The organism is Epilithonimonas mollis (assembly GCF_900142325.1).
Taxonomy (GTDB): Bacteria; Bacteroidota; Bacteroidia; order Flavobacteriales; family Weeksellaceae; genus Epilithonimonas; species Epilithonimonas mollis.
The window spans coordinates 57,672-108,505 of sequence record NZ_FRAM01000005.1 but is presented as its reverse complement, the minus strand read 5'-3'; the positions used below and the strand labels follow the sequence as shown (position 1 = coordinate 108,505).

Below are 50,834 nucleotides of genomic sequence, written 5' to 3'. Positions count from 1 at the left end.
CCAGTAGATTTTTATAACGGTCAAATTCTTTTTGCTGCTGGTTCAATCTTGCTTTAGCTCCTGCCAATTGTGCTTTTATAACCTCAATACTTTTAAGTTGCGTTTCTTCGTTCGCCGTCAAAATCGGTAATTTGGCGTGTGAACTCATCAGCTCTGCTGATGCAGCATCTTTTTTCAGTCCATACTCGTCCAATTCAATGACCACAAGTGTATCACCTTTTTTAACAGGCTGATTGTCCTTATAATATATTTTGCTGATATAGCCGCCTACTTTTGCGTTTATGGGCGACAGGTAAGCATCAACTTGAGCGTCGTTGGTCTGTTCATATTCATATCCTTTAAGGAAATAGATAGCTCCCCAAATGATGATCCCTGCGAATAATGCAACACCAGACCATTTGGTTATACCTACAATAATTCTATCTGTTTTATTTTTGTTCATAATAGTTGTATTAGAGAATTCCTACGATTGCTAATAGTCTGATATGACTTACTTTTGCGTATGTCTGTGCTGTTGTCAGATTGAATTTTGCTTCCAGCAAAGCATTTTCTGCTTCCAAAAGATCGATCAGCAGAGATTCCTGATTTAAATAGCTACTTCTGATGACCCGGACCGTTTCCGTTGCTTTTGCGATATTTTTTACGGCTGTTTCCACAGCTTCCAATGCCTGCTGTTCTTGCAGACAGGCTTCTTTTATCTGAAGTGAAATTTCCTCCTTCTTCATTTCTGCTTTTTCTTTGGCCTGAGTGCTGACAACCTGGGCACGGGCGATTGTATTTTTGCTTTTGTACAAATTATCAATAGAATACTGGATTTTAATTCCTGTCTGACCAAATCCCCACAAGTTGTTTGAATACGGATAAAAGGAGATCTGTGGATAGTTGTAGTTATAGTTAGAGTACAAAGAAACTTTGGGCAATAGCGTAGCTTTTACCTGCTTTACGTTCAGTTCGCTCCATTTGATGTCACTACCAGCAATTTTGTATTCAGGAGATTTGTTGAAAGCAATGTTTACATAATTATTGTAGTCACCGTATGTGATCGCGTTTAATTCAATTAGATCTTCGTGTTGTATTGCTAATTCGGTATCATTTTCACGTCCCATCAGAATATTGAGCCTTTGTTTGACTATTTCAATCTTCTTAGTGACGTCAGAAAGATTAAGTTCCAGTTGGGATAATTTTACGGAGGTTCTCAGTACATCACTCTTTAATACGGTACCGTTCTTATGCAGACTTTCTATCAATCTCAATTGTTTTTTTTCTGCTTCAATCTCTGCATCAAGAAAATCATAGAAATGCAAGAACTTATATAGATCAAAATAAGCAACAGCGACATTATATTTTACACTGTGCTTTTGCAGGTCCAGTTCATATTGTTTTCGTGTCTCTTCTTCCTTTTCCAGCTCGATATTCCTTTTGTCCTTACCACCATTGTATAGATTAAAGTTTACGTTGTAGCCTAATCCGTAACCGTAGCCTTTTACCGGCACATCCTGTGGAGAAGAGAATATTCCATTGTCATAGATCAGGAATTTGGAATTGAGCTTTAGATCCCCACCTATTGAAAGTTCCGGTAATAGACGGTCTTTGGCTTCCAATATTTCTATTTTACTTTGCTGGAGATATAGGTCAGATAGTTTCAGTTGACGATTATTCTTTTCGGCAACTTTCCACATTTCTTCCAGACTTAGGGGGTGGTCATTTTTGATATGCTGAGCGTAAATAAAGGGTGCGAATAAGAGCAACAGTATGCCCAATAACGGCACAATCTTATATCGTTTCATTAGTTTTATTTTTATAAATAATTGGTTTCTTTCTGTTTCCCAGCCATTGTTCTAGCATCTTTCTCCACCCATCGAAAGCAAAGCTTAAATCGGTCATTGGCATAAAAGGACTAAAATAGGCGCAAACCAGCCAATAGATATTTGCTTTATCAATTTCTTCGGGATTAGGGGATTGATGTTCAGATCTTTTGGCCTTTATCTCAAGTTCATCATCTTTATCGGGTTTTGTGATTTTATGTTCCATCATGATTCCACTATTATTAACACATCAAAATTATCCAATACAGCAAGCTTTCTTTTTATATAATTAGCCTGATATTTACTAAATTTGGCCACATGGAGATTCTTAATCAATTGATCAATATTGTGGATCAAAATCCTGATTCCGTCCTCGTGATGCGACAGCAGACGGAACAGCGTTTACCTGCTCATCAACACGATAAGGCTCAGTTACTATTGGTTTATGGCGGGATTGCTTACTTACAAACAGACGAAAAGGATCTCTATATTCCGTCCAATCATTATATCTGGATACCAAAAAATTATCGACACAACCTGATGTTCAACACAAAGGATTTACACATCATCAATATTTACTTTCCAAACAAAAGATCGGATAGTTTTTATGATGAACTGGGTATTTATCCTGTTAGCAAGCTGCTGGCAGAAATGCTCTCATTTAGTGGGAAATGGCAGGGTGATTATTTTAAAGGTTCATGGGAATTTGAATTTTTGACCACGCTTAAAGGCGTATTAGCAAAAGAAAAACTCAAAAAATTCTCCATTCAACTTCCTACTACGGACGATCAACGGCTCAATGTCATCATCGACAGTTTTAGAAATCGGTTAAATGAAGATCTAAGTTTGGCTGTTATTGCTCAGCAATCGGGAATGAGCATACGTAGTTTGACCAGGCTATTCCAAACGAAATTGCACATCACTTTTGTTCACTACTTAAAGATGCTACGTATTATCAGGGCGATGGAATTGATAAAAGATACAGATCTGAACATGACAGAGATAGCCTATGAAGTAGGATATTCGAACATAGCTGCATTTAGCAATAATTTTCAGCAACTGACCAATATGAGACCTACGGAATTTAAAATGAAATAAGCAGTAAGATTATAGTTGTTTTTAACTATAATCTTACGCTCAAATTGCTTATAGCTAAGTTGTATTATGTGACAGTATCCTTAAATGGGTTTAAACTTATTTCTATCATCAACTTTTCAAAAAAGAAATAGAAACCGAACGTATTCCTGATTTTCTTTGGTTCGCTCTCAAATTGTAAGTCAGCTTCTGTTTTTAGCTTTTCATAGATATTCCAAACTGCTTGCTCATCTTTTTGATAAAAGCCGATGTGGAAATTCTCTGGATATTCAGGCATATTTTCCTTGTGGTTCAATTCCTGTCCCCAAACAACTAATGCAAAATTATGGTCTTTTTCCAGAACTGCCATTTTGCTGTTTCGATTGACAATTAAACTAAAACCTAAATGATTTATAAATAAATTTACAGCTTTATTTACGTCCTGTACAACGATATTGATGTGGTTTAAATTCATTTTGTTCTTTTTTAAATTACAGAACAAAATTACTTTTCAGGCATAAGACTTAATTGGATAAATCGGTCATTTTCGTTTTTGTTTAAGATAGTTGGTTTTACTCCTGCAAACTTTTTCACTTCCCTGATAAAATGAGATTGGTCCCCATAATCGAGTCGGGGGTACAAATCCCCATTTTTTAGTTGTTTCAATGAGTTGGAGAAACGGATTATATTTAGATAGGTTTTCAGCATTACGCCTAACCATTTATGGAAATAACGGTTCATTTGTCTACTGCTCCAATAAATTTTTTCTTCGAGTTCTTTTACCGTAATTTCTCCTTTACATGCATAAATGAGTTCAAATAATTTCTTTTTTCGGTCGTCTATTTCTTTTGATGATAATGAAGAAAGCACCTTGATGGCTTTATGGTAAAATTGATTAAAATCGTTCAGATCATCTCTTGAAAATCCCCAGTAATCTGTCTGAAGTGTTTTCTTCGTGTTATTTAAATCCGCAAAAGATTGTTTGAAAATATATTCGGCAGCGATGGGGTAAAAGCTGATGGCAAACATTGTAGATTTTGGGAATGGAGGTTTAGTGATGGGAGCAGAACATATTCCGGAAATGAAAATTTCAAATTTTCCATTTTCATCAGCTAACAGAAATAAATCTATTTTTCCATCGGGAACTATAATGCCTTCTTTTTCTTCATCAGAGTGGTTTTTTACCATCCAGATGCTTTCGACAATGTCTGTTAGCGGTTCATCGGGTTGAATACAGATATATTCTAATTTATTTGTTGGGAAATGCATTTTTGATCAGCATGAAAATAAATGTACATTTACAAAATTATAAAGTAATACCTTACAGTTGGTTCTCATTATCTGTAACATATAATCAAAATCATTTGTCAAGTCTTAATTTATCAGATATGAAATAAAGTTCAAAAACAACATAACTCTATGAATATTGTTTTAAACAAATTTTCTAATACTTAACATATATCCTAAATGCATTCCTTCGTGATAATTATTACATTCAAATGCATCAGTGATTGACGATAAATGGAATCCTGTTCCTGTAGTCCTTTCGTTGTAATTTAGAAAAATACCCTTTAGAAAATCATCTATTGTGGGCTCAATGAGAGAAGTCAAGAGTGTTTTCAGTTCATCAGCTTCTTTTTGAGGAATATATGCATCTGGTTTGGTCCCTGATTGATATTTAACTAACAAATCGTCAGAAATATATCCTGGGAAATGAGAACCTCTATAGATCAGTTTTTGTTGTGTTACAATAATATGCCCAATATGCCAGATAAGATTATTGTTGTAACCATTGGGAACTTTGTTAAGCTGATCTAATGAGTAATTTTCAAAGTAACTTAAATAGATTCTACGACTTGTTTCCCATGTTTTAAATAGTGCTTCCATACGTTAATACTTTTAAATATATTTGAATGTGGCTGCAATTGCTCGTTCAATTACAATGCTGCTTTACACGATAATCTGTTTTGTAAAGTTCTAAATTTTTTTTCTACTTTTAGTTATTAAATAACACTATATATTATTTTTCTTGCCTAAAAAAAATATTGAAACAGAATGCGAAGGTCAGCATGCCAACTCCGAAGAGCTAAGATGTACTGATAAGAACGATATTTACAATTTGGCTTCCGAAAACCAGACCTGAGAAGAGAAAATAAAACGAAAAGCCATTTAGCAAAGCCTTTTTGGAAACTGCTTTATCGGTTTATGACAAAGATTATTTGAGATTATGCCGGTTAAAATTATCTTCTCCCTGCAGCATTTTTTGTTTACATAAATATTCAAGAGCGGTTTAATAAGGCTTATTATTTAGCTTTGAGGTTTGAAATATTACACCTCGAAAGATGAATTTCTATAATTTCATTAAAGTACAAATTACAGATCGTTAAGCCACAAGAAATACCTTTGACTAATTATCATTGAGTTGAAGATATTCAATTACTTTTCCGTCTTTTTGTTCTACTATAAATCGAACGCCTGTACTAACTCTGTTAACGGGTATAATTATTCTTTTTGATTCGTTTTCAAGTATTTTCCAAAAAGCTTTCAAATCGTCAACTACAAATATTGCATTGACCAAACTAGGTATCTCGAGGGCTTCAGGCCCGTCTACAGCACCCAAAATAACAAAATGATCCACTAAGTTTAATTGATATCCGTCGTGGGCAGCTGAAAGAGATACCTCTTTACCGGTAATTTTTTTATAAAAAGCTACTGTATTTGCAAAATCATCAGTAACAACCGGTAACAATACTATTTTAATTTTCATAAACTTAATTTTAACTTTGCAGCAAAGCTATACTGATCGTCAGTAGTATGCAATAACTCATTTTTTTATTAGTAATGTAATGGGACATAAGATTAAAGAGAGCTCTACCAACCAGGCAAATAGAAGGATACTATCAGATAGGTGTAGAGTAAATGATATACTTAGTTTAGTAGGTAAACGATGGCTCATGACAATATTATATGAAATCTCATTAGGGAATGATCAGTTTTCTGCACTAACCAAAAGCATTCCTGAAATTTCGGAACAAGTTCTTGCAACTCGTGTAAATGATTTGGTCGAGAACAACTTGATCGAAAAGAATGAAAGAACAAATACGACTCCTCTACAGATAATCTACACCACTACTGATAAAGGAAAGCAAATCTTATCACTCGTCGATAAGTTGTGCAAGTGGGATGAATATTGGAACAGATAAAGTATTGTATATTAAAATAATTAATTAAAAAGTGGGACATCGTATGAAATGTTGTTTATGATAATTAAATTAGATATAGATTATCAATGTGTTGTAGTTTTCCGCTATAGCCTTGAAGAGGGTTGTTTTTCCTGAACCGTCAGGACCCTTAAAAATTCCTAATCGTTTTTAAGATATGTTATTTTTTTTCAGAGGATCAGCCTTTTCGTAAGTTTAGAAATATCAACAGTTAAAAAAATCTTTTTGGGTAACAGGAATCAAAGATTGAAAACCCTCCGAAAAAATATTTCAAGCTTTCATCAATTTGCTTTTTTTATTGTTTTTTTGGAATTGAATCCGGTTTTCATCGGGACTGCCTGAATGGTGTATCTGCATATAAAAGTCAGAAACTTCACAAGATGCAAATGCAGTTCATTGAAATTTTGATCCTTATGATTTTACATGCAGTTTCATCTTCTACGTGAAAAACATGATGGGGACTTTAATTCTTTACTTTTGCAGCTTCTTTTGTAGCTTCAAATGATGGGTGTTTCCGGACAAAATATGGAAGGTTCAATATATAAATTTTATATTGAAACAGTGAGTTCTGCCACCTTTTTATGTCTAACAATACTTAATTACTGCCTGGTTGATCTCTTTTCAACTCTCTTTCAATCTCATTGACTTCAGGTAGCGGAAGATTGTAACTACCGGCCACACATTCGATTATTCGCTCATCCGTGAGGTCACCGACCTTATTGATGAAAAGGCTGTTACTCTCTGCCAGGAATTTCAGAAACTTGCTGTAATAATTGTCTTTTCCTATCAGTGGCGGACTAAAAGACGCTCTTTTGTCATCATTCACGATAATATCATTGAAATCGGTATTAATCAGAACGGTCTGAAAGAACGATTCAGCAGGGAGGAGGGTATGCAGATAGTAATCTTCAAAATCCATTACCTTCTCATTGCTGGTCAAAAATGAACACGTATCTCGGGTAAAGATAAACCATTTGCCGCCTATGTAAGGTGTAACGTCCCTCATAAAGTCTCTTTTATAGATTAGTGAGGAAATCCTGTGGGTCAATTCTGTAAAGTGATTCTGGATCCTTTGCAATGTGTCGGGTCTGTAAAACTTCTGATCATAATAAAAGATGTAATTTCTTCCCGCATTGACCGTCAGAAATTGCCTGATGATGTGCTGGGACCTCAATGGGATGTCTTCGCCACTTAGATTGATCAGGTAGTCCCATTGCTTGCTGGCATTCAGTAAGAATTCCATGGCGTTGAGCTCCGCCTGGATCATGCTGAATCCCCCTGAGACGATGTTCATACTTTCCAGGATGTAGACATTAGGATATTGAATGACATAATTCTGGATCGCTTCCGTTATTTCGGAACTGGCTTTCCGGTCAATGTGTATCAGGTAGAATTGATCACGGGTATAAATTTTCTCAAGCAAAGTCTTAAGGGCCTCTGGTCGCTGGTGTACCATAATAAAATAAGCAATACGAACCTGTGGTAAGGATTGCTCTTCAATGGTATGAGATAGGGTCAGTGGTGTAGCTGAATGGGTCTGCATATTTACGGCATTTTTGATCATCCGCACTGTGCAAACAATTCTTCTTTGTGCGTAATGTACGAATAAAATAATGATAATCAACTATTTATATTTTTTAATTTTGAGGAATATTGATCTACATTTGCAAAGTATTCATAAAGAAAGGTTCCTGCCTTCGCTCTACCGGTCAATGACACCGATCGGTCTTGCTTCTACAGTTCCCCGTTTATAGATCCGATTTTTTATGATATTGAGAATCCTGATTCCTCTAATCTTAAAGAATGACCCGACATTGCAGGCCAAGCTATTTAAATGTCTTATGGATAGCATCAATGAGCCGCGCAAAGAATGATAGGTAATAACGATAAATGCTTCAGTTTGTCCTACCATCATCATTAACTTCAAAAATGAAATCTGTAAAGTGTACAGATCCCATTATATTAATTTTTAATTTTATTACAATGCAAAAAGGCACCGTAAAATTTTTCAACGAAGCAAAAGGCTTCGGTTTCATTGCACCATCAGAAGGTGGGGCAGACATCTTTGTACACACCTCAGGACTTGAGTCAAGAGGTATCCGTGAGAACGACGAGGTTGTTTTCAACGTACAGAGAGGAGATAGAGGTTTAAGCGCTATCAACGTTAAACTGGCATAATCTGATCGATATAGTAATTTATTATATTAATTATATTACCGGCCTCCCGCAATATGCAGGAGGCTTTTTATCTTTTTACGGAAATCATACTGGTTCCATTGAACTATTTAATCAGAAAATACATGCAGATCATCAACAATTACGAAGAATATAAGTCCCTGGAAGGAGTCATGGTCGGAAGTTCTCCATGGCACACGATTGATCAACAGCAGATCGACAGATTTGCAGACGCCACTTTGGATCACCAGTGGATTCATGTGGATAGCGAGAGGGCATCCATTGAAAGTCCCTACGGATCAACCATCGCCCACGGATACCTGACCCTTGCTCTGATTCCCTATCTATGGAAGCAAATCGCATCGGTGCAGAATGTAAACCTTGAGATCAATTACGGAATTGAAGACCTGAGATTCGGCATGCCTGTAAAGGTAAATTCTGAAGTATCATTACAGGCAACAATCAGATCGGTGAATGACCTTCGGGGAATGGTTAAGGTCGTTGTCGGTGCAAGACTCGTAGTAAGGGATGAGTCGAAACCTGCCTACACCGGCAATGTTGTGTTTCTGTATCAATTCAAATAGAGCTACTGTGTTCTTTTGTTAAAACTCACAAGGTTGAAGTCTTATCTGCACATTGAACGCATTTTGCTGTCGAAAGATGGTAAGCTCTTAGCCAATCAAAAAATTAAATTAGGTTCTTCTTTATGAATCAACATAAATACTTACGGTATTGGATGATTGTCGTGCCGGTTTTATCATGGCTTTTCTATTTTGGAAGCTTCATTTTTTCATCAGGTTATTATTCGATCCTGCTAACTGCACTATTGCTGGGAAGCGTGCTAACAGCGGTCTATCACTCCGAAGTGCTTGCACATCGGCTCGGTGAGCCTTTTGGTACCCTTCTTCTGGCATTTGCAATAACAGTCATTGAGGTTGGTCTGATTATTTCCATTATGCTCGGGGCCAAAGGTCTGGAAACTATTACTCTGGCAAGAGATACGGTTTTTGCAGCAGTTATGCTCATCCTTAATGGAATTATCGGTATCTGTATTGTTATTGGATCAATAAGATACAGGGAGCAGTCCTTCACTTTGAAAGGCGTAAGTACGGCGCTTATCACTCTGACAGCAGTGGTTGTTTTTGTTCTGATATTACCTAACTACACGGTCAGTCACAAAGGGGGTGAGTATACCTCTTTTCAACTTTTGTTTATTGCTTTGTTATGTCTGGCACTGTATCTCGGTTTCACAATGGTACAGACGATCAGGCATCGGAGCTTTTTTATATCGCCCAGTGACAAAGCGAAGGAAAAAACTATGAAAGATGATGGTAAAATTAAAGTTTCAAGAAAGAATATGTATATCAGCAGTTTTATGCTGATCGTAAGTTTGGGTGTGGTTGTTCTGATGGCCAAGCTTCTGTCAAAAGATGTAGAATATCTTGTGGTGGCCGTGGGGGCACCAAGATCCGCAGTGGGTGTTATCATTGCAGGAATTGTGCTCTTACCGGAAGCTCTTGCGGCAGTCAGGGCGGCCAGAAATGATCGCATACAGACTTCGCTGAACCTGGCGTTTGGTTCTGCGCTGGCAAGCATCGGACTGAGCATTCCTGCTATTGCGATCATATCGGTAATCAGCGGGATTCGGATGACATTGGGGATCGACATCAAATCGACCGTTCTCCTGGGACTATCGCTATTTATCATCACGATTTCGCTGGCCACAGGAAAAACAAATATTATGCAGGGATTTGTGCTGATCGGCATATTTATGATCTACCTTTTTATCACGATTGTTCCCTAATTCTATCAATACGATTGACAAAGAATATTCTTATGCTGCAAATCATAAAGTATACTAGACATTAAAAGCTATATTCATCAATAATTTATCGTACTATGATTGAGGAGGACTGCCTGAGATTACATGGCGCTGTATCTAGAAGATTTACCGCAGGGACTCTGCTTTTCAGCGGATTTGAGGAGGTAGGATATTACTTTCAGATCGTCAGTGGGCTGATAACATTTACCCTGACTGATGCTCATCGACATAACAGAATCTGTACAATTTCAGGTAGAGGTGAGGCCAACTATTCGATATTAACTGATTTTCCTCCTCTCCTTGATGCTATAGCGCTTACGGAATGCAGTGTTCTGATAATGCCAAAAGAAAATTTCCTCTTTATGGTCGCATCCGAAAAAGGAATGATGATGCATATCCTGAAATATCTTTCCGAGCAATTGTACAATTGTATGGAAACAAATCGCATCGAGTTTAATAAATCTCCCTCCGATAAAATCATAGAGCTCCTTCATTTTCTAAAGTTTGAAGAGACTGATCAGGAACTATTCTCTTTGGAAATTGATCTAAACCTTGATCAAATTGCAATGATGTCCGGACTCAATACGGAAATTTGCATTGCTACCATAGAGAAAATGGAAAAAGATGACTCCATTAAGATAAGGAACGGAAGAATATATTTTTAAAGAACATTTATAAAATTTTGATCTGATGACTAATCATATTAGAAAAAGACTACGCAGGTCCTATCAGATTTCGAACGCTAGCCAATAGATCATCGATATCAAACGGTTTAGATATAAATGCGTTAGGATCACACATTTTATCAATCTCAATTGTTTTGGCATGTGCGCTCATCATGAGAATTGGTGTTTCAGAACAGCCATTTTTTTTGAGATTATTGCAAACATCAATCCCGGAACCGTCCGGAAGGAGGACATCCAAGATATATAAGTCAACGTCAACTGTTCCATGCAGCCTATTAAAATCACTTACTGTTGAAACCTCAAGGATTTTGTAACCTTCAATACTGAAAAGGACATTCAGCAAATCGCGGATGCTATCCTCATCTTCTAATATAAATATTGTCTTCATAATCTATGACCTTACGCAACGGAGTATTTATATAGCCAGATAAAAAACGGCATGCTGCATATTGTGGTATGCAAATACTATGCGACAAATATTTATTTTTTAATATTCTTCATTATGAAAATATTTAACGATTGAAATTTACGACATTTTGAAAGGTTTCCAAAATCTAAAAACCATTATCGTTAATTGATTTCACACTTTTCCGTTCTACAATTTCTGGGTGTTACTCCGAATCTTTTTTTGAAGTGCCTGTTGAAATTTGAAAGATTATTAAAGCCGGTTCTCATCGCTATGTTTTCAATATTTTCTTCTGTTTCTAAGATTAATTTCTGTGCTTTTGACAAGCGGTATTCTACCAGATAATCTGTGAATGAGCGTCTTGTCCTCTGAATAAAAAACCGGGAAAAAGATGTTTCAGTCATATGAACCAGGGCTGATATGGAAGCTATTTTTATAGACCTATGGTAATTATCCTTTACAAATTCGAAGACTTTTAAAAGCCGCATGGATTCAAGTGGGTTAAAGCCTTCTATTTCATCCTGCACAATATTATTTAAATTATCAGACGTTGAGAGAATCTCAAGGATCTGCACCAAAGCATACCATCTTTTAAGTGGTTTATAATATTGCATTTTTCGCATTATATCAGAAATTTTTTCCTGTTCTATGCCGGTTATATCAAAAGCTCTTTTGTAATTCTTCAGAAATGATAGAATAGGTTTGAATTCGGGGAGGTAGATAGAGTCACCAAACGTATCTAATGAAAAATGAATAACAATGGATTTGGCCTTAAGCTGTTTTTTTTTATGGTAGTATTTTTCATCACTTTTGTAAGTATGCGGTATATTACAGCCAATAAAACATAGATTTCCGGGCCCAAAATCTCCAAAGTGATTACCGATATAACGTTTTCCCGTGCTGGAAGTTACCAAAACGATTTCAAATTCCGGATGATAATGCCAGGGTGTTGGAAAAAAATCATATTCGAAATTTCTGTAAACAAACGATTCACCTTCCGTCTTGGTGAGATGCTCCAGTGCCGGCAATGCAGAAATAGTTTTATTAGTTTCCATTTACAAATGATATATAAGTACAATATTAAGATATAATCATATTGTATAATGCTAATTTATGTTTATTTTGATATAAAAGTATTAGTTTATAACATAATCATATCAGTCTTGAGATTTATATTACTATAATTTTAGCAAACACAGAACCTTTAAGTTATATAGTAGTTTTTAATCATTTCTTATATTAAATTTTAATGAAACGTATTAGCATTTTATTATTTTCAATCAGCTTTGTTGTAGCTTTTGGCCAAAGCAAGAAAGATATCTTCATCAATAATCTGATGAAGAATATGACTATTGAGGAGAAAATCGGTCAGCTAAATCTTATCTCTCCTCCTGGCAATATCCAGACTGGAGCTGCAGTAAGTTCCGACGCAGAAAATTATATCAGGCAAGGCAAACTGGGAGCTGTTCTGAATATGACAGGTCTCAGCCGAATAAAGGAAACTCAGGAGATTGCCGTAACAAAATCCAGATTAGGAATTCCTCTCATATTCGGATTAGATGTTATTCACGGTTACAAAACAGGATTTCCCATTCCATTGGCTCTTTCAGCTTCCTGGAAACCTGAGTTGATACAACAAGCGGCAGCAATTTCTGCCAAGGAAGCTACAGCAGATGGAATCACCTGGACCTATTCACCGATGGCAGATATCGGAAGAGACCCTCGCTGGGGTCGCGTGGCGGAGGGAGCCGGTGAAGACCCTTTCCTCGCATCAAGAATTACCGAGGCATTTGTGAAAGGCTATCAAGGAAATGATTTATCTGCCAACAATACATTGCTGGCCTGTGTCAAGCATTTTGCACTTTACGGCGCATCCGAAGCTGGGAGAGATTATAATACGGTTGATATGAGTCATCACCGGATGTACAATGACTATTTTCCACCCTACAAAGCGGCTATTGACGCAGGTGTAGCCACAGTTATGACTTCTTTTAATGACATCAATGGCGTTCCTTCTACTGCCAACAAATGGTTATTAACCGATGTTCTGAGAAAACAATGGGGTTTCCAAGGATTTGTAGTGACAGATTTTACAGCAATCAAAGAGCTCATTGCACACGGACTTGGAAACAATCAGCAGGTCGCAGCCAGAGCATTGAAAGCCGGAACCGATATGGATATGGTAGGCGAAGATTATCTTAATACATTGAAAAATTCATTACAAGAAGGCAAAATATCAGAAGAAGACATCAACAAAGCTTGCAGACGGATACTGGAAATGAAGTATAATCTTGGATTGTTTGAAGACCCTTACCGTTATATTGATGAAAAAAGGTCGAAGTCAGAAATTCTCACATCGGAGCATCGGCAAGTTGCCAGAAAAGTCGCGGCACAGACTTTTGTGCTGATGAAAAATGAGAGACAGACACTACCTTTAAAAAAGTCAGATAAAATCGCTTTCATAGGACCACTTTTGGATGACAAGGCCAATATGCCGGGAACCTGGGCTGTGGCTGTTGATTATAAGGAATCTGTTACGGTACAGTCCGCATTGAAAGAATTTCCGGAAAGTAAAAATTATTGGTTTGCCAGAGGCGCCAACCTTACAGAGAATCTCAGTCTTGAAAAAAATGCTTACGTAGAGTTCACTAAAGACAATCCAAGGCAATCTCCGGAAAAACTTTTGAAAGAAGCAATTGATACCGCAACAAAAGCGGATAAAATAGTTCTGGTTTTGGGAGAAGCTTCTGAAATGACGGGAGAATCTGCAAGCAGAACGGACATCAGGTTTCCTGAAAATCAATTGTTACTTTTAAAAGAACTCAAAAAATTAGGCAAACCACTTGTCGTTGTTTTATTTACAGGCAGACCTTTGGATCTTTCTGAGATGGTGGATTTACCAGACGCTATTCTTAATGTCTGGTTTCCGGGAACAGAAGCTGGAAACGCCATTAAGGATGTTTTGTTTGGAGCGGTCAATCCTTCGGGGAAATTAACGATGACTTTTCCGCGCTCACTTGGTCAGGTTCCAATTTATTATAATCACAAAAATACAGGAAGACCTTTGGAGTTCACAGACTATCGTTTTGAAAAATATAAATCCAATTATCTTGACGAGAGAAACGACCCGTTATTCCCGTTTGGCTTTGGACTAAGTTATACCAAATTCGAATATGGAACAATGAATCTTTCAAAAATACAACTCAAAGGCAATGAAAATCTGAAGGCAAGCATCGTTATCACCAATTCAGGGAATTATGATGGTGAAGAAACGGTTCAGCTTTACATTAGGGACAAAGTGGCAAGCATCACGCGACCAGTCAAAGAATTGAAAGGTTTTAAAACTGTTTTTCTTAAAAAAGGAGAAAGCCAGACCGTAAGCTTTGATATTAACCCGGAACTTCTGAAATTCTATAATGAAGACTTAAACTTCGATTGGGAAGAAGGCGAATTCGATATTATGATAGGAACCAATTCTGATAATCTAACGACAAAAACCGTATTATGGCAAAAATAAAACTCAAAATTCTTGTATTAATTCTAAGCACGTCATTGTTCTATTCACAAAAACCAAATGAAGCCAATGTTTCTGAGAAAATTCCTGTAGTAGGTGTCAAGAAAGGACTATCCGATGAAGAACTGATGGAAACCGTTCAGAAACAAACGTTCAGATTTTTCTGGCATTATGGTCATCCGGTTTCGGGAATGGCAAGAGAACGTAGCAATACTGTTAAGTGTAATTATTATTGGGACTACATCAATGAAGCGTGGGACGAGCCCAATCTAAGTATAGGAACTTTCGGGCCGGATGCCATTGCAGTAGGTGGAACAGGTTTTGGGATTATGAGTACGATTGTCGCTGTGGAGCGAAAGTGGATTTCAAGGGAAGCTGGTCTCGACAGAATTATTCAGATTGCTGATTTCCTCACAAAGGCAGACCGTTTTCACGGGGCTTTTCCACACTTTATGGATGGAAATACAGGAAAAACCATTGCATTTGGCCGATTGGATGATGCCGCAGATTTGGTGGAGACCTCATATCTGATGATGGGATTTTTATGCGCAAGAGAATATTTTAATCAGAATACCGTAAAGGATAATTATCTGAAAAAACGAGTCAACGAAATGTGGGATGCCATCAACTGGAAATGGTTTACCAATAATGAAAAGAAGTTGTATTGGCATTGGTCGCCGACACAAGGATTTGATATGAATTTTCCAATTTGGGGCTACAACGAAGCATTAATAACTTACATAATGGGCGCTGCGTCCAAATGGCATCCAATTCCGAAAGATGCTTATGACGGTTCCTGGGCTGGTGCCACAACTTTCAAAAATAATACAAAATATTATGGCTACGAGTTGCCGCTCGGGAATTATGGCGAAGATAAAGGCGGGCCGCTTTTCTTTGAACAATACACGTTTCAGGGCATTGACCCGAGAGGACTAAAAGATAGTTTGAATATTGACTATGAAGTTCAGACCAGAAATCATACGCTGATCAACAGAGCTTACTGTATAGAAAATCCAAAAAAACACGTCGGGTACAGTGAAAGATGCTGGGGACTGACAGCCGGAGACAGTTATAAAGGTTATGTAGCGCACAGCCCTGCGACTGATTTGGGCGTGATACAGCCAACGGCAGCCATTTCCTCAATGCCATTCACGCCGAAGGAAAGTATGCAGGCGATGCGTTATTTCTATGAAGAATTAGGCGGAAAAATCTGGGGAGAATATGGTTTTCACGATGGTTTCCATCTGGGCAAGAACTGGTCGTCCAATACTTATATTGCCATTGACCAAGGGCCGATCATTGTGATGATAGAAAATTACAGAACGGGACTTTTCTGGAAATTGTTTATGAATATCCCGGAAATCCAGACTGGACTGAAACGTCTTGGGTTTACCTCAAAAAGCCCGGTCATCAAAAAGTAACGACTTTGTAATAAAACGTAAAAATATGGGAAGTTTCACTTTGAATAAGAATCAGATAGAGCAATATCACAGAGATGGATTCATCATCATCAATCAATTTCTAAATGCTCAAGAGACTGAAAAACTTCATCACATCGCGATTAATGATGATGTGATGCGAAAAAATGCCTTCGACCTCAATGACCAGACTGGAAAAAAGACAAAACTTAGCCTTTGGTACACACCGGGAAACGATGCATACGGACTTCTGACCAAATCGGAGAGAATGGTAAATAATGTCAATGTGCTGCTGGAAGGCGATGCGCCGGTTTGTCACTTCCATTCCAAACTGATGCAGAAAGAGCCAAAAGTCGGCGGTGCGTGGGAATGGCATCAGGATTACGGCTATTGGTACAAAAATGAATTCCTGTTTCCGGACCAGATGATTTCCGTAATGGTGGCGATTACCGATGCCAATAAAGATAATGGCTGTTTGCAGGTTATCAAGGGAACGCATAAAATGGGAAGGGTGGAGCACGGATTTTCCGGAGAGCAGGTTGGCGCGTCGCAGCATTATGTGGACCTGGCGTTACAAGCGATGGAACATATCTATGTAGAATTGAAAGCTGGTGATGCTTTGTTTTTTCATCCGAACTTATTGCATCGTTCGGAAGCCAATACTTCTGATTTCCCGAGATGGAGCTTGATTTCCTGCTACAATCGTGCTTCCAATATTCCTCATAATGAGCCCAATCTGAGCTGCATCAAGCCTTTGGAAGCCGTTCCGGATGAAGCGATGATGACATTGAATGTTGAAGGTCTATCTGAAAATACAGATTTTCTTTCCAAAGATAAAGATGAAGCGTTAAAATAATGAAGATAAAAGTTCTGGCGACACAATGGGGCAGCGAATCTTGGTCGGCAAAAACATTTTTAGACTTTGTAACGTCTAATGAATATGATGGCGTAGAAATCAATATGCCGCAAGACGCGCAATATATTTCTGAATTCTTGAACGAACTTGAACACATTAGAAAAGAACGGAGTTTTACGTTTGCTGGTCAAGTGGTTCTGGATTACAGAGATGAAGGATTTGAACAACATTTGAAACGTTATAGAGAAAGATTGCAGCAGGTCATTTCCCTTAAACCTGATTTCATCAATGCGCAGAGCGGTGCAGATTTTTTTAGTTTTGATGAGAATTGTGCGTTTATAGATTGCTCTCAGAATCTTGCCAATAGACACGGAATCCGTATCCTGCACGAGACACATCGCGGCAAGTTTTCATTTCATAGTCTTGGGACATTGGATTATCTTAAAAAATATCCTGAGATGGAACTGACGGCGGATTTATCTCATTGGTGCAATGTTTCGGAAAGTTTACTTACGGGACAGGATTTTATTTTGGACAAAGTGTTCCCAAGAGTCAGACATATCCACGCAAGAATCGGTTTTGCGCAAGCACCACAAGTCAATCATTTTATGGCACCGGAATGGGAAGCAACCTCACAAAAATTCTTAAATTGGTGGAAGCAAATATTGAACGTGCAGGAAAACCAGACAGAATTTACGCTTCTCACAGAGTTTGGTCCTCAGCCTTATTTGCCAAGTCTTCCGTTCAGTAATGTTCCGCTTGCTAATCAGTGGGAACTGAATCTGGCAATGAAAGATTTAATCAAAACCACATTTAACTGATATAGTCATTTTTTATGAATTCTTTTAAACTCAAAATCGTTTTTCTCATTATCATCATTGGTCAGTTCTGTTCTGCTCAGGAATCTGTTGGTGAAATCGTGAAATATCAAAAGACCAATCACGGACTAGAAGGCAATACTGCGAAACACTTTTTCAAAGTATCGGTTTATAATCCTAATACGATTAGAATTCAGATTTCAAAAAACAAAAACATCGAAGATTTCTCGTTCGCTTTGGTTGATGAAAAAGTTCCTGATTTTTCCGATTTCAAAATTTTGAATAACGGAAATTCAATCTCGGTCTCTACAAAAGAAATTACAGCAGAAATCCAGAAAAAACCTTACTTTAAAATAACTTATAAAAATGCAAAAGGCGAAGTAATCAATGAAGACCTGGACGGAAAAGCTCTGGGAACCACATTTATGGGCGATAAAGTAACCGTTTATAAAAAACATTTTGGAGAACGTTTTGTCGGAATGGGCGAGTCATTGGGCAACCTAGACAGAAATAAAACCATCGTTACCACCTGGAACACCGACTTCTATAAATATGACGACCCGAGAATTCCGATGTACATCAGCGTTCCTTTCTATATCGGTATTTTGAAGGATAAAGTTTACGGTATTTATTATGATAATAGTTTCAAGGGGACTTTCAATTTTGGTACATCCAATAAACGGTTTATGTCGGTAAGTTTTGATGGCGGCGATATGGATTATTTCTTTATTCACGACGATTCCGTGGCCAAGGTCATAGAAAATTTTACCTCAATTACTGGTAGAATGCCGCTGCCGCCAAAGTGGAGTATTGGCTACCAACAGTCAAGATGCAGTTATTATAATGAAGAGCAGGTGAATTTTATCGCCAGCACTTTCAGGCAAAAGAAAATCCCGCTAGATGGAATTGTCCTGGATGCAGATTATCTTGTGGAATATGAACCGTTCCGAATTGATACTAAAAAGTTTCCGGATATGAAAAAAATGGCATCTGCACTCCGCCAAAAAGGAATTGAACTCACAGCCTCTGTTAATCCCGGCATCAAGATAGACCCGACTTATGAAGCTTACAATGACGGTATCGAAAAAGACATCTTTCTGAAATATCAGGACGGAGAAAAGTACATAACGGACATTTACCCTAATACCAATTACTTCCCGGATTTTACTTATCCCAAAGCCAGAACCTGGTGGGCAGACCAGATGAAAATCTATCAGGATGTGGGTATCAATGGTTATTGGAATGATATGAATGAGCCGGCTATCGATGGACAGATGATGCCTGACAATGTAGTCTTTGATTATAACGGAAGAAAATCCCACACTGCAGAATCACATAATCTCTACGGATTTCTAATGGCGCGTTCGTCTTTTGAATCTTTCAAAAAATATGGTGGGAACAAGCGTCCGTTTGTAATGACTCGTTCTGCTTTTGCAGGTGTTCAGCGCTATGCTACAGTCTGGAGCGGAGATAATCAGGCCAAAGATGAGCATATTCTCCTTGGAATTTTGCTCAATAACCAGATGAGTTTGTCGGGAATTCCTTTTGTCGGACCGGATTTGGGAGGTTATATTGGCGATGGCAATAAGGATTTATACAGACGTTGGGTAGAAGTTGGCGTTTTTTCACCTTATCTCAGAAATCACCGTGAGCAGTTTGCAGCAGCCAATGAACCATGGAGTTATGGCGAAGATAATGAACTGATTTCGCAATCCTATATTGGTTTCCGTTATCAGATGATGCCTTATCTGTATTCAAAATTCCACGAAACTTCAGTGAACGGAATGCCAATTTCCAAAGCCTTGTGTGTAGATTATCCATTTGATTCTAATATTTACGATGTCAATTATCAGCATCAGTTCTTATTTGGCGATGCATTTCTGATTGCTCCGGTTACAGGAAAAGATAAACAGAAAAAGGTTTATTTTCCCGAAGGTCAATTCTATAATGTTTTCACCGATGAAAAAATCGAGGGCAATCAGGAAAAGCTAATGGAACTGGATCCCTATCATTTGCCGATATTCGCCAAAGCATCATCTATAATCCCGCTGCAGAATGTGATTCAATCTACCAAAGAAAAGCCGAATGATACTTTGCTGCTGCATATCTATAATGGTGATAAGCTAAACTCTTTTTCTTATTATGAAGACGACGGCGAAACTCTGGATTATGAGAAAGGTGATTTCTATAAAAGGAGTATAGAATTTGATCCGCAAAAAAAGATTATTCGTTTTTCCAAAGCAGAAGGCAAGTTTAGCTCCAATTTCAAAAAAATAAAAATTATACTTCACGGTTTTGATGCGGTTTCTATAGATTTGAATGCTAAACAGGAACGATGTAAACTGTTTGATCCTTTAGCTAATCTGGATCAGATTTTTTATGATGTAGAGGCGTTGAAAAACCTGAGAAAACAAAATGCAATAAGAGAATCAAAAGTTCTTATTATTGATAATAAGGATGAAGCAATGATTATTAACTACTAATAACTAATATGATAAATTTAGCTCACACAAGTATGTGATATTTCTGACTATCATTAAGCTGTAATAACTTTCAAAATAAAAGAGGAAGTCTCATAACTCAATGATGTGGGTTGAGAATCGTCTGTACAAAAACCATTCCCAGACAGGAGGTCGAGAAAAAACATAAAAAAAGGCTGTTTTCACGAGTTGTGATACAGCCTCTTCTACTTTAGATTGTATTATAATAACTAGGGAGTGTAGATCACTCTTAATCTTATACACAATGGGAAATCTTTTATCCCGGTTTACGTTACATCTTCAAAATGGTTAGGGTTACTTTCGGACGTCTTCAAATAATCGAATAAATAATCATATCCTATCAAAGAGCGAGGATTTTTATACTTGTCAGAGAAGAACATCATATTATTGATCTGTATATAGCCGACGTTATTTCCGGTAATTCCGTAATTTAACAGTCCACTTCCTTTGATGCTTGTACCAAATCTGACAGGATTCTTGACATAATATTGTAAAATTTTATCTTCAAGTATGGCCGTTTTATTGTTAGCTCTGTAATGGGGGAATTCGCCATTTTTTTTTGGTATGATAAGGCTGGTATGCCCATCATTCAACTCTCGTATAATACGCTTTATAATACGACTTAGTTCACCTTTGTTTCTGATGTTTTGTTTTTGATATTTTTCTTTTGTACTGGAACGGTGTCGCTGATGGGTTTCAGGTCTGAATGTACGCCGCGAAAAAACTCCGGATTGTGCAAGGCGACAAACAGATACCAGCAGGTACAGAATAAAAATGCAAAACCGTCAAGCATGACGATCCAAGATCTGATCTCGCCCAGCCCAAAGACAAAAGTAACCAGCCATCTGCTAAGGACTATAAAGTGCAAAGCGTAATATAAAATTGTAATTTTCTTCAGCGCATCCAGTGCAGAAATATTGGGATTCGTATAATTTTCCAGATAGACGGTCCTGGCTTTTTTGATCACCAGGAATGAAGCAATGAAATATACCTGGAACAATAACTCAAAAAGAAACTGGAAAAACTGCATCAAAGGCATATCATTCATCTTGTTTAAGAACAATATCTTGGCCGGCCGGTCAACCATATATATTCCCAAGATCATATAAATACTGTAGGCCGCAAAAGGTATCGTATGTAGTAAGTGTTTTGATTTTAATCTAAAATTTGAATAGCAGACTGACAGTACATACAGATAGAATGAGGCAGGAACAAGATAGACAAAAGTCCAGCGAAATGCTTCAAGATTGATATAATTGACGGGGAATTCCCGCATCAAAAATTTAATACCGTCAATGGCGTTTAGAAAAAGGAAAAAAGCAAGCAATCGGTTACTTAACTTGTATATCGTCTTGACAGTCAATAAAAAAAGAGCAAGAAAAAAAACCATGAAGATTCCTGTAAATGCTGATATTTCCTGAAAGTTGTAACCGCTCATCGTTTTTATTAAAAAGCAAATTTAGTTCAAATGATTATTTTTTAGGTCAGAAAAATATTCCGATTCTTTATATCTATGTTCTTTTACCAATCCTGCATGATAAAATTTGTTGATCTAAGTGATGATGAATTCATATCAGATTTCTTAATTAGGATCGATGCAGGTAGCAGATCATAATTTACAGCTTACATTACTTTTGCGGTCACATGATTTTCTATAGCAAATCTATTCCGTTGTCCCTGCGGAAAAAAATCTTTTTGGGTATCCGTGATCGGAGATCCCGGAGCCTCCGCAAAAACATTTCAAGCCTCCATCAATGTTCTTTCTTATTGTTTTTTGGAATTGATTCCGGTTTTCATTGGGACTGCCTGAATGGTGTATCCGCATAGAAAAGTCAGAAACCTCACAAGATGCAAATGCAGTTCATTGAAATTTTGATCCTTATGATTACCCTTGGTATCAATCCGTATATCTGAAATTAGGATAAGTATTCTTATCAGATATTATTATACAATTCGATCAGACGATTCGATTTTTACAATGGATGATACCATCTGTAAAATATAAAATACCCATTCGTAAAATGAATGATACAAACAGGTAAAAAAGAAAGGTCAAGATTTCCTTCAAGCTGCAATCTACAGGTTTTTTTAACAGCAGGTGCGGGAAAAACAGGTCTCCGCCGCACACGGAGCAATTCAGATGAAATTCAATATTGTCAACGAAATTAAACTGAGCTATTCAAGAAAGGGAAATTGTGAAAGATCGATATCGTCATCAAGAGATGCGGTGGAAGTTTTCAGGGCGCACTTTGATGCGGATGAAATGGATTACAGGGAATCGTTCTTTGCGCTGTATCTGAATCAGGCGAATAAGGCGCTGGGCATTAAGAAGATCTCAGAATGCGGGATCTCTTCCACACTGGTGGATGTACGAATCGTGATGCAGGCGGCACTGCTTTGCAATGCTACGGCAATGATCGTTGCCCATAACCATCCTTCCGGAAATCTGAAGCCTTCCTCGTGTGATATTAAAATGACATCCCAGATCAAGGAGGCCGCCGGGATTCTCAATATTTCCCTGCTGGATCACGTGATCCTGACGTCGGATTCTTATTTCTCGTTTGCGGATGAGGGGTTGATGTAAATCTTGCTATGACTGTTGCAGTTTATGGGATCAGTCTTTTGTCTGGTGTTATTGGCAGGTGGGTACTGTTTGAAGCTACACTTTGAGACTAAGGTAATGATTTAATGCCATCGTTGAACTGTTTACATAAAAGCAGTTGTTAAACCTATCAAGATTATTAGTAGAAGAAATCACCGGACGGCAATAAGCTTTTGAAGCAATATGTTGTTTCGCCTGATACGCCTTTAGAAGTAAATAGATCTTTATTGGAAGGATTTTTTCGAAGATCGGGGAGTGAGAAGTTGATTAGTTGTTATTCAGACGTCATGCTCAACTTTTATTATTTAAAGCAGAAGTCGGACTGCAATGAGCTGCAGGAATCTAAAGCGGAATATCGGATGATAAGAGTAATCATTTTTGCAGGCATTGTCCCTGTTCGGAAATCATATACAGAACATAACAACAATTAAATATTTAAAAATCAAAATCATGAACAATACCGGAAATCAAACAGCAGTTTCAGAGGTCAGTACGTTGTTGGTACTGCGTCACCAAAATAATACCGTGGGAGTGGTAAAATCAGTAAGTGCGAACGGTGAGGTAATGGATGTAAGGCCTGAAAATAAGGGTTCGGATGCGCTAATACGAATTGATGCGTCGGAACGTTCATTTGCGGAGTTCTATGCCGATTTTTACCATCGGCTAAGAGATCCTCAAGACTATTCGTTTTTTAAGGTGCGGGAATTTGAAGCTTATGAAGCGGCTGTAGGATTGCAGTCCTACTTGGATGGTTCAACAGCCGTTGAGAAAGAGGATCTGAGGCCGTATGAGGTATCCATTGATGCGGTAAAGTGTTTCAGAAATCATAAGACGCTGCAAAATGATGGGATGGCCGGGGAAAATATGCCTGATAAGAAATCATCTTTTGTGAAATACAATGCAAATTACCGCTTTCAGGTTGAAGATGTGAACTGGGATGCGGTGTCAGAAATGGGCTTGGATATGAAAATCCTAGAAAAGCTGGGGGCGGTGGAGCCGTTATTAAGAGGATTTAAAACGCCGATGCTGGTTCCTGTACGGGATGGTGACGGTGAAGAAGGTAATTGTGTTGATGCACGGTTACAGTTGAGGCTGAATGACGATGGGGAAGTGGTGCTGCATGTTCATCGGGTAAAGAAAAGGGTAGATTTCAGGAAGAAGTTTATGGGGCATAAGTTGTCAAAGGAGGATAGAAGGAATCTTTTGAATTCAGGGAATATGGGCAGGGTAGTGGATCTTGTGAATCCTATAACGGGTGAGATGGTTCCATCGCTGGTGAGCCTGGATAAGCTTACCAATGAATTGTTTGCTTTGAGAATGGAATTTGTGAGAATTCCGAAAATGATATGTGGCGTGGATTTAAGTTCAGAGCAGCGGGAAGTTCTTCGTTCGGGAAAACCGTTGTTTGTTGAAAATATGGTTTCGAGGAATAACAGGCTTTTTAATGCAACGTTGCAGTTTAATGCGGAGAAGCAGTGGCTGGAATTTTTCTTTAACCGGAAATTGAAAGAAGATGGTTTTGAATTTTGTATTCCTCCAACTTTCAGAGGTGTTACGCTTCGAAGGTGGCAGATTGAGAAATTGAAGGCCGGGGAGAGTGCTTATATCAGGGGTCTTGTTAGTAAGAAAGGGAAGAAGTATCAGGGGTATATTCGTTTTAATAAGGAAATGGGGATGATTGAGTTTTCGTTCAAAAAACCATTTAAATGATGGTTGATAAGATTCTGTGAGTTGAAATAAGATAGTGGTTTTTTAGCTGTTTTAATGGTGTTTCTGAACCTGCGGAGTGTTTAGGCTTTGCAGGTTTTTGGGTTTGTGGATGGGAAATTTCGGGGCAAAAATGCAATTCCTCTCTGCGGTCGGAAACGCATTTTTGCGGAATTTGGTGCAACCCTATTTCAAAAAACATTCTGTGCAAGGTTAGGCTATGTTTTTGAAAAAAGTTGCGGAGTCATAATATTTTTTCATAATCGGCGAAACCAAAAGTATAAAAAAATGATATTATGCACGCCAACTTTCGATTGGAAAATGTAGTAAAATTTAAAGCCTGTTTAAAGTGAACTTAAACAGGCTTTTTTAATTAAGTATTTAAAGAAAAACGAACAGCTTTACCATTGAGTAATTCGGATGTTTTCTCTATATTATTTTCATAAATATGAACATTTCCAAGAAATAAAGTGATTGATTTCAGTGGAATATCTAACTGCCTGCTTATTAAATAGAGATGATATATATCAGCTGGAAGGCCTAAGTTAGCATCCGATGAACGCTGATAAGCTGATATAATAAGTTTACTATTTTGTATCTGAAATTGAATAAGTGACAAACAAGGCTGTTGATTGCTTTCGGTATCATTCTTTCCAAGAAACAATACATAATTCTTGCTGTTCCTCTTTTCCTTGTTGATTTTCTTAATCAAATCGGGCAATTGCTCGAAATAAGTAGGATAAGAATTCACTAATATTGGACCACAATAATCCCACCACGTTATTCCAACCTCACGATATCTTTCTGTAAGACGTTCGCCTGACTGAAACAATTCTAATTCTGCTTTAAGCTTATTTCTAGCTATTCCGTGACTTTCAAATATCTCAAGAAGATCACCAGGTTTGAGTTCTAACTTTTCATTTAAAAGAAAAGTAATGTTACCTTTTTTATTATCTTGAACTCTACCTTTTTTAAGGATTTTTTGAAGCGTTTTATGATATCTATTCATTATTTCTATAAATCATTATATCGGTATAACTTGCATTGTGACTCACTGATGTCGCAATCTCAACAGTTTTAGAACCTTCAAAAGGATTGCGAGCATATTCATTCAGTTCCATCCAGTCACACAGTTCTATGATTTGGCTTTTATTGCTGGTAAAGTAGAAATATGATTGATCTTCAATTGTCTTTAATACGTTCAAATAATCAGATAATTTCCAATAGTCCGGACGGCTGTATGTACTGCAATCAGTTGACAAGTATGGCGGATCAACTAAGAAAATAACATCCTTATGATTGCGATATTCTGCAAATAAATCCCTGTAATCCATTCTGACCCTATCAACACCATCCAAATATCCAACGGCAGTGTACGGACTTAATCTTACCTTATTATATAGCTTTTCTTTCTTCAACTGGTTAAATGATGTCACATAGTTCATTGAAAAAAGCAAGCTGGATGAAATTGTTACCCAATCAATAAAACCGCTTTCTTTAGAAATCCTTCCGATTATCTCTTTTTGTAGTTCATCACTGATTCTTTCTTTGCGAGGTTCTTTAGCACATAAGTCACGGATATCAGCCAACAATGCATTTGTCTTATCAACATTCTCAATACGATGAGAATAGCTATCAAAATCATTATAGATCACTTTTGCATCAGGATACATTTGTTTGACCGTATGACTTAGCAGACCAGAACCACCGAACAAATCAACATACGTTGCATCAGCCGGAAAGCTTTCCAAAGCAGTCTTAAAAGGTTTTAAAAATCTTCTTTTTTGCCCTTGAAATGGCAAAGGCGCTTGTACATAATTGTACTTCATAATTATAAATTTTAGGTTTTGTTTTCTATCTTTGCATCTCTGACCACTAAGCACAAAAAACCAGCTAAAGAAGACTTTTTCGTCCTCCGTAGCTGGTTTCAGTGCGTTTTTAAAAGTGGTCAGAGATTTTTAAAAAGCGGAGGACGTTTTTTCCTCCTATTCTTTTAACGTGCAGCACCAAAGCAATTGCTTGGCTGGGCACGGATTTTCTAAGTAAATTCTAACTTATTTCAAAATTATTAATTGATTTCCGGCAATGGTCTAGGTCTATCTTGTTCAGAATTTTAACCAGTAACATTCCTGTCTTAGTCAGCGTTCCATCTCGCTCATTCTTGCCTAATGCGCTGCTTATCGTTTCTCTGAAATCTCCAAACTCGTAACCTTGCTCATTTCGTAGAAAGCGGTTAAATAAACTTCTGTATTGGTAATTACCAAACCTGTCTACAGCAACGGCAAAACTGCGCCAATATCCGCTCAGTCTACGCCAATTGAAACGATCTTTGAAAAAGTTCACGTAAACAAATGATACCGGTTCCAAAATCAGAAACAGCAAAATAGCTGTAAGTGCTAAAATCAAATTTTTCACAGTGCCGGGAGTTTAGTGAATACATCAGGATTAACCGCTTGCTCATCAGCAATAAATTGCTTTGTAAACAACTCCATCGCTTCCAAAAACTTTTTATTTTCTACAATGGTAATGAGATACTTCAGTATTGGTACCAGGTATGGTTCATTTTTAGTTTCGATGACAGTCAAAACAGGTTCTGGATTTGGATTTTCCTGAGTTGGTTCTGGCGTTACATATTCTGAATATTGAGTGGGAACCAAAATACGATCTCCCGTTTCCGGATCAATAAGAGATGTAAGATCACTGGCACTTTTTGTCCAGTCAGGTACTGGTAGATTTAGCTTAAGTTCTTTTTGAGTTACTTTATGGATTAAAACTCTGTAAGGAATTATTTTAAGATGCTTTTGGCTCAATGCTATGTTGATGTCTTGAACTCGCAGATATTGTTCATAATCCGGTAAGTCTTCTATTTCCGGCAGTAATACCTGTGCTAATATTTCTTCTTTTTCCTCTATATAGGAAACTAAACCGTCTAATTCTGGTGGTAACATTTGTTTGCGTTGCATTTATGAAATTTTAATAGTTTTTAGAGATTTCATTTGTGTTTATAAGAGTTCGCATTTTCTTTGGTAGAGAATCTTGACCTCAGCATCGGACAATTCACGATTTTGCCAAAATGCAAAAAAATCCATTTCTCCAACAAACTGACGATTTGTAAGCAGAGCACTGTCATTGATTAGCGTTGCCGCCTTTAAAGGCGACATTCTGGCGTAAGTCCCTACTTCATTTTGCGCTCCTGTCCTGTTGTCTCCATTTATATAAATCTTCACTCCATTTTTTGACCCATCCCCAGTAATTGTAATCGTATAATAATTATTGAGTACTAAATTGATCGAAGATATTATACGCAGATATACATTGTCTGATAATTGCGAATGTCTAAAAAATTGTATCTGTCCGGAATTATTGATGATTAATCTAAATTGAGCGTTCGGATAAGCATAGTTGCAAAATAGATAAGAACTTGACCTAAATTCGCTTAACTTTATTCTAACCGTGATAGAAAATGGTATATCTGAAATTGCTGTACAGATGTCAAAATAATTGTCCGGCATATTTTGAAATGTATTAGTGCAAGAACAAGAGGTGCAAATAATCGATTGGTTAAAATCAGACGGATTAAAACTAACAGTTCCGCTACTGATCCATGTCGGTAATTTTATCACTGAATCCGATAAATTGCCATTAAAACCTAAATAGCTTTTCAGCCCTTTGCTGAAAGGTTTTTCGCCGAAAAAAAGTTTTAAAGCGTTCATAAAATAAGATCTCCTATTAAATCAAAATTATTCATTGATGTTGCTTTAAGTAGGCATTTTAAATCCTGCTTAAGAATTTTTCCAAAAGGCGCATAAACTGTTGTGCTTGGATTTATAAATGTTGCGGTATAATTTCCAACAACGATGAAAAATACATTCAAATCTGACGCTAAGCCAGCAGCTATAGTTATTGTGCAATTAGCGGTAATCCTTACATAACTATTATTATATGTATTATCCAACGTTGTATTTCCTGTAATTGTTTTTACTGGCAATGCTAACTCATCTATATATGCCAATCTTTTTTCCACAGCTGAAGAATTAGCATAATACACATTATTACCATCACTTCTCAACCTATTTGCAACAGCCGTTGCATTATTAGGCAACAGATGAATGTATCTTAACTTTTTAATCAGCTTAAAAAAGTTGAAAAGAGATAAAAACTTTCTGTTTTCAGTGGCTGGTTCTGTTGATAGTGGTTGGCTCTCAGTTCCTGTAGAAGATTCAACTTCTGTTTGTGTGGCTGGCGTGGTTTGTGTGGTTACCCAGATTTCGGTTGCATAACCAGTCAATGCACTACCAGTAATATAACCTTTTGAAGTGATTGCAGATTCCGTTTGTGTTGCTGTATAATAATTTGTCAAATCAACGGTCACATTATCCAATAAGTCATCGACTTGCTGAATTGTGTAATAATTAGACAAATCCACATCTGGAGGTGTGATGTCATTAATGCCAAGAGCAGTACGCCACGCTCCTTGATTAATACCAATGTTAGAGGCATCAACCTTTGCATAATGTACCAAATCTTCAACATCAGCTTTGCCTTCAATCAAAGTTTTCAGACCTTCAATTTTAGTAATAGGAATTGATTCTGACTTATGCCAGTAAGCATCCATCCACAAATAATACTGAGCCTGTGTTGGCTTTGAGCCAGTTACCCACCACGCTTTTAATTGTGATTTTTCTGTTATTGTTTCTGCCATTAGTTTAAAATTAAAGTCCTATATATTTTATAAATCTTACTCCGATATATGGTTGTAAGTTGTTATGCGCTTGATCAGAACCACCAACATTAATCGAAATAGTTCGATCTTTCCATATATTGTCATTACTCCCGTCAAAACCACCTGCTGATTGATTTCCAGTGTAAGGATCTTTGACGACAATATTTACTGTTTTTGATGGTAATTGAGAACCTGTTAAAGTGTGTGTTTTTGCTCCACCCGTAGAGCCTAGAGCAAAATCAGAATCGCTGGTTGATCTTGCAACCCAAACACGCCCTTGCTCATTTATGGGATTAAAGTCCTCCCAACCAGGTGGAGGTAACACAACCAGTGGCTGATCAAAACGAATTACCTCGCCAATGATTCTATCGGATGGTCTATTTTCAAGTGCTGTGATTCTATCATTGTGATTTTCTTTGAATTCTTGGATATCCTTCGTAGGGAACAATCTTTTGAAATCCGACCACAGATAAGTGTTTTCCGGAAGCGAAGTTCCAAAACCAACAAACCTTTCGTGAATCACTGGTTTTACATTGCCGTTCTGAAACGGATAGTTTGTGATAATCTCTTTGATAATAACATTTGTTCCGAGATTGCCACCTTTGAAATTGAACACTTCTCCATTGATGAAAACAACACCGTCACTCACATTTGAGCCGGTCACTTCACATCCGGATATGATTGTGAAATTTCCGCCAATCCAACCCAATGCATTGAACAAGCTATATGATGCCTGCACAGCGTTGAGAATATTTGTTGAAAGGCGAAAACCACCGTCTTGATTAAAATGTATATTGTTCATAATGGAACTATTAAATATCGCTTGCTTGCAAGCTTGTAGAAGTCAATTAAATATTTCATCTCATACTCGTTGTAGAAAATATCGGTCGGAACTCTCACATAGAAGTCGACCGCCGTATCTCCTAAATCTGCATCCTGATAGAGAATCAAATCCAGATATTTTGCGAGAAATGGATTTGAGTCTATCTCGGCATCTGTGTAGATATACTCAGCATCATACAGATTTCCGTCATCTATTTCAATTCGTCTAAGCTCATTATCAAAGCTGTCATTCAGTGCAGCACGGAGGTAGCATTTTTGTCCGTTGTGCTCCATTATGTATAGATTTTCCTTACGTTTCTGTAGAAACTGATAATGAATATCATCAATCGGCTTAACCATCGCACGCAAATAAGCTTGCATCACAGCACCTCGCAAAAATGTAGGCAATAGCAGGACTGCTAATTTTCTAACATCTACATTATACCACATAAGTAATCAGCGTTTGAAATTCCACATCATCCAGCGACCAGGTGAAATATCCGGAAACTGGTAAAACTTCATCATAGACATCTTGTATATTTCCGTAACCGCCAGCTGAAACATCAATCCAGCTTGTGGATGCAGAGTTTAGAATTGGATTAACAACTCCTTGTATTTTCTGCAACTTATCAACTAGAGCATTCAGGACTAATTTGCCATCAAATGGCAATTCTTTCATAAATTCCGCCAAAGCCGTTTCAATCGGTTTGCTCCCCACATCAGCAGAAGACATCAAAATTTTAGTTCCTGAAAGATCAATGACTTTTGGATCTACTTTTATGGTTAGATTTAATTTTAATCTATCTGGAGCGTAATTGATGATGGTATATTTTACACCAGCATAATTGATTTCGTCAAAATAATAATCAAATGCTGTTTTCTGGATTTCGTTGATTGGCGACAAAACGCCATCACCGTTTTCCGTGGCTACCTTGACAATTAATCTACTTTCAGATTCTGATTCAATAACCGCTGCGTATTTGATAATTTTTGATTCATCAATTTGCTCTTGTGTATAATTGGTGTTGTCAAACTGATCAGTATCTACTATCAAATCAAAACCATACTGAAACGCCAGCGCCATATTCCTGTACCAAAGTTTTGAGCCTTTCTTTTGGTTGGCTATTTTATCATCAATCTCTGATTTGTGAGTGTCAAAAAGGTTTTCTAAAACCCAAATGCCGAAAGAAACGCAGTAAACAATCAAACGCCAAACTGATGTTTTGCTGGTAGAATTCAAATCGGCTAAAAGCGGTTCAGCTTTAATTCTACTAATGATTGTATCCGATATCTGATTAATTGTTCTTGCCATTTTATGATACTATATTGTCGTCACCGATGATCCAATAGCCAATTCCTTCAAGTTGTGGTTCTGGGCTTCCATCACCTATTAAATTTGTTATTGCGGTTGCTGGCTGTATTACTTTTGATGTATAATAATTCAAAATATCAGTATCATTCTCAGAAGTACCAGGAATAATCAATTCCATTCCCGGAACTAGATTATCTGATATCGCCAAACCGTTTGCTTTTGCAATTTCAAAAGCATTAGCAACGCTTCCGGTATGTTGTATTGCGAAATCTAAGATTGATTGATTATGTAGAACTATCGCCATTAGTTAAGTCTTTTACCGATGTTACCGCCTTTTTAAATTTGCTAAAAATCAACTTCACTTTTGTTTCAATATCGAATCCGGCTTTTGGCAAGTTCTCAAAGAAAATCGAATAAAATTCAATCGCACAAGCAATGGCAATTGTTATCAGCGTTAATGTGATTTGATGCTCAGTATAATTTTCAGCCTTCCAAGATTTAATCTTAAAAATGTATTCAATTCCAAAAGCGCAAAGAATGAAAAGAAAATAAGTCACACATTTAACTAATGACAATCTGAGTCGTGTACTAGTAAATCCGTACTTCCAAAATTTACTTTCAACCTTTGAATTCTCCCAAATAACCCAACTTGCAAAAACTCCTGTAATGAAATCCAAAAGCATCAGAATGATTAAAAGAAAAATACCTAATTGGCAATCACTTAGAGAAATCATTCCAACAGTTGGAACTGCAACGGCTGGTTTTTTAACTGCTGTTAAAAACGCAAAAGCGTGATGTTTATAATTTTGTAGTTCCATAATTAGATGTCAATTTGGAGATTTTCATAGCCTCCTGATAAGTCAATTTTTGGATTTTCATAACCGTCAAATCCAAGTTGTATTTTTAAATCACGTTTAAACCTCATTTGATCGCCGTTAGATTTCAGTCTATTGATTGCGCCAAAACCTAAATTTGGGTATTCTTTAAATTCTCCTGGATTGGCAATTGTGATGTGTTCTACATGCTGCCTGTCAGATTTGTCAATAACAAAATCACCATTTTTAATGATTAGTTCTCCAGCTTCGTCAATTTGAATATCTTGTCTCATTTATGAAATTGTTCCGCTTCCGGTAAATGGTCCCTGGTTAGATGTTCCGGTTATTGCTACAGTTCCGGATTTGTGATATTTTTCGATGGCATCAGCTAATTTTTCAGCAAATTTTTGTTTTGCAGTTTCGTAATTAGTTTCATCCTTAAGTTCATCTTGAATATCTTTGATATCCTGTATTAAGGTGGGTTTGTCTAATGCCATTATTTGAAAAGTTTTTCTGTGTTAGTTTTTTGATCAAGAAAAAATTGTTTGTCAGGTTGTGAAAACTTCCCTGGTCCGTTAGGTGTGGTAATAATTGCAGAATTCAAACGGTCAAAGGTTTTTGATAATATTTGTTTTAAATCCGAATTATCATTTTTAAACTCAAATTTCCCTGCAGACATTTCGAAGCTTGCACCGGCTACTGTTATTTTGACTTTATCAATCTCTGAATATTTGACTATGCAATTTTCTTCTGGTGCATTTTCAACCATCAAAAAAAGAACTTCAGAGCCGACTGAAGGAAAAATCAAAAAGCTATTTTCAAAGTTGCCTTCAATTGAATTTAGCCGAACGTCTTCCAAATCTGGAAGATCTTCCCTTTCAATAACACAAGTGTTTTCACCAACACTTTTGATTGTTCCTACACCCGTGTTAAGAATCAGATTATCTCTGATAATTTTTTTTATTAAGGAAAGAAGCGTTTCGTCAAACTTAGCCATGGAATCTTTATTAAAGCGTACAAAGTGAAAGAGACAACCGATAATTTTCCAATTTTAATCCATAGATCCTGCCACCAGGTTAATTCTAACGGAACAGGCTTATCGATGTAAACCGGGTAGGGAATTTTTGTTTCTTTTGTGGAATTTTCCTTTGTATATTCTTCTTTCCACTTGAGAAACATTTGTTCAGCTTCTTTTGTTGCTTTAACTTTTAATTGATTGCCGTCGAGCATCACATCAACATCAACTTTCGCATCTGCAGATTTGGTAACCGTTGGATTTTTTAAAATTGGAATTCCGTTCTGACATTCAATCAAAGCGTTATAGAATGTGCTGTCAGTTTTCGTATTGAAAACAGTATCACGCTCGATAATTGTTTTTTCGATGGTTTTTGTCTCATTGCTTGATTCTTGGATCATCTGTTGAGGCAGTTGATTTTTTGCGCTTTTGCAAGCGTGGAGTGACAGTAATGTGACCGTAGTTAGGATGAATAACCGTTTCATTTTTTGATTTGATTTTAAATGATAATTTGTTTTGTCTTTTGAATCCGCTGGATTCATCAATTGTTGTTGTTACACCTTCGATGAAATATTGTCCATCTCTGTAACCGGTTGGATAATTTGGATCCGTAATATGTGCGCTGTCACCAACTTCAGTTCTTGGAATTGCCCAGCCATCCACGCTACCTTCCAGACCATCGTAAATTTTAGAATTCCAATATTTCTCAACCCAGTCTTTTAATTCAGATTGATTCAGATTTACTGGAGCGTGAAGTGATACTTCAGATTCTCCAGCCGTTCCAAAATCATAGGTCACTTTTTTATTAGCACCGCCTTTTTGCATTGATACCGCTTTAATAAAAAGTTGGCGACCTTCCTTTGTTTTATACTTCAGATCAGAACTTGATCTGATATTTCTTTTGAAATTGAACTGATGAACAGTTTGTGGTTTAAAGTCCACTAGCATTCCAGCATAGAGTTTTTTTCCTTTAAAAAAACATCTGATACCATAATCAGATTTAAGTTTTTCGATAACTTTATACGGTGTTGCACGTTCTATTTGCATCTTTCCAAGTGCCATATCTAAAGCCTCGATTTCGTAACCTGGTGCGATGAATTTTAAAAGCGTTTTAAGATCAACACTTTTAAAGGTTTTATTGAGCATTCCGGCACGTCTTAGCTTATACATTTCGTCCTCACATTCCAGTTCTGTTGGAATTTCCGCTCCGATATCCGTTAAGTAGCCTTCAAATTCTGTGTAGAGATTTCCATCATAACCAGCTTCGATTAAAATAGAATCACCAACCTTCATATATTCCAAGAGATTTTTACGCTCGAGAGACAACCCATTGTTATCAAATTTTGCATTTTTGAATTCTCTAGGAAGTTCCAGTTTTGCCGTGTCTGATAATTTCTCAATACTACTTTCAATCGTGATAGATTTAACAACATTGAACTGAATTCTGTCAGCTATTGTAATTCTAACATTAATATTATAATAGTGGTAAGGCATTAATCATTAGGCTTTAAAAGTGTCCAGGTTACTTCTTTGATGCTACTAGCAGTTAGGCTAAATTGAACTGTATCTGTGAAGCCTTCCAATGGTGTAATATTGATTGACTTGATATAAATGCTGTCAATATTTTTTTCGTAGAACTGCTGTCCTACAACTTCAACGACATTGTTGTAGTCAAAGAACCTGGACAACTCCTCAATTTTTTCGGTTGGATATTGCCGTCCGGAAGTATCAATTAAAATTCCTTTAATATCAATATTCCATGGTCGAGTTCCCCAGCGTTCAATTACCTCAGCATCACCGCCACTTACATCTGTCACAATAAGATTTTTTTCTCGTGCGAAATCCATCATTAGTGGCGGTGCAAATATTGAGGAATCATCACCCATCAACATTCCATTGAAAAGAATTTTTTTGCCGTCAAACTGAAATTCTACAGCTTCGAAAGTTGTGTCTACCTCATCATAAACCTCAATATTATACTTGTTGTCATCCTGGAATACAACAACTTTATTTAAAGCATTGCTTACGGCTATAGCACCAAATGCTGCTGCATATCTCGCTGCTAAATTGATTATGTATGAAGTTTCCATTAAACTTGATCTTTGACTTTAAATCCCAGCAATCCTTGATCTCCCAACCAGATAATTTGCGCCCACTTGATGGACCAGGTTTCATCATCAAGATTCTCTGGAAAAGGAATATGTAGAAAAAATGATATTAGGGCATCAGCTTTCAGATATAGGTCGCCATCAGCCTTGTAGTTTAGTCCGCTCCAGCTTTCTAAACTTTCCCAAACTTTCCCTGGCGAATTGGCAACAATTCTGCAATCATTGGAGCAGTGGAAAAAAACAGTGCATCATCTCCCATTATCAACTCCTTATCCGTGACTACACAGTTTTTGACAAGAATTTCCATATACTTTTTGGGATCAGAACTAATGAATCTTAAAGCTTGACCGGCAACCGCTCTGGAGGGAACTACAACTAAGATTTCAATTTCTTCTGTACTGTCATCATCCAGTGGAATAATAACTGATTTTAATTTTTCGCCATGTTCTTTTTTCAAGGCTTCTTTTACTTCTTCTGATACGTACTTTACAGACATACTATTATTTTTTGATTGATTATAATGATCTTGCGCCGATGTTCAAATCGACTTTTAAAGCGAATAGGTCATACTGTTTTTCGAGACCCATATCACCAGTAACATCACGACCTTCATCTTTGAATTTGAAAATCACTCTGTCAATGACTACAATATTGTATTCGTTGACATATTCTATAATTGCAGTTAGAGGTTTCAACTTCATCAATTGCCCTTTTGCTGCAACCTCTAAAGGCATAATATCAACCATTGGAACCGTCATCGATGCTGATGGTGTTATTTTGCCTTCGCTCCAGGATGTTGCATCGGCTCCAAGTGTATGATTCAACTGAGTATCCTGCTCGTTCCCGTATGTGAAACTTTTAACATTCAGTTGCACACCCTCAATAAAAACTTTGACATCAACACTGTCATAAGCTTTCGAATTAACTATGATATCGCTCATTAGATTTGAGTTTTTATATTAATAAATCCTGTGATTTCTCCGATAGACCCTTTTGGAACGATGACATAAGAGACTTTCAAAACTTTTTCAACAATTAAATCACTTGCAGGATCAACAGTTGTTTTTCCGTAAGTAATCTCACCCCGTTTTTTCATATCAGCAAAAACTTTATCTCCAATTTCTTCTAATGAAGCAACTGTTCCTGGAGAAAGTTTTCCGGTGGTTTCATTAACCAACCAAGTCGTTTTTACTTTTGGTAAATAAGCGGTTCTTAGACCTCGTCTGGCTTTTTTACCAACACGTCCATAAGCAATCGTATGTTCGTTGATGTTATTGTCATCATCAAGAATTTTTGGTGCGCAAACGTGGTCATTGTTCAATCTAACGCCCGCCATTCCGGTGTATGTAACTCCGAAAATGTAGCCTTTGTCCTCCAAGGTTTGAAGGGATGCATATTGAGCAGAATTTAAAACGTGATTGGAAAGTGCCGGATTTATCAAAAGCTTTTTGCTTTCGCTGGTGAGATTCTTAGTCTCGTTTTCTCCAATGTTTTTCTCCACTGTACAAGAAGCTGTAACACCGAGGACAGTTCCAACATTTCCATATTTCTGAGCGTGTCCGGTTCTTTGTGCTGCAACGTCATAATCCTGACCAATTACGAGACCTGCAACTCCTTCAGCTGAAAGATTAAGAAGATCTCTTAAGTCTGCAGAACTTGCAGCATTACCAGCATAGTGATGTCCTTCGATGAAAACCGTCACTGGCATAAAATTTTCTTCTGACCATTCTTCCAAAGCTTTCGCCGCTGCAATTGCATTGTACACATCATCTGGGAAACCGTTAAGCAATGTAATGGTCGCTGTAGATTCAAGATTGACAGCAATTCCAAGTTGCTTGATTTTTCCGCCTGCAGCAATTAGTAATTTTTTGGCCGGGGCATCTAGCAGATCAACCATTTTTTGGTCTTGCTCAGCAACTAATGCGTGCAGTTCTGTACCGTTACCTGCCAATCTATAAAACTCCGACAAATGCTCATAGACATTCACATTTTGGTTTTTATCAAAATCTTTGGTAATTCCCAAATCTTCGACATCGGAGATATTATAAACTGTAACCGGAACGTCAAATTCTAAGTTTGCAACTTCCGGACTTGTAATGATGATGCCAGATATAGCATCATCACTCCCAAGTCTGTTGGCTCCAACTTTCCCGCGTTTGATATTAACTCCGTTTAAGTTTGACATTTTTTAGAATTTATTGGTTGGTAATTTCATCGTCACCTGCAGTATCTATTTTTTCATTCTGCTTAAAAGTTTCGATTTTACAGTTCGGTTTCCCTTCCCTGTCTTTGTCAATACTATTGTTGGCAAAATCCTCATCCGTGAAAAACTCACTTTTTTTTGGATTCAGAAATATTGCTTTCACGTCAAGATTTTCCTTGAGGAAATTTGCTGCATATTCTTTTTGTTTTTTTGTAGCCATAATAATTTTGATTAAGCGTTATCGGAAACTAAAGCTCCGAATCCATGTTCTTGCTTCTTGTCACATAATCCATAGGTATGCAATCTGATTTCGGATTGAGGATCAACACTACGAGTATCAGTTTTCATCTCCTTATATAGAACTAACAGATCTTCTATGTGATAAACAGTATTAGGTGCATAAAAGAATACTGAAGCACTTTGATCACCTTCAGTTGGCAATGAACCGAGAGATTTTAATACTCCTTCAGCTGTGTAATTTGCTGTGTCAAGATTTTCCCATAAATTGAATTTATAGAACCTTTTGACCTTTCCAGTAATTGGATCAAATTCAATATCCCAATGGTTACTAGTTTTTGATTTTTCATACATCAAATCTGCTCTGTGAGTTGAATTTAATACGAAATGAAATCCATTTGGATCGGCAAGCTTCAAAGCCTCAATCTCTTCATAAAAATTATAAAGGTCTTGAGATTTCAATCTTTTTCTACCATTTATTACTTCACCAGTGGTTCTAATTACAGGCATTTTCCCAGAGGCGTGTTGTTTGGGAGCAATTTTAGAAACCGTATATCCTCTAACACCCAATTTCCAAGCCGCCATCTGCTTTTTCCTTACCTCTGATTCTTTATCGAAAGCAAGAGCCCTCATTTCCTTATCAGTAATATTTGTAGGCGTTGTATCTAGTTTGTCCCAAGGCACCATGTTTTTCTTACCTGTCATTTGTGCGGGTGTAAAATCAGTGCTCGCATTTACTTTAAAACCAACATTGTTATTTAGTTTATTGAAGTAAATACCATCCTTTCCAATCGCTTTAGCATCGGGTTTACCTAGAGCAGCAATGAAATCGTCATTGTAATTAACTGCTTCCTCAAGTAGTTGTGGCTCAATGTATGGTACCAACCATAATCCGTCTTGTTCTGCCATTATTTTTTATATTTTGCGTTAAATAAAGTGTTGAATTTCTCAGGTTCTGAAGTTGCCAAAGCTTCCAGTCCTTTCGGATCTTCTTTTTGCCATTGGTCAAGATCCCAATTTTCTCTACCAACTGGACCACTTCCTTGTGTGCCATTTTGGATATGTGCAGAAATATTTGGAGAACCTGGTTTATTGGTTGTTTTCAGAACGTGCGCTAAAGCTTCCACTCCTGAATTTTCTCCGATATTATCGTACACTGTACGTTCGTCATCGGTAAATGGTTTTGAAGCCGACGCCGATGCAGCATCAATCATTGCTTTGATCTGCTCCTTTTTAAAGGCTTTCAGATCGTTCTCAGCTTTCGTTCTCGCTTCCTTTTCTTTATCAAAAGAGGCTTGTAGATCGTTAATTTTTCCTTGCACAGCTTCCAGTACTGCTGTGTCTGAACTTTGTGCATTTACAGCGCTCAGCGCCAATGTAGTAATCAACTGTTGTTTCATATTGTTGTCGATAAAATTTGATTTCGGTTTTGATTTGTGAAAACTTGCTGGCGGTGGCGTTACTGTAGAAAGCAATGCACAAGCGTACATATTGTATGATTCCAATTCGCCAACTAGATCCGGCTCAAAAGCTGGATAAACAGTTTCTACAGTTGCCGGAATAATTTCTGAAATTAAACCTTCCTGTAATGCTGTTTTAGCATCAAACCAGGTATCAGCTTCGAGCCACTTTTCAACGTATGCTCTAGACTTTCCAGTTCTTGTAATAAGACGTTCTGTGAAGTTATCTTCAATAAATCTTAAAAGCTGTGCGCTAGATTCGTGATCTTTTGCATTACCATAGGATCCGCTCGAAGGTGCGTGGATCATTAAATATCCATTATCTACGATTTTTACATTTTTGCTAGATAAAATGAAAACAGCACCCATCGAGGCAGCAATCCCATCAATAATAATAGTAACGTTTGATGTTGATCTTTCTACAGCATTGCACATCAGATTCCCATCGAAAACACTTCCACCATACGTGTGCAATCTGATAGTAATATCAGAATGTTCTTTTTCTAATTTGGAGAAATAGTAGATAAAATCACGTCCATCTCCATCCCAGATAGTTCCGTAAGCGGTTAAAACATTTTCATTAATTCCGAAAACCATAGGCTTATGCTTATTAATTCACATTTGAAAGCACAAACATAATTCGCTGATTTACGCCTTAATAGATTACCTGCAAGGGTTGCCTCTTTTTTAGATAATGATTCAAAACCTTTGGAAGTTTGCCCAAAAAGTGTAGCAATGGCAAAGGGACAAAGAGTCAACAATGAACCGATAAGAGCATTAGCAGAAAGAATGTTTGTCGAGGAAGGAATGACCGCAAAATCTATTGCGGTCGCTACCGACGTTACAGAACAAACAATAGGCAGATGGCGCAAAGGAATTCAAGGCGATATCTCCTGGGATGATAAAAGAAGTCAATTCTTATCTGGACCAAACAATATAAAAAAGGTTTTAATGACCGAATTGAGCGGTCTAGCAGATGGAAAACAAGCTTCAATTGACGTAAAGGCGATCAGCGCCGTTACCAAGGCTATTGAACTTTTATCTGACAAAGTATCGGCTCACATTGTAATGGCAGTGTTCAAAGAGTTTGACTCCTGGATGGCTAGTCAAGACCCTGATCAGGCAATCAAAATGCTCGAATGGCACAAGATGTTTCTTTTATATAAAGCTCAGCAAGAACAATAATGAGCGATTTTAAACTGACCAAAGCTTATGAAAAAATGCTCCTCGAATATGATGAGCACTGTAAAGGCATTCATAATACTACCGGTTCAGGACTCAATCCAAACGAAACTCCTGCAGAAAGACGAACTCAGCGACTTATTTGGGAGAAAGGTTACATCACCTGGTTTGAAGAAATGTTTCCACATTACGCAAAAGTAAAATGCGCGTGGTATCATAAAAAGCTGGCGGACTTAATTATTAAAAATCCTGTCTGTGATGTTCTTGCAGAAATATATCGTTCTGGTGCAAAGTCAGTTCATATTGATTTAGGAATTCCATTATTTCTCTATGTAACTGGACAACTCAAGTTTATGTTGCTTTTTGGTCAGACAGACAAAAAAGCAAAGAAATTAATTTCCGATATCCAGGCTGAACTTTCCAACAATCAGAAGTTTATCCACTACTACGGAAAGAAGTTCAAGTTTGGAGACTGGTCAGAAGGCGATTTCACAACAACTGACGGTGCTAAATTTATGACCTCTACACCAGGGCAATCTCCAAGAGGTTTACGTGAAGGAAATGCGCGTCCGGACTATATCGTTTTTGATGATGTTGATACAAGACAAAGGGTAAACAACGATGATCTTTCCAAAAAACTTTTTGATTTTGCATGGGAGGATGCTAAAGGTACTTTTGATGAAGGTTCTAAATATAGACGGTTTGTAGTTGCCAATAATAACTTCCATAAAAATACACTGATTAATCAGCTGAAGGAAGAATTCAAACTGATAACAGCAAGATTGAAAGAAGCAGGAATTAAGTCCACTTTTTTCGTTTTGACGGTGGCAGCGGTTAAAGATTTGACGACGTTCGAGCCAAACTGGCCAGAAAAAACAACCGCTTTATATTGGCAACAAAAATATCTTTCTACACCTTATAGATCGTTTATGCGAGAATATATGCACGTGCATATTATCGAAGGTACGATTTTCAAAAATGAACAAATCCAGTATAAAGCAAGATTACAGTTCCGATTGTATGACGCTTTGATGTTCTATGGCGATTTGTCCTACAAAAATGCCGGCGATTTTAAGGCAATGATTTTTGCCGGGAAAATTGGTCGAGAATTCCACGTCCTAAAATGTTACGTAAGGCAAACTTCAAAATACAACGTTGCCAAATGGCTCTATGAATTTGTAAAAGATGAAAGCCTGTTAGGTCACAACATTCAATATTTAATTGAAGGACTTTTCGCCCAAGATGAATTCGTCAACGATTTCGACACGGTCGGCGATGAACTTGGCTGGTACATTCCAGTAGTCGCCGACAAAAAAAGTAAAGAAGGAAAATTTGACCGTATCGAAAGTATGTCCGGTTATTTTGAACGGGGAAACGTATGGTTCAATGAAGCCGAAAAAGGCTCGACCGATATGCACGAATTAATCAATCAGCTACTAGCTTTCGCCAAAGGTTCGGGCGCGCACGACGATGCACCGGATGCACTGCAAAGCGCAATCAGCAAATTGAATTTAGCAGCACTTACCAATAAAACGCCGCTCAAAACCACGAGCAGGAAGGAAATTAATAAAAATAAAAAAAACCGATTCTAATGGCTTTTCTAAAAGATGAAGACTACAGCGTTCTTGTGCGCACTGAAATAAAAGATATTCTCCTAGAGAACTATTCTGATACAAAATTGAAATCTGCAGAACAGATGGCAACCTCTCAAGTTAAAAATTACCTATCTGGAAAGTATGATGTTGCTGCAATATTTTCGGCGCAAGACGATGAGAGAAATAGCCATATTATAATGATTGTGCTGGATTGCGCTCTATATCACTTGTACACATCGACAGTACCGAAAAGAATGCCTGATATCAGATCACAGCGCTATCAAGATGCTATCGATTGGCTAAAACTCGTAGCCACTGGAGAAGCGACAGCAGACCTACCAATAAAAACGGACGGTAACGGTAATAAGTTGCAAGGCATCAAAATCAGCTCGAAATATCCTGCCAGCAATCAACGCTGGTAATTAATTAACGTTTAAACGGCGTTTAAACTCAATTTTCAGACAATCAAAATAAATATTAATGCAAATACTAGGATTTAATTTTTCAGTTAAAAAACAAGGCGTTTCTGCAAAAGTAGAATCTTCAAAATCTCAAGGCAAAAAAAATCCTGCAATTATAAAAATTGTCGAGACTTTCAAAGACAGTTCCCGAAAGGATATTGATAAATGGAGAAGCGCTCTTCAGATGACAAAAAACATTGAAGAACCGAAATTCAACGCTTATCACGATTTGATCGATGATCTGATGACTGACGGACATCTGCAATCACAGGTACAGATGAGAAAGCTTTCTACATTAAACACCGATTACAGAGTTATCAATCGTAAGACCGGTGTTGAAAACGAGGATTTAAATTTTATTTTTCAGCAACAATGGTTCTATAAATTATTAGACAATGCCCTTGATGTCATATTGCGCGGCCCAGCAGTAATTGAATTTCTTGGATTCAATAATGAGAAGATTGAAATCAATCCAATTCCACGCCGAAACGTGGTTCCGACTCGTGGTAAGATTTTTCCCGACGTTACTAAGCCGGACTTTATCAATTATTGGGATGAAGCATTTGCGCCCTGGTTAATTCAGATGGGAGAAAATGCAGATCTAGGAATTATTAATAATATCATTCCAAATCTAATCTGGAAACGAAACGTTATGCAGGCGTGGGCGGAATTCTGCGAGAAGTTCGGAATGCCACTAATTACTGCTACTACTAATTCCGCTGATGCTTCTGTAATTGATAACGTCCACGAAATGTTATTAAGTCTCGGCGAGGCATCAGTTGGAACATTTCCTCCAGGTACCGATATCAAATTTCAAGAAGCTAACAGAACCGATGCCTATAATGTTTACATGCAATTCCGGAAGTCCAACGATGATGAAATAAGCAAAATGTTAGTTGGCTCTACAATGCTCAGCGATCAAGGTAGCAATCGAGCACAAACAGAAGTTCACGAAAGATCATTGGATAATAGAATTTCTCAAGCTGATAAACGATTGATTCAATTCGTAATCAACGATCAACTATTTCCGCTTTTGAAATTACAGGGCTATAATATTGGAGATGATGATTTTTTCGAATTTAAAACGGCTGAACAAGAGATAAATTTAACACAGCTTTGGGATATCACAGAGGGGCTTCTAACTTCCGGATTCGAAGTTGAACAAGATTGGATTTCTAAAACCTTCAATATTCCAATTGAAGGCAAAAAAAAAATTGAGCAACCAGCCATTAACGTAGCAGCTTCATATTTACCAGAAAATAGACCTCGATACGAATTTACCTGTACTTGTGGAAATCATGTTCAAGCGGTTGGGAAACCTTCACAAGATAAAATAAATCAATTTTCTGAAGACCTGGCTAAATATATTTTTGACGGCGAGGACACTTTAGGAATTGAGGGCGATTTAATATCTGAGGAAGCCAACACATTACTGGGAGCTCTTAGAGGTAATTTCAAAACATTCAATCCCTATGTTGGTCCTGATCATCTTGCACTGCAGATGATGGAATATAATCTATTCGAATTCTCAGCAAGTAAAACCGAAAGCCGATTGGCTGCGATGAAAGAACTTTTGATTGATTATGATAAAAAAGAACTTCGAGATTTTGCAAGCTTTAAAAGTGAAGCTGAAAAAATCACAAAGGATTTTAATACACAATGGCTACAAGCTGAATATAACTTATCTGTAGCAGTTGGTCAGACGTCGGCTCAGTATGTTCAATTTATGGCAGAAAAGGATTCTGTAACATCCTTTGTAGAATATCAAACTGTAGGAGATGATAAGGTAAGAGAATCACATCAGATCCTGGACGGGAAAATATTTTCACTAGATGATAAGGAAGCTATGAAGCTTTGGCCACCGAATGGTTATGGATGCCGTTGTGAAATGTTGCAATATTTAGGAAGCACAAAAGGAAAAGTAACAACCGGACTACGAGGTCAGGAACTTATCCATTCACGAGACCCAAAATATAAAAGTTCGCAATTCGAGATCAATCGAGGTGATTTGAAACAAGTTTTCACTGATAAGCAATTTTATAGCACAAATAAAGGGCTGGACGAAAAAATCAACAAAATGACCTATGATAAATATGGTCTTGAAAAATTTGATGATTTGAAAAAAGGACTCAAACCTATAAAGATTGACAAATCAATTACTGGAGATAATGTTAAAGAGCTTTTCAAAGCTGTAAAAGATAAGACCTATATGGGATTTTCGGACTATTTAGGTAGAAAAATGATTCTTCCGGAAAAGACATTTGACACTCATACAAAAGGTCATTACCTTACTAAAGAGGAACAAAGGCACCAACTTTTTCCACATATCGAAGATATCTTAAATAATCCGGATGAAGTCTGGTTAAATGAGCGGAACAAAGGCAAATTCAATTCTCATTATATCAAATTCTATGGCGACCGTGCCGTTATTGTCAATGTTCATTTGAATAATCAAATGGAAGGTCTGGAAATTCAAACCTGGTACAACTTAAAAAGAGATGATGCTAAAGAACGTCTTGGAATCAAAATAAAATAAAAAAGGCTTAGCCAAAACTAAACCTTTTTAAAAATTGGTGCGGTGCAACCCGGTATTCTCTGCTTTGAGTCAGTGAGCAGATATTAATGACCATCAATTTTCTTTTACAAATATATAAATTATTTTCATAATGGCAATGACATCCAAATTATTGATGCTTATTGATTTAAGCGCTAAAATGTTCAATAATAAATTTGAGCAGCTACAAAACAAATGGGCTAAAGGAGTCGATAAGATGAAGGCTAAATATCAAGGCTTAATTGACAAAGTGCCAGGATTAAACAACGCTATTGATGCAATAAAAAATCCGGGTACTTTATTTCTCGCTGGAATTACCGCTGTTGCGGGTGGACTATTCCAAGCCACAAACATGGCTAACGATTGGCATAAACAAATGGCCGAAATCAACGTAACTGCAGAACTGGGAAAACAAGAACTCCAAGGCTTATCGGATAAATTACTTCAGGTCGGAACCAGGAACGTTGCACCGTTGGAAGAAATACCAAAAGCATTTAGCCGAATTATATCTGCCGGATTATCAGTAAATCAATCCATGGAGGCTTTGGAACCTACATTAAGAGCAGCAAAAGCTGGATTTACAGATATTGAAACAGTTGCTTCTGCAGGTATTGCGGTAATGATGTCTTCCGGAAAAGATATCAATCGTGTTTATGATGTATTATTTCAAACTGTAAAAGCTGGTAATGCCGAATTTAAAGACATCGCAAGATATTTACCGAAAGTTGTGCCTTTGGCCAGAAGTATCGGATATGAATTAGAATCTACTGCTGGAGCCTACGCATCATTGACCACAAAATTAAGTGCCGAACAATCTACTACAGCTTTAGAAGGTATTTACAGAACCTTGTCAAATGCTGATGTAGCTATGGGTAAGATTGATTCTAAAACAGGAAAGTATGCAAGTGGCTTCCGAGCAATTGGAATCAACATTTTTGATTCTGCAGGAAAGATAAGACCTCTTATTGATATCGTTACAGATCTTAATAAGCAAATGGATGGATTGACCAATGAGCAAAAAGTATCAAAATTAAGTAAACTTGGATTTGATCAATCAACAGCTTTAGGATTCGGAACATTGATGCAAGATATCGAAGGTCTCAAAAGTGCGACCGCTCAAACCACAGGTGCTCAAAACGCATTGAACAAAGCTTACATGGACTCGTTAACACCTACCGAACAATGGGGATTGATTCAGAACAATATCAAAGCATCGATGATAAAGTTGGGCGAACGAGTTCTGCCATATGTCACAACAGCTTTAGAAAAATTGACGCCAGTTTTTCAATGGTTATTTCAAAATATAGATACTATCATTCCTGTGGCCGGTTCATTCGTGGGAATTCTTGGAACATTAACTGCCGCTACCTGGCTTTGGAATTTAGCACTGGCAGCCAATCCTGTTGGGTTAACAATAGTAGCAATTTCGGCATTGATAGCATTGGTAACAGCAGCTATAGTAAAGTATGATAAATGGGGCGCTACGCTACTTCTATTTCTTGGACCAATCGGGCGTGTTATTTCTGCTTTTGTTTTAATCTATAAACATTGGGATTCAATCAAAAAAGCTTTTCAAACAGAAGGTATTATTGGCGGTTTAAAAAGATTAGGGATGGTTTTACTAGATGTAATTCTTCAACCTATTGAGCAATTACTAGGGCTATTATCACATTTACCGGGCTCTTTAGGTGACACCGCTAAGGAAATGCAAGGGCAGTTGCGTGGATGGCGTGATAAACAAGGCCTAATAACAGATGATGAGAAAATCAACAGAGCTGTAGAAGCCGGAAAATTGGTAATGTACAATGGTAATGCTGTACTTCCTGCAACTAAAGCAAGACTTGAAGCAAGAGACGCTGAAAAAAACGCCATTAAAGCAATTGACCCAGAAAGTTTATATGGAACTACAGGTGGGAAATTTAATGATAATCCAGGCGAGGGTAAAAAGAAGTTGAAAGATGATGTAAACAAGGTTACTGGCGATGCTAAGCAAGTAAAAAACATCACTATCAAAATTGATTCGCTTAACAAAGGCGGAATCAACATGAACAAAAATTCTGCTGCCGGAATGACATTACAAGAAGTTGAAGACTGGTTCAATGATGCAATGATGCGTATAATGAGAAATGCCGAATTATCATAATGGAAACCTTTGTTATCAGAGATGAGGTTTTTGTCAGGATGCGTCGTGCGCTTGGTCCTACATTCACAAATAAAATTGTTTCTGAATTTGGAACCATTGCTGTTAATTTCTCGAAAGAACGATTTGTAAAGAAAAATTGGATCAATGAAACCGCTGAAGCTTGGACACCCAGGAAAAGAAAAGCACGGGGTTCGCTCCTGGTTAAAACTGCGAGATTAAAAAGATCAATCCGGAAGATTTCTTCCGGGGATGGATACGTTATCATTGGCTCTGATGTTCCTTATGCAAAAATCCATAATGAGGGCGGAACTATTTCAAAAACCGCAACAGTAAAAGCCCATGACAGAAAAAGAACTGTAAGGACTGTAAGCTCTAAAACCGGAAAGAAACTGAAAAGAAGAGTTGATACTGGAGATATCTCCAGGGTAAAAGCTCACACAAGAAAAATGAATCTTACAATCCCAAAACGTCAATTTATGGGAGAATCAAAAGAACTTGAAAACCGTACAAGAAGCCATCTAAGATTAAGAGTTGATCAAATACTAAATCAAAACCCATGAGAGAATTATATTTAAAATTGATTGATGTTTTCGTTAAAAATGAAGATATCAAAGACAAATATAGAACCGCCGGACTTTCGCCGGTTCAATATATCGATCTCTATTCCGGACAAGATGTAAATTCGGAATATTTTGAACTGCAGATATATCCAGCATTGTTTGTTAATTTCTCATTTGACCACCGTCAAAAACCAACTTTGGCGACCATAACAATTCGCTGTTGTTATGAACAATTGAGAGATACGAGCAGTCTAAATGTTACAACTGCAGAAGCTTTGAAATTCCTTGACTTTATAGAATTGACAGACGAAATTATGCAGACCGTGGAAACAAGCAGATTTGGCAAGCTTACGCCAGCGACAACAGATCAGCAAACTGAAGAAACAGTGACCGATGAATTTATCCTGGTATATTCTGCCAGCTACACAAAAAAACCGGTCGAAATTCGAACCGGCACTATTGAGGATTTAGAAATAACTGCAAATAGATTTAAAGCAATGCTTTAATTTTGATTTAAACGTTGTTTAAACGCGTCTAATTCTTCCTTTTTCTTTAATTTTTTAGAAGCTTCGAAAGAGGCTTCTTTTTGTTTTTGCTCATCTGCAGATGAAATTTGCAAAGGTTCTGCAGTTCCATATTTGGAGATGTAAGAAGCCTTAGAACCTTCTCGGAACGCTGCGAAATCTCCCAACCCCTGAAACTGTCTATTTTTAATAGTAATAACAGGCTTTCCGTTATGGAACTGATAAGAAATATCATCCTGCAAATAATAATTTTTAACCAGTTCATTTTTCTTCAGGTCGCCTTCCTGAATCTTAGTTCTCCAAGCCATCAAATAAAATTTTGTCACAAGATAAGGAGATCCGGAAACGGTCATTGATTTTACAATGTGCTGATCTTCGAACAATGCAACATCATATTTTATTTGCATTCTGTAAACATCCCTGCCAACGCTGGTTGAGTATGTTGTTGTAATTGTTCCGGACGAAACATCATCTTTCAAATTTTCTTTACTATCAACTTGGTTAAGCTTGAGATTATTATGCAATATGAAGTGCAGATTTGATTCTACTGCAGCAAGATCATAATAAGTCATTTGCCTATATTGATATTGTGAAGCATAAACTTCCTGTTCACCATAATAAGGCGAAATTTGCCCAAAAGAAAGGGCTGATATTAATATAAAAAGTAATGTTGTTTTCATTTTAATGGTTTTAAAAATTCGAAGTGATCGTTTAAAAAGTCAATCAACTTTATTGTTAGTTCTATGATATCGTTTTGATGATTTGGATTTCGAAATTCAAACTTTCTCCAGTCGAATGGGTCTCCAAAATCCATTAGTAACTTCTTATATCTTAAAACAACCTTAAATACTTTAGCATCATCTGTTTGTTCTAATTTTTCAGCCTGCAATTCTTCTACTAATGCTTTGTAGTCCATTTTCTAATATTCTACACCGTATTCTGTCATATCTACTTCTTTTTTTTCAACACAATCAAAAACGCTGACTTTGTCATAATTTAAACCATACTTTTTATTAATTTCTTTTACAACATCATCTAATTTATCAAAATCTAAACAATCCGATAAACCACCAGCTGGATAGTAATAATCATATTGAAATAATAAAAATCTCTTTCTTTCAGAATCTTCAAAATATTTTATTGATGAACTGAATTCTTTGATTATGGTTATACAATGATGCTATTTTAGAGTATTTAAGAAAGTATCGTGTGCGAGATGAGCATCAGAGTTTCTAAATTTGGATTCATAATCAGAGACAACAATCCTCCAATTATGATGAATTAAACGCCTATATCTATCAATATCATCACCTATATAATCTTTTTCAAAATCGGTAATATTGTCCCAGGACTGAGAACCGCTAAACTCACAAAACTTATCTACGATAGTATCATAGAATGCAAATCTATTCTTGTCATCGATCTGATCACCAATATTTATGAAACGTATCATATTGCTAATTTAAGAATTTGTAAGATACCCAAACCAAAAAATATCAGACGGGTCAATTTCTTCTCCTGGCTTCAATGTAAAGTAAAGATTGTTGCCCTTTCTTTCATAGTTGTATTTTCGGGCAATTCCTTGTCCAATTGTGCCGTTTTTCAAATGTGATAGAATATCGTCAATGATATGATCCTGAGCATTGAGTTTAAAATCTTTCATAGTGTAAAATTATTATTGTTTTTCGTTATTATTTTGCGGTTTTCCGTAATATTGATGTTTTCCTGTAATCTCATCTCATTAATTGCATCTATGAGATTTCCAGCGTTTGGAATTTCTTTTAATCCTAATACAACATAACCTGGCTCAATACCAAACTGTCCACCTTCCAGGATATATTTTATATCTTTCATTACATATTTATGCAATGTGTTTTCGGTTGGATCTTCAAATAAAACTAAACGATCTCCAACTTGATAATCTCTATCGTTTTTTCTTACTTCGAATTCTTTTCTGTTGTAGAAAACATCCTCAAAATAGGGCTGTTGTAATTTCAATCGGTGTACTTTCATTAAACTAATTTTTGGTGTAAATCATTCTTAAGAATCTCTAATTTGTTTTGCTCATAATGTCCAAAAGCTGTTTTGTTTTGATTAGTTATCAAATCAAAAAGCAACTTAGCTAAATGGAATTTTAATTGAAATGAAATGTTCTTCCCATTTCTCGATAAAGAATAAGCAAAACACTTCTTAGTTACCATTTCAAAGAGTTCTAAAGTCATAGATTGATTGACTTTCTCTTCCAAGGTACGTGCGAAAATGCTTCGTTTTAGAACTAAAATAGATTGTACCAAGAACAGAGATTCCGGATCAATTTTAATTGTTATTTTCATTTGATAATATTTAAAAATAGCCATCAATATTGATGGCTATTAGGTTATTCTATAAAATCACGTAATTTTCTTTATCACGTTTTTTGGTTGAGAGCAAACGCCAGGTTAGGCCTTTCTTCTCAAAGTGTGGCATATCCTTAAACGTTGTCCAATCACCGCCCCAGGTCCAGCCATTTTGTTTG

Annotated in this window: 62 protein-coding genes (1 of these 62 only partly in view); 20 read left to right on the top strand and 42 right to left on the bottom strand. The window is 37.0% G+C overall.

What is annotated here, in order from left to right; genetic code table 11:
- The 3 genes from BUA97_RS16350 to BUA97_RS16340 form a co-directional block, all read right to left on the bottom strand.
- On the bottom strand, positions 1–442 hold a 442-nt coding region (locus BUA97_RS16350; protein WP_139258373.1), incomplete at its 3' end, for an HlyD family secretion protein.
- 10 nt (positions 443–452) lie between these two features.
- Positions 453–1,787, bottom strand: coding sequence for a TolC family protein (locus BUA97_RS16345; RefSeq protein WP_073000363.1), 1,335 nt, complete (start codon positions 1,785–1,787; stop codon positions 453–455).
- A complete protein-coding gene (locus BUA97_RS16340; protein ID WP_073000360.1) occupies positions 1,774–2,034 on the bottom strand; it encodes a hypothetical protein in 261 nt (86 codons plus the stop codon). Before BUA97_RS16340 ends, BUA97_RS16345 begins: the two co-directional genes overlap by 14 nt.
- 89 nt (positions 2,035–2,123) lie before the next feature.
- Between BUA97_RS16340 and BUA97_RS16335 the strand changes: the two genes are divergently transcribed.
- A complete protein-coding gene (locus BUA97_RS16335; protein WP_073000358.1) occupies positions 2,124–2,903 on the top strand; it encodes an AraC family transcriptional regulator in 780 nt (259 codons plus the stop codon).
- A gap of 64 nt (positions 2,904–2,967) precedes the next feature.
- Here BUA97_RS16335 and BUA97_RS16330 read toward each other — a convergent pair whose 3' ends face one another.
- From BUA97_RS16330 to BUA97_RS16315, 4 genes are all read right to left on the bottom strand, one after another.
- The gene (locus BUA97_RS16330) at positions 2,968–3,354 is read right to left on the bottom strand and encodes a VOC family protein (protein WP_073000356.1); all 387 of its coding nucleotides are present in this window, start codon (positions 3,352–3,354) and stop codon (positions 2,968–2,970) included.
- Positions 3,355–3,383: 29 nt separating this feature from the next.
- Positions 3,384–4,148, bottom strand: coding sequence for a helix-turn-helix domain-containing protein (locus tag BUA97_RS16325; protein ID WP_073000354.1), 765 nt, complete (start codon positions 4,146–4,148; stop codon positions 3,384–3,386).
- 162 nt (positions 4,149–4,310) lie between these two features.
- A complete protein-coding gene (locus BUA97_RS16320; RefSeq protein ID WP_073000352.1) occupies positions 4,311–4,766 on the bottom strand; it encodes a DinB family protein in 456 nt (151 codons plus the stop codon).
- A 520-nt stretch (positions 4,767–5,286) separates the two neighbouring features.
- Positions 5,287–5,646 (bottom strand): VOC family protein, encoded by a 360-nt coding sequence (locus tag BUA97_RS16315; RefSeq protein ID WP_073000350.1) that lies wholly within the window; start codon positions 5,644–5,646, stop codon positions 5,287–5,289.
- Between the two features lie 79 nt (positions 5,647–5,725).
- Here BUA97_RS16315 and BUA97_RS16310 point away from each other — a divergent pair, with 79 nt between their 5' ends.
- Complete coding sequence (locus BUA97_RS16310) at positions 5,726–6,082, top strand: winged helix-turn-helix transcriptional regulator (protein WP_073000348.1); 357 nt, start codon at positions 5,726–5,728, stop codon at positions 6,080–6,082.
- Positions 6,083–6,695: 613 nt separating this feature from the next.
- Here the strand turns inward: BUA97_RS16310 and BUA97_RS16305 are convergent.
- Entirely contained in the window at positions 6,696–7,643 is a 948-nt protein-coding gene (locus BUA97_RS16305; RefSeq protein WP_245795959.1) for a beta-1,6-N-acetylglucosaminyltransferase, read from the bottom strand.
- Positions 7,644–8,083: 440 nt separating this feature from the next.
- Here BUA97_RS16305 and BUA97_RS16300 point away from each other — a divergent pair, with 440 nt between their 5' ends.
- From BUA97_RS16300 to BUA97_RS16285, 4 genes are all read left to right on the top strand, one after another.
- A complete protein-coding gene (locus BUA97_RS16300) occupies positions 8,084–8,278 on the top strand; it encodes a cold-shock protein (RefSeq protein WP_073000383.1) in 195 nt (64 codons plus the stop codon).
- 53 nt (positions 8,279–8,331) lie between these two features.
- A complete protein-coding gene (locus BUA97_RS16295; RefSeq protein ID WP_245795957.1) occupies positions 8,332–8,859 on the top strand; it encodes a MaoC family dehydratase in 528 nt (175 codons plus the stop codon).
- Between the two features lie 122 nt (positions 8,860–8,981).
- The gene (locus BUA97_RS16290; RefSeq protein WP_073000344.1) at positions 8,982–10,079 is read left to right on the top strand and encodes a calcium:proton antiporter; all 1,098 of its coding nucleotides are present in this window, start codon (positions 8,982–8,984) and stop codon (positions 10,077–10,079) included.
- Positions 10,080–10,174: 95 nt separating this feature from the next.
- A complete protein-coding gene (locus BUA97_RS16285; RefSeq protein WP_073000343.1) occupies positions 10,175–10,762 on the top strand; it encodes a Crp/Fnr family transcriptional regulator in 588 nt (195 codons plus the stop codon).
- A gap of 49 nt (positions 10,763–10,811) precedes the next feature.
- On the opposite strand, the gene BUA97_RS16280 is transcribed toward BUA97_RS16285, so the two are convergent.
- Together BUA97_RS16280 and BUA97_RS16275 are read right to left on the bottom strand one after the other, a co-directional pair.
- Positions 10,812–11,171, bottom strand: a complete 360-nt coding sequence (locus BUA97_RS16280; RefSeq protein ID WP_084081377.1) for a response regulator transcription factor — start codon at positions 11,169–11,171, stop codon at positions 10,812–10,814.
- 182 nt (positions 11,172–11,353) lie between these two features.
- Complete coding sequence (locus tag BUA97_RS16275) at positions 11,354–12,244, bottom strand: AraC family transcriptional regulator (protein WP_073000341.1); 891 nt, start codon at positions 12,242–12,244, stop codon at positions 11,354–11,356.
- A gap of 194 nt (positions 12,245–12,438) precedes the next feature.
- On the opposite strand from BUA97_RS16275, the gene bglX reads away from it, so the two are divergent.
- From bglX to BUA97_RS16250, 5 genes are read left to right on the top strand one after another with little or no spacing between them, the layout of a single operon-like run.
- On the top strand, positions 12,439–14,706 hold the full coding sequence (gene bglX / locus BUA97_RS16270) for a beta-glucosidase BglX (protein WP_073000338.1): 2,268 nt from the start codon (positions 12,439–12,441) through the stop codon (positions 14,704–14,706).
- Positions 14,694–16,124, top strand: a complete 1,431-nt coding sequence (locus BUA97_RS16265) for a glucoamylase family protein (RefSeq protein WP_084081376.1) — start codon at positions 14,694–14,696, stop codon at positions 16,122–16,124. Before bglX ends, BUA97_RS16265 begins: the two co-directional genes overlap by 13 nt.
- A 25-nt stretch (positions 16,125–16,149) precedes the next feature.
- Positions 16,150–16,977, top strand: coding sequence for a phytanoyl-CoA dioxygenase family protein (locus BUA97_RS16260; protein ID WP_073000336.1), 828 nt, complete (start codon positions 16,150–16,152; stop codon positions 16,975–16,977).
- Positions 16,977–17,798: a sugar phosphate isomerase/epimerase gene (locus BUA97_RS16255; protein ID WP_073000334.1), complete on the top strand. Its 822-nt coding sequence runs from the start codon at positions 16,977–16,979 to the stop codon at positions 17,796–17,798. Before BUA97_RS16260 ends, BUA97_RS16255 begins: the two co-directional genes overlap by 1 nt.
- A 14-nt stretch (positions 17,799–17,812) precedes the next feature.
- Positions 17,813–20,278, top strand: a complete 2,466-nt coding sequence (locus BUA97_RS16250) for a glycoside hydrolase family 31 protein (RefSeq protein WP_084081375.1) — start codon at positions 17,813–17,815, stop codon at positions 20,276–20,278.
- A 284-nt stretch (positions 20,279–20,562) separates the two neighbouring features.
- On the opposite strand, the gene BUA97_RS16245 is transcribed toward BUA97_RS16250, so the two are convergent.
- Complete coding sequence (locus BUA97_RS16245; protein ID WP_073000331.1) at positions 20,563–20,889, bottom strand: hypothetical protein; 327 nt, start codon at positions 20,887–20,889, stop codon at positions 20,563–20,565.
- A 29-nt stretch (positions 20,890–20,918) separates the two neighbouring features.
- The gene (locus BUA97_RS16240; protein WP_175546221.1) at positions 20,919–21,734 is read right to left on the bottom strand and encodes a hypothetical protein; all 816 of its coding nucleotides are present in this window, start codon (positions 21,732–21,734) and stop codon (positions 20,919–20,921) included.
- Positions 21,735–22,436: 702 nt separating this feature from the next.
- On the opposite strand from BUA97_RS16240, the gene BUA97_RS16235 reads away from it, so the two are divergent.
- On the top strand, positions 22,437–22,880 hold the full coding sequence (locus BUA97_RS16235) for a JAB domain-containing protein (RefSeq protein ID WP_073000375.1): 444 nt from the start codon (positions 22,437–22,439) through the stop codon (positions 22,878–22,880).
- Between the two features lie 549 nt (positions 22,881–23,429).
- The gene (locus BUA97_RS16230) at positions 23,430–24,608 is read left to right on the top strand and encodes a DUF3945 domain-containing protein (protein ID WP_175546220.1); all 1,179 of its coding nucleotides are present in this window, start codon (positions 23,430–23,432) and stop codon (positions 24,606–24,608) included.
- Positions 24,609–24,978: 370 nt separating this feature from the next.
- On the opposite strand, the gene BUA97_RS16225 is transcribed toward BUA97_RS16230, so the two are convergent.
- The 23 genes from BUA97_RS16225 to BUA97_RS16115 all read right to left on the bottom strand — a co-directional run bounded on the left by BUA97_RS16225 (position 24,979) and on the right by BUA97_RS16115 (position 39,897).
- Positions 24,979–25,614, bottom strand: coding sequence for a thymidylate synthase (locus BUA97_RS16225; protein WP_073000326.1), 636 nt, complete (start codon positions 25,612–25,614; stop codon positions 24,979–24,981).
- Positions 25,607–26,434 (bottom strand): DNA adenine methylase, encoded by an 828-nt coding sequence (locus BUA97_RS16220; protein ID WP_073000321.1) that lies wholly within the window; start codon positions 26,432–26,434, stop codon positions 25,607–25,609. Before BUA97_RS16220 ends, BUA97_RS16225 begins: the two co-directional genes overlap by 8 nt.
- A 220-nt stretch (positions 26,435–26,654) precedes the next feature.
- Positions 26,655–27,020, bottom strand: a complete 366-nt coding sequence (locus BUA97_RS16215; protein ID WP_073000319.1) for a hypothetical protein — start codon at positions 27,018–27,020, stop codon at positions 26,655–26,657.
- Entirely contained in the window at positions 27,017–27,568 is a 552-nt protein-coding gene (locus BUA97_RS16210; RefSeq protein ID WP_073000317.1) for a hypothetical protein, read from the bottom strand. The genes BUA97_RS16215 and BUA97_RS16210 overlap by 4 nt, the downstream gene beginning before the upstream one ends.
- Before the next feature lie 39 nt (positions 27,569–27,607).
- Positions 27,608–28,318 carry a LamG-like jellyroll fold domain-containing protein gene (locus BUA97_RS16205; RefSeq protein ID WP_073000315.1) on the bottom strand — a complete coding sequence of 237 codons (711 nt, stop codon included), beginning with the start codon at positions 28,316–28,318 and terminating at the stop codon, positions 27,608–27,610.
- On the bottom strand, positions 28,315–29,307 hold the full coding sequence (locus BUA97_RS16200) for a hypothetical protein (RefSeq protein ID WP_073000313.1): 993 nt from the start codon (positions 29,305–29,307) through the stop codon (positions 28,315–28,317). The genes BUA97_RS16205 and BUA97_RS16200 overlap by 4 nt, the downstream gene beginning before the upstream one ends.
- A 10-nt stretch (positions 29,308–29,317) precedes the next feature.
- Complete coding sequence (locus BUA97_RS16195) at positions 29,318–30,130, bottom strand: hypothetical protein (protein WP_073000311.1); 813 nt, start codon at positions 30,128–30,130, stop codon at positions 29,318–29,320.
- Positions 30,127–30,600, bottom strand: coding sequence for a hypothetical protein (locus tag BUA97_RS16190; RefSeq protein ID WP_073000309.1), 474 nt, complete (start codon positions 30,598–30,600; stop codon positions 30,127–30,129). Before BUA97_RS16190 ends, BUA97_RS16195 begins: the two co-directional genes overlap by 4 nt.
- Complete coding sequence (locus BUA97_RS16185) at positions 30,590–31,462, bottom strand: hypothetical protein (RefSeq protein ID WP_073000307.1); 873 nt, start codon at positions 31,460–31,462, stop codon at positions 30,590–30,592. The genes BUA97_RS16190 and BUA97_RS16185 overlap by 11 nt, the downstream gene beginning before the upstream one ends.
- A 1-nt stretch (position 31,463) precedes the next feature.
- Positions 31,464–31,766 (bottom strand): hypothetical protein, encoded by a 303-nt coding sequence (locus BUA97_RS16180; RefSeq protein WP_073000305.1) that lies wholly within the window; start codon positions 31,764–31,766, stop codon positions 31,464–31,466.
- Positions 31,747–32,280 carry a phage holin family protein gene (locus BUA97_RS16175; RefSeq protein WP_073000303.1) on the bottom strand — a complete coding sequence of 178 codons (534 nt, stop codon included), beginning with the start codon at positions 32,278–32,280 and terminating at the stop codon, positions 31,747–31,749. Before BUA97_RS16175 ends, BUA97_RS16180 begins: the two co-directional genes overlap by 20 nt.
- 2 nt (positions 32,281–32,282) lie before the next feature.
- Positions 32,283–32,570 carry a hypothetical protein gene (locus tag BUA97_RS16170; RefSeq protein ID WP_073000300.1) on the bottom strand — a complete coding sequence of 96 codons (288 nt, stop codon included), beginning with the start codon at positions 32,568–32,570 and terminating at the stop codon, positions 32,283–32,285.
- The gene (locus BUA97_RS16165; protein WP_073000298.1) at positions 32,571–32,774 is read right to left on the bottom strand and encodes a hypothetical protein; all 204 of its coding nucleotides are present in this window, start codon (positions 32,772–32,774) and stop codon (positions 32,571–32,573) included. It lies immediately after the preceding gene.
- A complete protein-coding gene (locus tag BUA97_RS16160) occupies positions 32,774–33,274 on the bottom strand; it encodes a hypothetical protein (RefSeq protein WP_073000296.1) in 501 nt (166 codons plus the stop codon). The genes BUA97_RS16165 and BUA97_RS16160 overlap by 1 nt, the downstream gene beginning before the upstream one ends.
- On the bottom strand, positions 33,241–33,693 hold the full coding sequence (locus BUA97_RS16155; protein WP_073000294.1) for a hypothetical protein: 453 nt from the start codon (positions 33,691–33,693) through the stop codon (positions 33,241–33,243). Before BUA97_RS16155 ends, BUA97_RS16160 begins: the two co-directional genes overlap by 34 nt.
- Positions 33,671–34,786, bottom strand: a complete 1,116-nt coding sequence (locus BUA97_RS16150) for a hypothetical protein (RefSeq protein WP_073000291.1) — start codon at positions 34,784–34,786, stop codon at positions 33,671–33,673. Before BUA97_RS16150 ends, BUA97_RS16155 begins: the two co-directional genes overlap by 23 nt.
- The gene (locus BUA97_RS16145; RefSeq protein WP_073000289.1) at positions 34,786–35,382 is read right to left on the bottom strand and encodes a DUF6046 domain-containing protein; all 597 of its coding nucleotides are present in this window, start codon (positions 35,380–35,382) and stop codon (positions 34,786–34,788) included. The genes BUA97_RS16150 and BUA97_RS16145 overlap by 1 nt, the downstream gene beginning before the upstream one ends.
- 190 nt (positions 35,383–35,572) lie before the next feature.
- A complete protein-coding gene (locus BUA97_RS16140; RefSeq protein WP_073000286.1) occupies positions 35,573–35,896 on the bottom strand; it encodes a hypothetical protein in 324 nt (107 codons plus the stop codon).
- A 19-nt stretch (positions 35,897–35,915) separates the two neighbouring features.
- Entirely contained in the window at positions 35,916–36,341 is a 426-nt protein-coding gene (locus BUA97_RS16135) for a hypothetical protein (RefSeq protein ID WP_073000285.1), read from the bottom strand.
- Positions 36,341–37,585 (bottom strand): DUF2586 family protein, encoded by a 1,245-nt coding sequence (locus BUA97_RS16130; protein WP_073000283.1) that lies wholly within the window; start codon positions 37,583–37,585, stop codon positions 36,341–36,343. The genes BUA97_RS16135 and BUA97_RS16130 overlap by 1 nt, the downstream gene beginning before the upstream one ends.
- Positions 37,586–37,595: 10 nt before the next feature.
- Positions 37,596–37,823 carry a hypothetical protein gene (locus tag BUA97_RS16125; protein WP_073000281.1) on the bottom strand — a complete coding sequence of 76 codons (228 nt, stop codon included), beginning with the start codon at positions 37,821–37,823 and terminating at the stop codon, positions 37,596–37,598.
- 11 nt (positions 37,824–37,834) lie between these two features.
- Entirely contained in the window at positions 37,835–38,749 is a 915-nt protein-coding gene (locus tag BUA97_RS16120) for a hypothetical protein (protein WP_073000278.1), read from the bottom strand.
- The gene (locus BUA97_RS16115) at positions 38,749–39,897 is read right to left on the bottom strand and encodes a Clp protease ClpP (RefSeq protein ID WP_073000276.1); all 1,149 of its coding nucleotides are present in this window, start codon (positions 39,895–39,897) and stop codon (positions 38,749–38,751) included. Before BUA97_RS16115 ends, BUA97_RS16120 begins: the two co-directional genes overlap by 1 nt.
- 138 nt (positions 39,898–40,035) lie before the next feature.
- Here BUA97_RS16115 and BUA97_RS16110 point away from each other — a divergent pair, with 138 nt between their 5' ends.
- From BUA97_RS16110 to BUA97_RS16080, 7 genes are all read left to right on the top strand, one after another.
- Positions 40,036–40,485, top strand: a complete 450-nt coding sequence (locus BUA97_RS16110; RefSeq protein WP_073000271.1) for a hypothetical protein — start codon at positions 40,036–40,038, stop codon at positions 40,483–40,485.
- Positions 40,485–42,074 (top strand): hypothetical protein, encoded by a 1,590-nt coding sequence (locus tag BUA97_RS16105; RefSeq protein ID WP_073000269.1) that lies wholly within the window; start codon positions 40,485–40,487, stop codon positions 42,072–42,074. The genes BUA97_RS16110 and BUA97_RS16105 overlap by 1 nt, the downstream gene beginning before the upstream one ends.
- Positions 42,074–42,499 carry a phage protein Gp36 family protein gene (locus tag BUA97_RS16100; protein ID WP_073000267.1) on the top strand — a complete coding sequence of 142 codons (426 nt, stop codon included), beginning with the start codon at positions 42,074–42,076 and terminating at the stop codon, positions 42,497–42,499. Before BUA97_RS16105 ends, BUA97_RS16100 begins: the two co-directional genes overlap by 1 nt.
- Before the next feature lie 58 nt (positions 42,500–42,557).
- Positions 42,558–45,074 (top strand): phage portal protein family protein, encoded by a 2,517-nt coding sequence (locus BUA97_RS16095; protein WP_073000265.1) that lies wholly within the window; start codon positions 42,558–42,560, stop codon positions 45,072–45,074.
- Positions 45,075–45,204: 130 nt separating this feature from the next.
- Positions 45,205–47,235 (top strand): phage tail tape measure protein, encoded by a 2,031-nt coding sequence (locus tag BUA97_RS16090; RefSeq protein ID WP_073000262.1) that lies wholly within the window; start codon positions 45,205–45,207, stop codon positions 47,233–47,235.
- Positions 47,235–47,795, top strand: a complete 561-nt coding sequence (locus BUA97_RS16085; RefSeq protein WP_073000260.1) for a phage virion morphogenesis protein — start codon at positions 47,235–47,237, stop codon at positions 47,793–47,795. The genes BUA97_RS16090 and BUA97_RS16085 overlap by 1 nt, the downstream gene beginning before the upstream one ends.
- A complete protein-coding gene (locus BUA97_RS16080) occupies positions 47,792–48,301 on the top strand; it encodes a hypothetical protein (protein WP_073000259.1) in 510 nt (169 codons plus the stop codon). Before BUA97_RS16085 ends, BUA97_RS16080 begins: the two co-directional genes overlap by 4 nt.
- Here BUA97_RS16080 and BUA97_RS16075 read toward each other — a convergent pair.
- The 7 genes from BUA97_RS16075 to BUA97_RS16045 form a co-directional block, all read right to left on the bottom strand.
- Positions 48,298–48,999 (bottom strand): hypothetical protein, encoded by a 702-nt coding sequence (locus BUA97_RS16075; RefSeq protein ID WP_073000257.1) that lies wholly within the window; start codon positions 48,997–48,999, stop codon positions 48,298–48,300. The genes BUA97_RS16080 and BUA97_RS16075 overlap by 4 nt on opposite strands.
- Positions 48,996–49,235, bottom strand: coding sequence for a hypothetical protein (locus tag BUA97_RS16070; protein ID WP_073000254.1), 240 nt, complete (start codon positions 49,233–49,235; stop codon positions 48,996–48,998). The genes BUA97_RS16075 and BUA97_RS16070 overlap by 4 nt, the downstream gene beginning before the upstream one ends.
- Before the next feature lie 264 nt (positions 49,236–49,499).
- Positions 49,500–49,772, bottom strand: a complete 273-nt coding sequence (locus BUA97_RS16065) for a hypothetical protein (protein ID WP_073000252.1) — start codon at positions 49,770–49,772, stop codon at positions 49,500–49,502.
- 9 nt (positions 49,773–49,781) lie between these two features.
- Positions 49,782–49,982, bottom strand: a complete 201-nt coding sequence (locus tag BUA97_RS16060; protein ID WP_073000250.1) for a hypothetical protein — start codon at positions 49,980–49,982, stop codon at positions 49,782–49,784.
- A complete protein-coding gene (locus BUA97_RS16055; RefSeq protein WP_073000248.1) occupies positions 49,979–50,332 on the bottom strand; it encodes a DUF3850 domain-containing protein in 354 nt (117 codons plus the stop codon). Before BUA97_RS16055 ends, BUA97_RS16060 begins: the two co-directional genes overlap by 4 nt.
- Positions 50,332–50,652 (bottom strand): hypothetical protein, encoded by a 321-nt coding sequence (locus BUA97_RS16050; RefSeq protein WP_139258369.1) that lies wholly within the window; start codon positions 50,650–50,652, stop codon positions 50,332–50,334. Before BUA97_RS16050 ends, BUA97_RS16055 begins: the two co-directional genes overlap by 1 nt.
- A 49-nt stretch (positions 50,653–50,701) precedes the next feature.
- Positions 50,702–50,834, bottom strand: the 3' portion of a protein-coding gene (locus tag BUA97_RS16045) for a M15 family metallopeptidase (protein WP_073000244.1). The gene runs 341 nt beyond the window's last position; 133 of the gene's 474 nt are visible here — the last part of the coding sequence; its start codon lies beyond the right edge, outside the window — the gene reads right to left on this strand; it ends in the stop codon at positions 50,702–50,704.

Bases quoted from the DNA above. Each gene is read 5' to 3' on its own strand.
- BUA97_RS16345 (WP_073000363.1), bottom strand. From the start codon at position 1,787: ATGAAACGATATAAGATTGTGCCGTTATTGGGCATACTGTTGCTCTTA.
- BUA97_RS16340 (WP_073000360.1), bottom strand. From the start codon at position 2,034: ATGATGGAACATAAAATCACAAAACCCGATAAAGATGATGAACTTGAG.
- BUA97_RS16335 (WP_073000358.1), top strand. From the start codon at position 2,124: ATGGAGATTCTTAATCAATTGATCAATATTGTGGATCAAAATCCTGAT.
- BUA97_RS16330 (WP_073000356.1), bottom strand. From the start codon at position 3,354: ATGAATTTAAACCACATCAATATCGTTGTACAGGACGTAAATAAAGCT.
- BUA97_RS16325 (WP_073000354.1), bottom strand. From the start codon at position 4,148: ATGCATTTCCCAACAAATAAATTAGAATATATCTGTATTCAACCCGAT.
- BUA97_RS16320 (WP_073000352.1), bottom strand. From the start codon at position 4,766: ATGGAAGCACTATTTAAAACATGGGAAACAAGTCGTAGAATCTATTTA.
- BUA97_RS16315 (WP_073000350.1), bottom strand. From the start codon at position 5,646: ATGAAAATTAAAATAGTATTGTTACCGGTTGTTACTGATGATTTTGCA.
- BUA97_RS16310 (WP_073000348.1), top strand. From the start codon at position 5,726: ATGGGACATAAGATTAAAGAGAGCTCTACCAACCAGGCAAATAGAAGG.
- BUA97_RS16305 (WP_245795959.1), bottom strand. From the start codon at position 7,643: ATGCAGACCCATTCAGCTACACCACTGACCCTATCTCATACCATTGAA.
- BUA97_RS16300 (WP_073000383.1), top strand. From the start codon at position 8,084: ATGCAAAAAGGCACCGTAAAATTTTTCAACGAAGCAAAAGGCTTCGGT.
- BUA97_RS16295 (WP_245795957.1), top strand. From the start codon at position 8,332: ATGCAGGAGGCTTTTTATCTTTTTACGGAAATCATACTGGTTCCATTG.
- BUA97_RS16290 (WP_073000344.1), top strand. From the start codon at position 8,982: ATGAATCAACATAAATACTTACGGTATTGGATGATTGTCGTGCCGGTT.
- BUA97_RS16285 (WP_073000343.1), top strand. From the start codon at position 10,175: ATGATTGAGGAGGACTGCCTGAGATTACATGGCGCTGTATCTAGAAGA.
- BUA97_RS16280 (WP_084081377.1), bottom strand. From the start codon at position 11,171: ATGAAGACAATATTTATATTAGAAGATGAGGATAGCATCCGCGATTTG.
- BUA97_RS16275 (WP_073000341.1), bottom strand. From the start codon at position 12,244: ATGGAAACTAATAAAACTATTTCTGCATTGCCGGCACTGGAGCATCTC.
- bglX (WP_073000338.1), top strand. From the start codon at position 12,439: ATGAAACGTATTAGCATTTTATTATTTTCAATCAGCTTTGTTGTAGCT.
- BUA97_RS16265 (WP_084081376.1), top strand. From the start codon at position 14,694: ATGGCAAAAATAAAACTCAAAATTCTTGTATTAATTCTAAGCACGTCA.
- BUA97_RS16260 (WP_073000336.1), top strand. From the start codon at position 16,150: ATGGGAAGTTTCACTTTGAATAAGAATCAGATAGAGCAATATCACAGA.
- BUA97_RS16255 (WP_073000334.1), top strand. From the start codon at position 16,977: ATGAAGATAAAAGTTCTGGCGACACAATGGGGCAGCGAATCTTGGTCG.
- BUA97_RS16250 (WP_084081375.1), top strand. From the start codon at position 17,813: ATGAATTCTTTTAAACTCAAAATCGTTTTTCTCATTATCATCATTGGT.
- BUA97_RS16240 (WP_175546221.1), bottom strand. From the start codon at position 21,734: ATGAGCGGTTACAACTTTCAGGAAATATCAGCATTTACAGGAATCTTC.
- BUA97_RS16235 (WP_073000375.1), top strand. From the start codon at position 22,437: ATGAAATTCAATATTGTCAACGAAATTAAACTGAGCTATTCAAGAAAG.
- BUA97_RS16225 (WP_073000326.1), bottom strand. From the start codon at position 25,614: ATGAATAGATATCATAAAACGCTTCAAAAAATCCTTAAAAAAGGTAGA.
- BUA97_RS16220 (WP_073000321.1), bottom strand. From the start codon at position 26,434: ATGAAGTACAATTATGTACAAGCGCCTTTGCCATTTCAAGGGCAAAAA.
- BUA97_RS16210 (WP_073000317.1), bottom strand. From the start codon at position 27,568: ATGCAACGCAAACAAATGTTACCACCAGAATTAGACGGTTTAGTTTCC.
- BUA97_RS16205 (WP_073000315.1), bottom strand. From the start codon at position 28,318: ATGAACGCTTTAAAACTTTTTTTCGGCGAAAAACCTTTCAGCAAAGGG.
- BUA97_RS16200 (WP_073000313.1), bottom strand. From the start codon at position 29,307: ATGGCAGAAACAATAACAGAAAAATCACAATTAAAAGCGTGGTGGGTA.
- BUA97_RS16195 (WP_073000311.1), bottom strand. From the start codon at position 30,130: ATGAACAATATACATTTTAATCAAGACGGTGGTTTTCGCCTTTCAACA.
- BUA97_RS16190 (WP_073000309.1), bottom strand. From the start codon at position 30,600: ATGTGGTATAATGTAGATGTTAGAAAATTAGCAGTCCTGCTATTGCCT.
- BUA97_RS16185 (WP_073000307.1), bottom strand. From the start codon at position 31,462: ATGGCAAGAACAATTAATCAGATATCGGATACAATCATTAGTAGAATT.
- BUA97_RS16180 (WP_073000305.1), bottom strand. From the start codon at position 31,766: ATGGCGATAGTTCTACATAATCAATCAATCTTAGATTTCGCAATACAA.
- BUA97_RS16175 (WP_073000303.1), bottom strand. From the start codon at position 32,280: ATGGAACTACAAAATTATAAACATCACGCTTTTGCGTTTTTAACAGCA.
- BUA97_RS16170 (WP_073000300.1), bottom strand. From the start codon at position 32,570: ATGAGACAAGATATTCAAATTGACGAAGCTGGAGAACTAATCATTAAA.
- BUA97_RS16165 (WP_073000298.1), bottom strand. From the start codon at position 32,774: ATGGCATTAGACAAACCCACCTTAATACAGGATATCAAAGATATTCAA.
- BUA97_RS16160 (WP_073000296.1), bottom strand. From the start codon at position 33,274: ATGGCTAAGTTTGACGAAACGCTTCTTTCCTTAATAAAAAAAATTATC.
- BUA97_RS16155 (WP_073000294.1), bottom strand. From the start codon at position 33,693: ATGATCCAAGAATCAAGCAATGAGACAAAAACCATCGAAAAAACAATT.
- BUA97_RS16150 (WP_073000291.1), bottom strand. From the start codon at position 34,786: ATGCCTTACCACTATTATAATATTAATGTTAGAATTACAATAGCTGAC.
- BUA97_RS16145 (WP_073000289.1), bottom strand. From the start codon at position 35,382: ATGGAAACTTCATACATAATCAATTTAGCAGCGAGATATGCAGCAGCA.
- BUA97_RS16140 (WP_073000286.1), bottom strand. From the start codon at position 35,896: ATGTCTGTAAAGTACGTATCAGAAGAAGTAAAAGAAGCCTTGAAAAAA.
- BUA97_RS16135 (WP_073000285.1), bottom strand. From the start codon at position 36,341: ATGAGCGATATCATAGTTAATTCGAAAGCTTATGACAGTGTTGATGTC.
- BUA97_RS16130 (WP_073000283.1), bottom strand. From the start codon at position 37,585: ATGTCAAACTTAAACGGAGTTAATATCAAACGCGGGAAAGTTGGAGCC.
- BUA97_RS16125 (WP_073000281.1), bottom strand. From the start codon at position 37,823: ATGGCTACAAAAAAACAAAAAGAATATGCAGCAAATTTCCTCAAGGAA.
- BUA97_RS16120 (WP_073000278.1), bottom strand. From the start codon at position 38,749: ATGGCAGAACAAGACGGATTATGGTTGGTACCATACATTGAGCCACAA.
- BUA97_RS16115 (WP_073000276.1), bottom strand. From the start codon at position 39,897: ATGGTTTTCGGAATTAATGAAAATGTTTTAACCGCTTACGGAACTATC.
- BUA97_RS16110 (WP_073000271.1), top strand. From the start codon at position 40,036: ATGGCAAAGGGACAAAGAGTCAACAATGAACCGATAAGAGCATTAGCA.
- BUA97_RS16105 (WP_073000269.1), top strand. From the start codon at position 40,485: ATGAGCGATTTTAAACTGACCAAAGCTTATGAAAAAATGCTCCTCGAA.
- BUA97_RS16100 (WP_073000267.1), top strand. From the start codon at position 42,074: ATGGCTTTTCTAAAAGATGAAGACTACAGCGTTCTTGTGCGCACTGAA.
- BUA97_RS16095 (WP_073000265.1), top strand. From the start codon at position 42,558: ATGCAAATACTAGGATTTAATTTTTCAGTTAAAAAACAAGGCGTTTCT.
- BUA97_RS16090 (WP_073000262.1), top strand. From the start codon at position 45,205: ATGGCAATGACATCCAAATTATTGATGCTTATTGATTTAAGCGCTAAA.
- BUA97_RS16085 (WP_073000260.1), top strand. From the start codon at position 47,235: ATGGAAACCTTTGTTATCAGAGATGAGGTTTTTGTCAGGATGCGTCGT.
- BUA97_RS16080 (WP_073000259.1), top strand. From the start codon at position 47,792: ATGAGAGAATTATATTTAAAATTGATTGATGTTTTCGTTAAAAATGAA.
- BUA97_RS16075 (WP_073000257.1), bottom strand. From the start codon at position 48,999: ATGAAAACAACATTACTTTTTATATTAATATCAGCCCTTTCTTTTGGG.
- BUA97_RS16070 (WP_073000254.1), bottom strand. From the start codon at position 49,235: ATGGACTACAAAGCATTAGTAGAAGAATTGCAGGCTGAAAAATTAGAA.
- BUA97_RS16065 (WP_073000252.1), bottom strand. From the start codon at position 49,772: ATGATACGTTTCATAAATATTGGTGATCAGATCGATGACAAGAATAGA.
- BUA97_RS16060 (WP_073000250.1), bottom strand. From the start codon at position 49,982: ATGAAAGATTTTAAACTCAATGCTCAGGATCATATCATTGACGATATT.
- BUA97_RS16055 (WP_073000248.1), bottom strand. From the start codon at position 50,332: ATGAAAGTACACCGATTGAAATTACAACAGCCCTATTTTGAGGATGTT.
- BUA97_RS16050 (WP_139258369.1), bottom strand. From the start codon at position 50,652: ATGAAAATAACAATTAAAATTGATCCGGAATCTCTGTTCTTGGTACAA.